The sequence below is a fragment of the Roseateles saccharophilus genome (genome assembly GCF_004342485.1).
GTDB lineage: Bacteria > Pseudomonadota > Gammaproteobacteria > Burkholderiales > Burkholderiaceae_C > Pelomonas > Pelomonas saccharophila.
Window position 1 is genome coordinate 227,547 of the sequence record NZ_SMBU01000001.1, and the last position, 54,369, is coordinate 281,915.

Annotated in this window: 55 protein-coding genes and 1 tRNA gene (2 of these 56 running past the window's edge); 29 read left to right on the forward strand and 27 right to left on the reverse strand. The window is 69.9% G+C overall.

Features of this window, described 5'->3' with window-relative positions; genetic code table 11:
• The 7 genes from EV671_RS00960 to EV671_RS26635 form a co-directional block, all read left to right on the forward strand.
• Positions 1-1,661: the 3' portion of a copper-transporting P-type ATPase gene (locus tag EV671_RS00960; protein ID WP_243655526.1), read on the forward strand. The gene continues 622 nt to the left of window position 1, outside the view; the window shows 1,661 of its 2,283 coding nt (coding positions 623-2,283); its start codon lies off the left edge, out of view; its stop codon occupies positions 1,659-1,661.
• The gene (locus tag EV671_RS00965) at positions 1,658-2,329 is read left to right on the forward strand and encodes an NAD-dependent epimerase/dehydratase family protein (RefSeq protein ID WP_132569140.1); all 672 of its coding nucleotides are present in this window, start codon (positions 1,658-1,660) and stop codon (positions 2,327-2,329) included. The genes EV671_RS00960 and EV671_RS00965 overlap by 4 nt, the downstream gene beginning before the upstream one ends.
• Positions 2,330-2,361: 32 nt before the next feature.
• Complete coding sequence (locus tag EV671_RS00970; protein WP_132569141.1) at positions 2,362-2,826, forward strand: nuclear transport factor 2 family protein; 465 nt, start codon at positions 2,362-2,364, stop codon at positions 2,824-2,826.
• Positions 2,827-3,330: 504 nt separating this feature from the next.
• A complete protein-coding gene (locus EV671_RS00975; RefSeq protein WP_132569142.1) occupies positions 3,331-4,260 on the forward strand; it encodes an S-4TM family putative pore-forming effector in 930 nt (309 codons plus the stop codon).
• A complete protein-coding gene (locus EV671_RS00980) occupies positions 4,257-5,690 on the forward strand; it encodes an SMODS domain-containing nucleotidyltransferase (protein ID WP_132569143.1) in 1,434 nt (477 codons plus the stop codon). The genes EV671_RS00975 and EV671_RS00980 overlap by 4 nt, the downstream gene beginning before the upstream one ends.
• On the forward strand, positions 5,690-5,854 hold the full coding sequence (locus EV671_RS26965) for a hypothetical protein (RefSeq protein ID WP_207911062.1): 165 nt from the start codon (positions 5,690-5,692) through the stop codon (positions 5,852-5,854). Before EV671_RS00980 ends, EV671_RS26965 begins: the two co-directional genes overlap by 1 nt.
• A 50-nt stretch (positions 5,855-5,904) precedes the next feature.
• Positions 5,905-6,069 (forward strand): hypothetical protein, encoded by a 165-nt coding sequence (locus tag EV671_RS26635; protein ID WP_165917436.1) that lies wholly within the window; start codon positions 5,905-5,907, stop codon positions 6,067-6,069.
• A gap of 130 nt (positions 6,070-6,199) precedes the next feature.
• On the opposite strand, the gene EV671_RS00990 is transcribed toward EV671_RS26635, so the two are convergent.
• Positions 6,200-6,275, reverse strand: a tRNA-Arg gene (locus EV671_RS00990).
• Between the two features lie 134 nt (positions 6,276-6,409).
• Between EV671_RS00990 and EV671_RS00995 the strand changes: the two genes are divergently transcribed.
• Complete coding sequence (locus EV671_RS00995) at positions 6,410-6,949, forward strand: c-type cytochrome (protein ID WP_132569144.1); 540 nt, start codon at positions 6,410-6,412, stop codon at positions 6,947-6,949.
• A 49-nt stretch (positions 6,950-6,998) separates the two neighbouring features.
• Here the strand turns inward: EV671_RS00995 and EV671_RS01000 are convergent, their stop codons facing one another.
• The 3 genes from EV671_RS01000 to EV671_RS01010 are packed head-to-tail and all read right to left on the reverse strand — an operon-like array spanning position 6,999 to position 8,967.
• On the reverse strand, positions 6,999-7,520 hold the full coding sequence (locus EV671_RS01000) for a DUF2946 family protein (RefSeq protein WP_132569145.1): 522 nt from the start codon (positions 7,518-7,520) through the stop codon (positions 6,999-7,001).
• A 12-nt stretch (positions 7,521-7,532) separates the two neighbouring features.
• Positions 7,533-8,498, reverse strand: coding sequence for a YheT family hydrolase (locus EV671_RS01005; protein WP_132569146.1), 966 nt, complete (start codon positions 8,496-8,498; stop codon positions 7,533-7,535).
• 13 nt (positions 8,499-8,511) lie between these two features.
• The gene (locus EV671_RS01010) at positions 8,512-8,967 is read right to left on the reverse strand and encodes a YybH family protein (protein WP_132569147.1); all 456 of its coding nucleotides are present in this window, start codon (positions 8,965-8,967) and stop codon (positions 8,512-8,514) included.
• A gap of 113 nt (positions 8,968-9,080) precedes the next feature.
• On the opposite strand from EV671_RS01010, the gene EV671_RS01015 reads away from it, so the two are divergent.
• Genes EV671_RS01015 through EV671_RS01025 form a run of 3 tightly spaced genes read left to right on the forward strand, consistent with a single transcriptional unit; the run spans position 9,081 to position 11,340 of the window.
• Positions 9,081-9,683: a DUF1326 domain-containing protein gene (locus EV671_RS01015; RefSeq protein WP_132569148.1), complete on the forward strand. Its 603-nt coding sequence runs from the start codon at positions 9,081-9,083 to the stop codon at positions 9,681-9,683.
• The gene (locus tag EV671_RS01020; RefSeq protein WP_243655527.1) at positions 9,683-10,504 is read left to right on the forward strand and encodes a DUF2182 domain-containing protein; all 822 of its coding nucleotides are present in this window, start codon (positions 9,683-9,685) and stop codon (positions 10,502-10,504) included. Before EV671_RS01015 ends, EV671_RS01020 begins: the two co-directional genes overlap by 1 nt.
• A complete protein-coding gene (locus tag EV671_RS01025) occupies positions 10,501-11,340 on the forward strand; it encodes an EamA family transporter (RefSeq protein ID WP_132569149.1) in 840 nt (279 codons plus the stop codon). Before EV671_RS01020 ends, EV671_RS01025 begins: the two co-directional genes overlap by 4 nt.
• A 19-nt stretch (positions 11,341-11,359) precedes the next feature.
• On the opposite strand, the gene EV671_RS01030 is transcribed toward EV671_RS01025, so the two are convergent.
• The 7 genes from EV671_RS01030 to EV671_RS01060 all read right to left on the reverse strand — a co-directional run bounded on the left by EV671_RS01030 (position 11,360) and on the right by EV671_RS01060 (position 16,340).
• Positions 11,360-11,575, reverse strand: coding sequence for a zinc-finger domain-containing protein (locus EV671_RS01030; protein WP_132569150.1), 216 nt, complete (start codon positions 11,573-11,575; stop codon positions 11,360-11,362).
• Positions 11,576-11,589: 14 nt separating this feature from the next.
• Entirely contained in the window at positions 11,590-12,522 is a 933-nt protein-coding gene (locus EV671_RS01035) for a branched-chain amino acid transaminase (RefSeq protein ID WP_132569151.1), read from the reverse strand.
• Between the two features lie 37 nt (positions 12,523-12,559).
• Complete coding sequence (locus EV671_RS01040) at positions 12,560-12,934, reverse strand: hypothetical protein (RefSeq protein WP_132569152.1); 375 nt, start codon at positions 12,932-12,934, stop codon at positions 12,560-12,562.
• Positions 12,935-12,942: 8 nt separating this feature from the next.
• Positions 12,943-13,326, reverse strand: a complete 384-nt coding sequence (locus EV671_RS01045) for an antibiotic biosynthesis monooxygenase family protein (RefSeq protein ID WP_132569153.1) — start codon at positions 13,324-13,326, stop codon at positions 12,943-12,945.
• Positions 13,290-13,721 (reverse strand): hypothetical protein, encoded by a 432-nt coding sequence (locus EV671_RS01050; protein ID WP_132569154.1) that lies wholly within the window; start codon positions 13,719-13,721, stop codon positions 13,290-13,292. Before EV671_RS01050 ends, EV671_RS01045 begins: the two co-directional genes overlap by 37 nt.
• A gap of 82 nt (positions 13,722-13,803) precedes the next feature.
• A complete protein-coding gene (radA, locus tag EV671_RS01055) occupies positions 13,804-15,165 on the reverse strand; it encodes a DNA repair protein RadA (RefSeq protein ID WP_132569155.1) in 1,362 nt (453 codons plus the stop codon).
• Complete coding sequence (locus tag EV671_RS01060; RefSeq protein ID WP_132569156.1) at positions 15,165-16,340, reverse strand: MFS transporter; 1,176 nt, start codon at positions 16,338-16,340, stop codon at positions 15,165-15,167. The genes radA and EV671_RS01060 overlap by 1 nt, the downstream gene beginning before the upstream one ends.
• 115 nt (positions 16,341-16,455) lie before the next feature.
• Here EV671_RS01060 and EV671_RS01065 point away from each other — a divergent pair, with 115 nt between their 5' ends.
• Both EV671_RS01065 and EV671_RS01070 read left to right on the forward strand, forming a co-directional pair.
• Positions 16,456-17,085 (forward strand): LysE family transporter, encoded by a 630-nt coding sequence (locus tag EV671_RS01065; protein WP_132569157.1) that lies wholly within the window; start codon positions 16,456-16,458, stop codon positions 17,083-17,085.
• Positions 17,085-17,999 carry a DMT family transporter gene (locus tag EV671_RS01070; protein WP_132569158.1) on the forward strand — a complete coding sequence of 305 codons (915 nt, stop codon included), beginning with the start codon at positions 17,085-17,087 and terminating at the stop codon, positions 17,997-17,999. Before EV671_RS01065 ends, EV671_RS01070 begins: the two co-directional genes overlap by 1 nt.
• Here EV671_RS01070 and arfB read toward each other — a convergent pair.
• Both arfB and alr read right to left on the reverse strand, forming a co-directional pair.
• Positions 17,968-18,375, reverse strand: a complete 408-nt coding sequence (gene arfB, locus EV671_RS01075; RefSeq protein WP_132569159.1) for an alternative ribosome rescue aminoacyl-tRNA hydrolase ArfB — start codon at positions 18,373-18,375, stop codon at positions 17,968-17,970. The genes EV671_RS01070 and arfB overlap by 32 nt on opposite strands.
• Positions 18,368-19,468 (reverse strand): alanine racemase, encoded by a 1,101-nt coding sequence (gene alr / locus EV671_RS01080; protein WP_132569160.1) that lies wholly within the window; start codon positions 19,466-19,468, stop codon positions 18,368-18,370. Before alr ends, arfB begins: the two co-directional genes overlap by 8 nt.
• 119 nt (positions 19,469-19,587) lie before the next feature.
• On the opposite strand from alr, the gene lplT reads away from it, so the two are divergent.
• Positions 19,588-20,877, forward strand: coding sequence for a lysophospholipid transporter LplT (gene lplT / locus EV671_RS01085; RefSeq protein ID WP_132569161.1), 1,290 nt, complete (start codon positions 19,588-19,590; stop codon positions 20,875-20,877).
• A gap of 33 nt (positions 20,878-20,910) precedes the next feature.
• On the opposite strand, the gene EV671_RS01090 is transcribed toward lplT, so the two are convergent.
• Positions 20,911-21,879, reverse strand: a complete 969-nt coding sequence (locus tag EV671_RS01090; protein ID WP_132569162.1) for a hypothetical protein — start codon at positions 21,877-21,879, stop codon at positions 20,911-20,913.
• Positions 21,880-22,035: 156 nt separating this feature from the next.
• Here EV671_RS01090 and EV671_RS01095 point away from each other — a divergent pair, with 156 nt between their 5' ends.
• Entirely contained in the window at positions 22,036-22,524 is a 489-nt protein-coding gene (locus tag EV671_RS01095; RefSeq protein WP_132569163.1) for a glutathione peroxidase, read from the forward strand.
• Between the two features lie 11 nt (positions 22,525-22,535).
• On the opposite strand, the gene EV671_RS01100 is transcribed toward EV671_RS01095, so the two are convergent.
• From EV671_RS01100 to EV671_RS01115, 4 genes are all read right to left on the reverse strand, one after another.
• A complete protein-coding gene (locus EV671_RS01100) occupies positions 22,536-24,092 on the reverse strand; it encodes a tryptophan halogenase family protein (RefSeq protein WP_165917437.1) in 1,557 nt (518 codons plus the stop codon).
• A gap of 31 nt (positions 24,093-24,123) precedes the next feature.
• Complete coding sequence (locus tag EV671_RS01105; RefSeq protein WP_132569165.1) at positions 24,124-24,819, reverse strand: DUF6445 family protein; 696 nt, start codon at positions 24,817-24,819, stop codon at positions 24,124-24,126.
• Positions 24,816-25,679, reverse strand: coding sequence for a PEP-CTERM sorting domain-containing protein (locus tag EV671_RS01110; protein ID WP_132569166.1), 864 nt, complete (start codon positions 25,677-25,679; stop codon positions 24,816-24,818). Before EV671_RS01110 ends, EV671_RS01105 begins: the two co-directional genes overlap by 4 nt.
• Positions 25,680-25,815: 136 nt before the next feature.
• A complete protein-coding gene (locus tag EV671_RS01115) occupies positions 25,816-27,027 on the reverse strand; it encodes a DUF2235 domain-containing protein (RefSeq protein WP_132569167.1) in 1,212 nt (403 codons plus the stop codon).
• Positions 27,028-27,166: 139 nt separating this feature from the next.
• Between EV671_RS01115 and EV671_RS01120 the strand changes: the two genes are divergently transcribed.
• From EV671_RS01120 to EV671_RS01145, 6 genes are all read left to right on the forward strand, one after another.
• Positions 27,167-28,279 carry a DUF2332 domain-containing protein gene (locus EV671_RS01120; protein ID WP_132569168.1) on the forward strand — a complete coding sequence of 371 codons (1,113 nt, stop codon included), beginning with the start codon at positions 27,167-27,169 and terminating at the stop codon, positions 28,277-28,279.
• Between the two features lie 64 nt (positions 28,280-28,343).
• Positions 28,344-29,540 carry an amino acid aminotransferase gene (locus tag EV671_RS01125; protein ID WP_132569169.1) on the forward strand — a complete coding sequence of 399 codons (1,197 nt, stop codon included), beginning with the start codon at positions 28,344-28,346 and terminating at the stop codon, positions 29,538-29,540.
• A gap of 8 nt (positions 29,541-29,548) precedes the next feature.
• Positions 29,549-30,412: a hypothetical protein gene (locus tag EV671_RS01130; RefSeq protein WP_132569170.1), complete on the forward strand. Its 864-nt coding sequence runs from the start codon at positions 29,549-29,551 to the stop codon at positions 30,410-30,412.
• A 68-nt stretch (positions 30,413-30,480) separates the two neighbouring features.
• Positions 30,481-31,803 (forward strand): D-amino acid dehydrogenase, encoded by a 1,323-nt coding sequence (locus tag EV671_RS01135; RefSeq protein ID WP_415840381.1) that lies wholly within the window; start codon positions 30,481-30,483, stop codon positions 31,801-31,803.
• On the forward strand, positions 31,800-32,897 hold the full coding sequence (locus EV671_RS01140) for a serine hydrolase (RefSeq protein WP_132569172.1): 1,098 nt from the start codon (positions 31,800-31,802) through the stop codon (positions 32,895-32,897). The genes EV671_RS01135 and EV671_RS01140 overlap by 4 nt, the downstream gene beginning before the upstream one ends.
• The gene (locus EV671_RS01145; protein ID WP_132569173.1) at positions 32,873-33,778 is read left to right on the forward strand and encodes a S66 peptidase family protein; all 906 of its coding nucleotides are present in this window, start codon (positions 32,873-32,875) and stop codon (positions 33,776-33,778) included. Before EV671_RS01140 ends, EV671_RS01145 begins: the two co-directional genes overlap by 25 nt.
• A 96-nt stretch (positions 33,779-33,874) precedes the next feature.
• On the opposite strand, the gene EV671_RS01150 is transcribed toward EV671_RS01145, so the two are convergent.
• A complete protein-coding gene (locus EV671_RS01150) occupies positions 33,875-36,742 on the reverse strand; it encodes a TonB-dependent receptor plug domain-containing protein (RefSeq protein WP_165917438.1) in 2,868 nt (955 codons plus the stop codon).
• Positions 36,743-36,951: 209 nt separating this feature from the next.
• On the opposite strand from EV671_RS01150, the gene EV671_RS01155 reads away from it, so the two are divergent.
• Genes EV671_RS01155 through EV671_RS01165 form a run of 3 tightly spaced genes read left to right on the forward strand, consistent with a single transcriptional unit; the run spans position 36,952 to position 40,136 of the window.
• Positions 36,952-37,884 carry an ornithine cyclodeaminase family protein gene (locus EV671_RS01155; protein ID WP_132569175.1) on the forward strand — a complete coding sequence of 311 codons (933 nt, stop codon included), beginning with the start codon at positions 36,952-36,954 and terminating at the stop codon, positions 37,882-37,884.
• A complete protein-coding gene (dacB, locus tag EV671_RS01160) occupies positions 37,884-39,299 on the forward strand; it encodes a D-alanyl-D-alanine carboxypeptidase/D-alanyl-D-alanine endopeptidase (RefSeq protein ID WP_132569176.1) in 1,416 nt (471 codons plus the stop codon). The genes EV671_RS01155 and dacB overlap by 1 nt, the downstream gene beginning before the upstream one ends.
• 60 nt (positions 39,300-39,359) lie before the next feature.
• Positions 39,360-40,136: a substrate-binding periplasmic protein gene (locus EV671_RS01165; RefSeq protein ID WP_132569177.1), complete on the forward strand. Its 777-nt coding sequence runs from the start codon at positions 39,360-39,362 to the stop codon at positions 40,134-40,136.
• On the opposite strand, the gene EV671_RS01170 is transcribed toward EV671_RS01165, so the two are convergent.
• Positions 40,133-41,206: a S66 peptidase family protein gene (locus EV671_RS01170; RefSeq protein WP_207911063.1), complete on the reverse strand. Its 1,074-nt coding sequence runs from the start codon at positions 41,204-41,206 to the stop codon at positions 40,133-40,135. The genes EV671_RS01165 and EV671_RS01170 overlap by 4 nt on opposite strands.
• A gap of 105 nt (positions 41,207-41,311) precedes the next feature.
• Here EV671_RS01170 and EV671_RS01175 point away from each other — a divergent pair, with 105 nt between their 5' ends.
• The 4 genes from EV671_RS01175 (at position 41,312) to EV671_RS01190 (ending at position 45,714) form a co-directional block, all read left to right on the forward strand.
• On the forward strand, positions 41,312-44,152 hold the full coding sequence (locus EV671_RS01175; protein ID WP_207911064.1) for a peroxidase family protein: 2,841 nt from the start codon (positions 41,312-41,314) through the stop codon (positions 44,150-44,152).
• A 15-nt stretch (positions 44,153-44,167) separates the two neighbouring features.
• Positions 44,168-44,404 (forward strand): DUF1653 domain-containing protein, encoded by a 237-nt coding sequence (locus tag EV671_RS01180; protein ID WP_207911065.1) that lies wholly within the window; start codon positions 44,168-44,170, stop codon positions 44,402-44,404.
• Positions 44,401-44,871: a GNAT family N-acetyltransferase gene (locus tag EV671_RS01185; protein ID WP_132569182.1), complete on the forward strand. Its 471-nt coding sequence runs from the start codon at positions 44,401-44,403 to the stop codon at positions 44,869-44,871. The genes EV671_RS01180 and EV671_RS01185 overlap by 4 nt, the downstream gene beginning before the upstream one ends.
• Positions 44,872-44,988: 117 nt before the next feature.
• Positions 44,989-45,714: a gamma-glutamylcyclotransferase gene (locus tag EV671_RS01190; RefSeq protein ID WP_132569184.1), complete on the forward strand. Its 726-nt coding sequence runs from the start codon at positions 44,989-44,991 to the stop codon at positions 45,712-45,714.
• 112 nt (positions 45,715-45,826) lie between these two features.
• Here the strand turns inward: EV671_RS01190 and EV671_RS01195 are convergent, their stop codons facing one another.
• Genes EV671_RS01195 through EV671_RS01225 form a run of 7 tightly spaced genes read right to left on the reverse strand, consistent with a single transcriptional unit; the run spans position 45,827 to position 53,635 of the window.
• Positions 45,827-46,840, reverse strand: coding sequence for an ABC transporter ATP-binding protein (locus EV671_RS01195; RefSeq protein ID WP_132569186.1), 1,014 nt, complete (start codon positions 46,838-46,840; stop codon positions 45,827-45,829).
• Complete coding sequence (locus EV671_RS01200; RefSeq protein ID WP_132569188.1) at positions 46,816-47,619, reverse strand: ABC transporter permease subunit; 804 nt, start codon at positions 47,617-47,619, stop codon at positions 46,816-46,818. The genes EV671_RS01195 and EV671_RS01200 overlap by 25 nt, the downstream gene beginning before the upstream one ends.
• Entirely contained in the window at positions 47,616-48,443 is an 828-nt protein-coding gene (locus EV671_RS01205) for an ABC transporter permease subunit (RefSeq protein ID WP_132569190.1), read from the reverse strand. The genes EV671_RS01200 and EV671_RS01205 overlap by 4 nt, the downstream gene beginning before the upstream one ends.
• A complete protein-coding gene (locus tag EV671_RS01210; RefSeq protein WP_132569192.1) occupies positions 48,434-49,219 on the reverse strand; it encodes an alkaline phosphatase family protein in 786 nt (261 codons plus the stop codon). Before EV671_RS01210 ends, EV671_RS01205 begins: the two co-directional genes overlap by 10 nt.
• The gene (locus EV671_RS01215) at positions 49,216-50,265 is read right to left on the reverse strand and encodes an ABC transporter substrate-binding protein (protein ID WP_132569193.1); all 1,050 of its coding nucleotides are present in this window, start codon (positions 50,263-50,265) and stop codon (positions 49,216-49,218) included. Before EV671_RS01215 ends, EV671_RS01210 begins: the two co-directional genes overlap by 4 nt.
• Positions 50,262-51,401, reverse strand: a complete 1,140-nt coding sequence (locus EV671_RS01220; protein ID WP_132569195.1) for an alkaline phosphatase D family protein — start codon at positions 51,399-51,401, stop codon at positions 50,262-50,264. Before EV671_RS01220 ends, EV671_RS01215 begins: the two co-directional genes overlap by 4 nt.
• Positions 51,401-53,635, reverse strand: coding sequence for a TonB-dependent receptor (locus tag EV671_RS01225; RefSeq protein ID WP_132569197.1), 2,235 nt, complete (start codon positions 53,633-53,635; stop codon positions 51,401-51,403). The genes EV671_RS01220 and EV671_RS01225 overlap by 1 nt, the downstream gene beginning before the upstream one ends.
• Before the next feature lie 230 nt (positions 53,636-53,865).
• Here EV671_RS01225 and EV671_RS01230 point away from each other — a divergent pair, with 230 nt between their 5' ends.
• Positions 53,866-54,369, forward strand: the 5' portion of a protein-coding gene (locus EV671_RS01230) for a DeoR/GlpR family DNA-binding transcription regulator (RefSeq protein ID WP_132569199.1). The gene runs 312 nt beyond the window's last position; the window shows 504 of its 816 coding nt (coding positions 1-504); it begins with the start codon at positions 53,866-53,868; the stop codon falls past the right edge of the window.

A 54,369-nucleotide genomic window follows, 5' to 3' on the forward strand; every position in this document is an offset into this window, starting at 1 on the left:
AGCTGAGGGCGCGAGAGAAGACTTCCGGGGCCATCAAAGCGCTGCTGGAGCTGGCGCCGAAGACGGCCCTGCGCGTCAGGGCCGATGGCGCCGACGAAACCGTGCAGGTGGACGCCATCCAGACCGGCGACTTGGTGCGGGTGCGGCCCGGCGAGAAGGTGCCGGTCGATGGCGAGCTCACCGAGGGCAAGGGCAACGTAGACGAATCGATGGTGACCGGCGAGCCTATGCCGGTAGCGAAAGCCGTAGGGGCCAAGGTCACGGCTGGCACGATGAACCAAACAGGTGGCTTCGTGATGCGCGCTGAGAAGGTCGGCGCCGACACGTTGCTTTCGCAGATCGTCAGCATGGTCGCGGCGGCGCAGCGGAGCCGAGCGCCAATTCAGCGCATGGCTGACCAGGTCGCCGGATGGTTCGTACCAGCAGTCATCCTTGTGGCGGCTTTGACCTTCACCGCTTGGCTCGCCTGGGGCCCATCGCCAGCCTTCAGCTACGCGCTCGTCGCCTCGGTATCAGTGCTCATCATCGCCTGCCCCTGTGCCTTGGGCCTGGCCACGCCGATGTCCATCATGGTCGGTGTGGGCAAGGGCGCACAGCTGGGCGTACTGATACGCGACGCTGAAGCCTTGGAGAAGATGGAGAAGGTCGACACGTTGGTCGTGGACAAGACCGGCACCTTGACCATGGGCCATCCCAAGGTGGTCCACATCGAGACGGTCGGAGGGTTCACGGCAGCGGACGTGCTGAAGAAGCTCGCCAGCGTCGAACGTGCCAGCGAGCATCCGCTGGCCACGGCCATCGTCGCGGAGGCGCGGGAGCAAAAGCTGGAGCTGTCAGAGGTCGCCGACTTCGATTCGCCGGCTGGTAAGGGTGTAGTCGGCACCGTCGATGGGATGGCCATCGTGTCGGGTGCGGCCAAATTCATGACCGAGCAGGGCATCGACACGACGAGCCTCGCTGCCCCGGCGGACGAGCAGCGGAAGAATTCGGCCACGGTCGTCTTCGTTGGGGTGGGAGGCAAGCTGGCCGGGTTCGTGGCCATTGCGGACCCGATCAAGCCGACATCGCGTCAAGCCTTGCAGGCGCTACGGGCTGCCGGCGTACGGGTGGTCATGCTGACTGGCGACAACAAGACCACGGCTGATGCAGTGGGGCGTGATCTTGGCATCGACGAAGTGGTCGCCGAGGTTCTTCCTCAGGACAAGGCAGCGGCGGTGAGGCGGTTGCAGGAGCAAGGCCGGGTTGTGGCGATGGCAGGGGATGGAGTCAACGACGCGCCGGCACTTGCACAGGCGACAGTTGGCATTGCGATGGGCACCGGCACCGACGTGGCGATGGAGAGCGCCGGCGTGACGCTGCTGAAGGGTGACCTGCAAGGCATCGTCACAGCGCAGGTGCTGTCACGGGCCACCATGCGCAACATCCGCCAGAACCTATTCCTGAGCTTCGCCTACAACGTGGCGGGTGTGCCGCTTGCGGCAGGCGTTCTGTACCCATTCCTAGGCGTCCTGCTGTCGCCGGTGGTGGCCGCCGCGGCGATGGCGCTTTCCTCGGCGAGCGTCATCGGCAACGCGCTGCGCTTGCGGACAGCGAAGGTGACGTACCTCGTCGCATCCACCGGCGGCAAACTTTCCAGCCGGCAAAGCGAGTCAAAGCGATGAACGTCATCATCCTTGGTGCGAGCGGGATGGTAGGACAGGGTGTCCTGCACGAATGTCTAGCCGATCCGGCCGTGCAAAAAGTCGTATCGCTCAGCCGCAACTCCCTTGCAGACCAGCACCCCAAGCTAGTCCAGCTTGTGCAACCGAATCTGTTCGACCTGACCCATCTCGAAGGCCAGCTCGGATCGCTGGACGCTTGCTTCTATTGCTTGGGGGTGAGTTCCGCCGGGATGAGCGAGGCGCAGTACCGACACCTCACGTACGACTTGACCGTGTCCGTGGCCTCCACGCTTCTGCGGCTGAACCCAAAGATGAGCCTCATTTACGTGTCAGGTTCCGGTACTGACAGTACTGAACAGGGCAAGGCCATGTGGGCGCGCATCAAAGGCGCGACCGAGAACGCACTGCTCCGCATGCCATTTGAGGCAGCCTTTATGTTCAGGCCCGGCGTCATCATCCCGCTGAACGGCATCGAGTCCAAGACACGTAGCTATCGCCTCTTCTATGCCCTTCTAGGGCCCATCCTGCGCCTCATCCATCGCGTGCGGCCCGGCTCAATGACGACGACCAAGGCGGTTGGGCGCGCCATGCTGAACCTCGCACATCACGGTGGGCCAAAAGCCGTCCTCGACGGCATGGCCATCAATGCCGCCGCCTTGCAGCACTAGTAGATCTGTTCTCAACGCCCGAAGAAAGCACCATGGAACCTCACACGCCCTCCGATCTTGGCGAATTGGCCGACCGCCTCGCCATTCGCGAACTTGTCGACGCGTATGCCACGTGCGCCGATACGCGCGATGCCGAGGGTCAGATGGCACTCTTCACCGAGGACACGGTGTTCATTGTCTATATGGACAGTCGTGCCGCCCACCCTTCGTACACGCTCAACGGTCGCGCCTCGCTTGCGCCCGTGTTCGCCAATCTCCGCACCTATCAGGCGACGATGCACTTCAACGGGCAAAGCACTGTGCAGCTTTCCGGCGACCGCGCCACTGGTCTGAGCTACTGCATCGCTCACCATGTGTCCGTTGACGGCGACAAAAAGACTCTGATGGTCGCCCATATTCGCTACCTGGATTCCCTCGTTAAGCAGAACGGCAAATGGCTGTTCGCCGAGCGCAAGCTGATGGTCGACTGGACAGAGACACGTCCCATCGAAGCTTGAAGGACCAGCAAGCGCAGAACGCGCGATATCTGATTCATGAGGCACGTGGCCACCTGCCCTAAAGCAATGGACGTATCCCTCGGCGCCGCGGTTGGAGTTCGCCGGCTGGCGCACCATGGAGAAGATCGATGACCCGATCTTGTTCCTCGGCAGCGAACTGCCGTCGGAGGACGCAAGTGCCTGCTCAAGGCGGAGTCGTTTCTGCCGGAGCTCTTGGATGACGGTTTCGCGTTGCTGTCAGGCCAGGTGGTCGACACGCGAGCTGACGAGCAAACCCGTCACGCTTAGACCTTGGTCGATGACCGATGCGGCAACCACTGAAGGCGACCGCCGGACAAGCGGTGTCCGCGCGAAACAGCCGATGGCGCCCCCGGCGGTGTTCGCGCAACTGTTTAGTTTGTTGTCAGCTAGAAAGCACTTGTAAATGTAACAAGCGTCCCCATGTAGGCGCGCGGACCGCGGCAAACACGCCGGCGGCGCAAAACAACTTGCCTAGGAGACCGCGTGAACAGCCAACAAAACGACATCCCGACGCGGCAGGCGTCAAGTGAAAACCGGGGCCTGCTGCGCGCCCGCCATAGCAATTACCGCGCCGCCAAGGTCACCCAGGGCCTGCTGGTCCTGGTGTCGATCCTCTTGCCTGTCGTCGGCGTCTGGATCGGTCCCCAGGTTCCTGATATCCGGCCCTACCTGGCCCTGGCCAGTTTGATCTTGCTGGTGATGGAGACGGCGCTGTTCGACCGGATCCAGAAGGACCGGCTCAAGCGCGGCGCAAAGCTGCAGGAACAGTTCGATACGGACGTCTTCGGCCTGCCCTGGAACCGCTTCGTGACCGGCGCGCCGGTGGAGCACGAAGACGTGCGCAGGCTCTCCGCCAAGCCGCTGTCCAAGAAGCGCGAGTCGAACTTCCTTGCCTGGTACGAGGTGTGCATCGGTAGGCTGCCGCTGCACCTGGCCCGGCTGATCGGCCAGCGCACAAACATCAGCTACGACGCGCGGCTCAGGCGCCGGTATGGCGGCTGGCTGCTGACGCTAACCATCCTGTTCGGCGTCTCGCTGTTGTATGCCGGGCTGTACAAGGGCCTGCAGTTTCCCGATCTCATCATGACGTTGGTGGTGCCGTTCCTGCCCGTGCTTACGTGGGCACTGAGGGAGCGCATGCAGCAGGCCAACGCTGCGATTTCGCTGACGAACCTCAGCGGCGAGTGGGACAAGATCTGGACCAAGGCCCTTGGTGGCGCCGAGGCGGCGGTCATCACGGCCGAGTCGCGAGCCTTGCAGGACGCCATCTACCAGCATCGCGAGCGCAGCCCACTGGTCTTCGACTGGGTGTATTTCATCTTCAGGTCGGCGAACGAGGATGAGGCCCACCACGCGGCAGAGGATCTGGTGCGGAAGGCCGAGAAGGCGCTGGGCGCGGGGGGCGGGGCATGAAGCTGGTCGATCAGTTCAAGACCTTCCTCAGCGGTGAGGTCAACCTCAACGACACGCGAGTGAGCCAGTTGGACGCCAGCGTCGAAGCGGTTCAGAAGGCGATCAAGGCCTCAAGCTGGGGGCCGAAGATCCTCGATTTCGACGGCCACGGTTCATGGGCCCACGGCACCATCATCAAGCCGCGCGCGGACGGCGAGTTCGACGCCGACCTGCTGGTGATCGTGGAACCCGTCGAAGGCTGGGAAGCCAAGGACTACGTGAACAAGCTGGGCGCCTTCTTTGACGGCCACAGCACCTACAAGGACAAGGTGCATCGCTATTCGCACTGCGTGACCATCGAGTACGCGGGCGAGCGTCGCATTGATATCGCCCCGTGCATCAAGGGCCGGCTGTGGTCGAACACGTACGAGGTCTGCAACCGGACCACCAACGAGTTCGAAACGACCGCCGCACTGGACTACACCGACTGGGTGATCGGCAGGAACGGCGTGGCGGGCGGCAATGACCTCAAGAAGGTCACCCGGCTGCTGAAGTACCTGCGCGACATCAAGACCAACTTCACCTGCCCGTCCTTCCTGTTCACGACGCTGGTGGGCATGCACATCTACGACTCGGACAAGGACACGACAGCCTTCGCCGACACGCCGACCTGCTTGAAGACCGTGATCGGCCGGCTGGACGACTACTTGCAGGCGCGCCCCACTGTGCCCGTCATCCGCAACCCGGTGCTGTCGTCAGACATCCAGAGCCGCGTCTGGGATCAGACGCAGTACGGCAACTTTCGCGAGAAGATCAATCTGTATCGCACCTGGATCGACGACGCCTATAACGAGGGAGACCGCGACGAGTCCATCGGCAAATGGCAGCGCGTCTTCGGCGATAGCTTCGCCGCTGGCGAGGCCAAGGAATCTGCACGGCTCAGCGAGAGCGTGTCGAAGAGCGATGCGCTGGTGCTGGCGGGCCAGTTCAAGGACCTGGTCCAGCGGGTCATAGAACGTGGCCGCGCCGCGCTTCCGGAGCGCATCACGCGGCTGCCCTATGTTCAGCGTCCCAAATGGCGCAGCGCGCCGCAGACTTATCGCATCAACGTGTCCGCAGAGCTCATGACCGAGCAGAAGGGCGCGAGGCTGGGTGCGGTGACGTCGCTCCAACCTCTGCCGAAGGGACGCTCGATCCGCTTCACTGCGTCCAACGCCGTCGGCTTGCCGTTCGACTCTTCGTTCAAGGTGCAATGGCGCGTGACGAACACCGATCAAGCCGCCTATGACGCCAACTCGCTGCGCGGCGACTTCTACGCCAGCGACTCAGGCTTCTCGCGCGAAGAGGACCTGGCCTACCGCGGCGTGCACTTCGTGGAAGCCTTCCTGATCGGGAGGAGTGACAACCGCCTTTACGGGAAGTCGGAGCCGTTCTATGTCGTGATCGAGTGATGAGCACGGGTGAGCCGGCCGTGGGGTCCTCCGAGTTCCTGCTGGGGAAGGACCTGCAGCGGCATCTCGTCGAGAACCTGGAGTGCGTCGGGCCCGGCCTCAGGCTCTACGAGGAGGACATCAGCGAGATCCATAACCTTGCCGGCGCTGCTACCGATGCATAAAGCTGCCGAGGCGGCAGCTTTATGGCCTCACCGGCGCGGTCGACTTCCTCGTGAAGCCGGTGCTGCCCATGGTGCTTGAAAGGGTGGCGGCGTTTGTCGCCCTCAACCTGCAGCGCAAGTCACTGAGCGACCAGAAGGATGACTGCGAGCGACTGCTGGCTGACTACAACATGGCTTTCACGAGCGATGTAGAGCAAATTTCGGCCAATCTTTAGCTCAGACCTTGATAGGCCGCCGCAAAGCGCACGTCCAAAACTTGGCCGAAAGTTCCTGCAGTCGCTCCGCAAATTCGGGCCAAGTAGCCATCGAAAGCACAGTAGTCGAAAAACGCAAAAGGCCCCGATTTGGCGCGCCCGGTTGGGATCGAACCAACAACCCCTGCCTTCGGAGGGCAGTACTCTATCCATTGAGCTACGGGCGCGAAGCCTTGCATTCTAACAGCGGGGTTCCCCGAGCCATGGGGGCGGGTGGGGCGCACCTATAATTCTCCGGTTTTTCGTGCCGCGCGCTGCGCTGCACGCCAAGAAGACCGACGAGGATCGATAAGAGGAATCCATGAGCGACAGCCACGATCACGACCACGACGAAGCCCATACCGGCCCGATCAAGACCCCCAAGCAACTCGCCTGGGCCGTGCTGTTCGCCTTCGTGGTGCCGGTGATCGTCATCATCATGCTGGCCAACTACGTCAGCACCGACAGCAAGCCGGCCGCGGGCACGGGTGCGCTGGATGCCCAGGCCGTGGCCGAGCGCATCGCGCCGGTGGCCCGCGTCGAGGTCAAGGATGCCAACGACTCCGGCGCGATGAAGACCGGCGAGCAGGTCTTCCAGGCCCAGTGCTCGGCCTGTCATGCGACCGGCGCCGCCGGCTCGCCCAAGTTCGGCGACGCCGCTGCCTGGGGCCCGCGCATCAAAAGCGGTGTCGAGGCGCTGCTGAATTCGGCGCTCAAGGGCAAGGGCAATATGGGCCCGCAGGGCGGCGGCGATTTCTCGGACTTCGAGGTCCAGCGCGCCGTGGTCTACATGGCCAACAACGGCGGCGCCAAGTTCGACGAGCCCAAGATGCCGGCCCCGGCCGCCTCGGCCGCGAACTGAGTACCCCACTCCCTTTGACAAGGCCCGCCGTGAGCGGGCCTTGTCATTTCTAGTGCGCCAGCGCGGGGCGCAGCCGGTAGCCGAACAGGGCCGGCAGCTTGGCGGCGATGCAGTCCTGCGGCGTCCAGCGGCCGGCCTCGACGGCTTCGGCGGCAAGGGCCATGTCGGCCGTGTGCACGAGGCCCAGGCCCAGGTCGGCCTGCAGGTAGAGGTGGCCGGCCTCGTCCAGCCAGGCGGATTCGACCTTGGCCTCGCGCCCCGTGTGGCTGCGCACGCCGCCGCCCGGCTGCAGGCGCCAGACCCAGGGCGTGCTTTCCAGCTCGACGTAGACGCGCTGCGGGCCGTTCTGGAAGAACCAGGCGCCGCGCTCGTCCGAGGCGTAGTTGCGGCCGATGAAGGCGAGCAGCTTGTCGTGCTCGACGCGGCTGCCCTTCACGCGCGGGAAGGGGCCGGAGCGCTGGATGCGCTCGTCGCGCATATACCAGTCGCCGCGCGCGTCGAGCGCCAGCCAGCCGTAGCAGTGGGGCACGTTGGGCCACTTCTTCAGCGCGGCTTCGACGATGGCGTCCATGGCGGCGATCCTTCAGCGTTGCTTCCAGAGCCAGTCACAGACCTGCTCGGGCATGGTCAGCAGATGGCCGGGCAGCGGACCGGCCGGAAAGCCGACATGGCCGCCGTGGCCGGGCTGCCAGAGTGTCACATAGGCGCCCACTTCAGCGGTATGCGGCAGGCTGTGCCCCGGCACGAAGGGGTCGTTGCGCGCGTTCAGCACCAGGGCCGGGATGCGGATGCGGTGCAGGTGGGGCTTGGCCGCGGCGCGAGCCCAATAGTCCTCGGTGTTGCGGAAGCCGTGCAGCGGCGCGGTGAAGAGGTCGTCGAACTCGTAGAGGGTCGTCGCCCGCTTCAGGCGCTCGCCGTCGAACAGGCCCGGGTGCTGCTGCAGCTTGCGCAGCGCCTTGGGGATCATCGTGCGCAGGAAGCGGCGCGCGTAGACCTGCCGGTTGAAGCCGCGGTCGATGGCCGCGCCGGCGGCAGCGAGGTCGATGGGCGAGCAGATGGAGCAGACGGCATGGGCCGTCTGCGCAGCCGCCGTGCCGGCCTCTTCTGCCCAGCGCATCAGCGCATTGCCGCCCAGCGACACGCCGGCGACGATCAGCGGCGCGCCGTGGCGCTCGCGCAGGCGCTGCAGTATCCAGCCGACCTCCTCGTAGTCGCCCGAGTGGTAGGCGCGCGGGCCGCGGTTCAGTTCGCCCGAGCAGCCGCGGAAATTCGGCAGCGCCATCGCCCAGCCGCGCGCGCGGGCCACGCTGGCGAAGGCGACACTGCTGTGGCTGGTGCGGTCGCCCTCCAGGCCGTGGAACAGCACGAACAGGGGCGCGCCGGGCGGCGAGCCTGCCAGGAAGTCGACATCGATGAAGTCGCCGTCCGGCGTGTCCCAGCGCTCGCGCGTCCAGTCTGGCGGCGGGCCGTCGTGCTGGCGGCTGAAGAGGGCAGGCCAGATGGTCTGGGCATGGCCACCGGGTAGCCAGCGGGGCGCGCGGTACTGCATGGCGCCTGGGTTCCTAATGAAGCGTGCCGGCGTCCGCCACCAGTTCCTGGACGTCGCCCGCGTTGCCGGGGCTGGCATGGTGCAGCACCAGGCGCCAGCCCAGTGCCGTCTTCAGGTAGACATTGGTCGCGATGACCCAGGCGGTCGGCGCTGCCTGGCCCGTCTCGCCGTGCAGTTGCACGCGTTCCAGGACATGGTGGATGGCGCAGTCGCCGCTGTGCAGGCGGCGCACCCGCTCGGGGTGGACGTTGACGGCGCCGCGCTCGAACACCGCCGCGAAGGCAGCGCGTATGGCGGGCAGGCCGACGATGCGCGGGCCGCCCGGGTGCACGCAGGCGACCTCCTCGTCATCGGCCCACAGGGCCATCAGGTGGTCGAGGTCGGCGTGCTGCAACGCCTCGTAGAACTGGGCCTCGCTGTCGTCGGGCGAGGCCAGCAGGACGGCGGACGGGGCGGCGGTTTTGCGCATCATTCCATTGTAGGGAGACGCCCATGGGCGATGCGCGCAAGACGGCGGGCCGGACGTAGCATCGTCTTCCCTTGTCGCGGGCGCGGCATCGGCGGATCAGCACAGGAGGACTTATGGGTTACCACCTCGAAGGTCGGCTGCTGGAGGTCTGCAATTGCAAGGTGCTCTGTCCTTGCTGGATCGGCGAGGACCCGGACAACGGGACCTGCGACACCATCGTCGCCTGGCGCGTCGACAAGGGCACCGTCGAGGGCACCGATGTCTCGGGCCTGACCATCGCCGCCGTGGCCCATGTGCCCGGCAACATCCTGCAGGGCAACTGGACGGCCGCGATCTTCGTCGACCAGAAGGCCAGCGCGGCGCAGGAGCAGGCGCTGCTGAAGGTCTATACCGGCCAGGCCGGCGGGCCGGTGGCGGACCTGGCCAAGCTGATCGGCACCGTCGTGTCGGTCGAGCGCGCCGCCATCCGCTTCGACGTGCAGGGCGGCAAGGGCACGCTGGAGATCGGCAGCGACTACTACGCCGAGCTGGAGCCTTATCTCGGCGCCACCGGCGGCCAGACGACGCTGTCGGACACGGTGTTCTCGACGGTGCCGGGCGCGCCGGTCTTCGTCGGCAAGTCGCCGCGCTACCGCTCGAAGAACGCCAAGATCGGCATCGACCTTGACATCAAGGGCCACAACGCGCTGCAGAGCATCTTCGTCTTCGACGCCTGATGCCGATGCCCGATGCGTCGCTACTGGGCGGCAGCCACGGCGCCCGGTGGACGCGGCATCGCCGCGTCTTCCTGCCGGTATGGCTGGCGCTGGTGCTGCTGGCCTGGACCCTGCTGTGGGCCTGGAGCCTGAGCCCGCACGCCCGCTACCTGGATCACGGCGGCTGGACCGGGCCGCTGGCTGATCTGTGCCGCACGCTGCCCGGAGGCGGCTGGTGGCTGCCCACGGCCCTCGCGGCACTGGCCTGGCTGCTGATGTGCATCGCGATGATGCTGCCGACGACGCTGCCGCTGTTCGACGTGTTCGAGCGCGTCACCGCCGGCCGCGCCGACCGGGGCCTGCTGCTGGGCCTGCTCGGCGCCGGCTATCTGGCCGTCTGGGGCGGGTTCGGCCTGCTGGCCCACGGCGCGCACGAGGCTTTGCTAGCCGGCGTGGCCCGCCTGCCCTGGCTGGCCGACCGGGCTGCCTGGATCGGCGTGGCCACGCTGGCGGGCGCCGGCGCCTTCCAGTTCTCGGCACTGAAATACCGCTGCCTGGAGCAATGCCGCACGCCGCTGAGCTTCGTCATGGCGCATTGGCGGGGCGGCAGCCCGCGCTGGCAGGCTTGGGCGTTGGGCGCCCACCATGGCCTGTTCTGCATCGGCTGCTGCTGGGCGCTGATGCTGCTGATGTTCGTCGTCGGCATGGGCCACCTCGGCTGGATGCTGGTGCTGGCGGCGGTGATGGCGGCCGAGAAGAACCTGCCCGGCGGGCGCCGGCTCAGCGCGCCGCTGGGCTGGGCCCTGCTGGCCGCGGCCGTGCTGCTGGCGATGCGCGCATGACGCGAGGCCGCCTGCTGCTGCTCAGTGCGCTGGCCATGCTGGCCTTCGCGGCCAACTCGCTGCTGTGCCGGCTGGCCCTGCAGCAGCGCAGCATAGACCCGGCCAGTTTCGCGACGCTGCGCGTGGCCGCCGGCGTCGTCGTGCTGCTGCTGCTGGCGCGCCGGCGGGCATTGGCGCAGCCGCCCGACTGGCCGGCCGCCGCGATGCTGTGGCTCTACATGGCTGGCTTCGCCTTTGCCTATGTCAGCCTGTCGGCCGGCAGCGGCGCCTTGATCCTGTTCGCCAGCGTGCAGCTGACGATGTTCTGCGCCGGCCTGCGCGCCGGTGAACGCTTTGCCGCCGCCGGCTGGGCCGGGCTGGCGCTGGCCTTGGGCGGCCTGGTCTATCTGGTCGCGCCGGGGCTGGAGGCGCCGCCGGCCCTGGGCGCGGCCCTGATGGCGCTGGCCGGCTTCGGCTGGGGCATCTATTCGCTGCGCGGTCGCGGCAAGACCGATGCGCTGGGTGCGACGGCCGGCAACTTCCTGCGTGCGCTGCCGCTGTGCCTGCTGCTGAGCCTGTTCATGTGGCGGGGCTGGCAGGTGCAGCCGCGCGGCGCGCTGCTGGCCCTGGCCTCGGGCGGCATCACCTCGGGCCTGGGCTATGTGATCTGGTACGCCGCCCTGCCGGGGCTGACCGCGATGCGCGCCGCGACGCTGCAACTGTCGGTGCCGCCGCTGGCCGCCCTGGGCGGCGTGCTGCTGCTCGCCGAGGCGCTGACGCCGCGGCTGCTGTGGGCCTCCTGCGCCATCCTCGGCGGCATCGCGCTGGTGCTGCTGAGCCGCAGCAAGGGGCGTTGAGGGCCGCGCTCAGGGCCGTTCAATGGCCGCTGTGCAGCACCTCGCCGGTCTTCAGCTTGTAGGCCGTGCCGCAGTAGGGGCACTGGCCCTGGCCGCCGTGGGTCAGGTCGATGAAGACCTTGGGATGGTTGCTCCACAGCGCCATCTTGGGGTTGGGGCAGAAGACGGTGCCGTTGTCGTTGCAGTCCTTGGCGGTCACTTCGACGGTGGCGGCGGGGGCTTGGGTCGTGCTCATGATGGTTCTTGTTCTCAGACGGCGGTCAGCCACTCGGCGTACTTGGCGTTGCGGCCGTTGACGATGTCGAAGAAGGCCGACTGGATCTTCTCGGTGATGGGGCCGCGGCTGCCGCTGCCGATCTCGACGCGGTCCAGTTCGCGGATGGGCGTCACTTCGGCGGCGGTGCCGGTGAAGAAGGCCTCGTCGGCGATGTAGACCTCGTCGCGGGTGATGCGCTTCTCGACCAGCTTCAGGCCCAGGTCCTGGCAGATCGCGAAGATGGTGTTGCGGGTGATGCCGTTCAGCGCGCCGGCCGACAGGTCGGGCGTGTAGACGACGCCGCCCTTGACGACGAAGAGGTTCTCGCCCGCGCCCTCGGAGACGAAGCCCGAGGCGTCCAGCAGCAGGGCCTCGTCGTAGCCGTCGTCGGTCGCTTCCATGTTGGCCAGGATGGAGTTGGTGTAGTTGGACACCGTCTTGGCCTGCGTCATCGTGATGTTGACGTGGTGGCGGGTGTAGGAGCTGGTCTTCACGCGGATGCCGCGCTTCATGCCCTCCTCACCCAGGTAGGCGCCCCAGCTCCACGCGGCCACCATCAGGTGCACCTGGTTGCCCTTGGGGCTGACGCCCAGCTTCTCGGAGCCGATCCAGATCAGCGGGCGGATGTAGGCGCTCTTCAGGCCGTTGGCCTTGACGACGGCGCGCTGCGCCTCGTTGACCTGCTCCACCGAGAAGGGGATCTTCATGCGCAGGATCTTGCCGCTGTTGAACAGGCGCTGGGTGTGCTCCTGCAGGCGGAAGATGGCCGTGCCGTTGACGGTGTCGTAGGCGCGCACGCCTTCGAAGGCACCGCAGCCGTAGTGCAGGGTGTGGGTCAGCACATGGATCTTGGCGTCGCGCCAGTCGACGAGCTCGCCGTCCATCCAGATCTTGCCGTCGCGGTCGTGCAGGGGGGCGGGAACCATCGCGTACTCCAGGTGCTGAGGAAGAAAAGCGGCGATTTTACGGAGAGCCCGCGGCCTCGCCCGCCCGGAGCAGCCGCCACTCGGCGAGCCGGCCTTTCCTCAGCACCACCTCGACCGCATCGCCGCCGGCATCGCGCCAGGCAAAGGTCTCGGGCGCCTGCTTGCTGCCGAGGCTGCCGGCCAGCGAGATCAGGTCCACCAGCTTCATGCCGGCGTGCAGCTGCGACGCCAGCGTCGCCGCGCTGGCGACCGAGCCCGGCGGCGCGGCGCCGGCCAGCTTCATGACCCGCATCAGCTGGCGCATCTGCAGCAGCAGCCAGACCACGACGCCGGCCATCGCGAAGATGACGCCCTGCCAGCCCAGCAGCACGCCGCCAAGGACCAGGGCCAGCAGCGCCAGCCCTGCGCTCACCCATGCATTCACGGCTGTGGGTCCCGGCTGCCGTCCTCGCGCGCCCAGGCATAGGCGCGCTCGACCTTGGCGACGCGCAGCGAGTAGTGGGCATACCAGTCGCTGCGGCCGGTGTCGCGGGCGATCCGGTGCTCGGCATGGCGGCGCCAGGCCGCAATGTCCTCGGGGCTGCGCCAGTAGCTCACGGTGATGCCGAAGCCGTCCTCGCCGCGGGTGCTCTCGACGCCGAGATAGCCCGGCTGCCCGGCCGCCAGCGCCACCATGCGCTCGGCCATGTCGCCATAGCCGTGTTCGACCGCGGTGCGCTGGCTGGCGAAGATGACGGCGTAATAGGGCGGGTCGGGCAGGCGGGTGCTCACGAGGCCGCCTTCAGCAGCAGGCAGCGCACCCATTGGCCGGACTCCAGGCCCTCGCGGTGGGCGTTCAGGAACTGCTCGGCCGTCGAGTTGCGCGCGACGAAGCGCATGCCGTGCAGGATGCCCATGCGCGGCACCGGCCGCGACCAGGCGCGCTCGACGACGCCGTTGAACCAAGACACCTGCTCGTCGTCGCTGTCCATGTCGGAGCGGCCCAGCAGCAGCACGACCTCGTAGCGCGACTCGGTCAGCGTCTCGGCGGCGCTGGTCAGCACCTGCAGGCCGCCGTCGCTCATGTTCAGCACCAGGCCGGCCGGGCCGCGGCTGAACTGGACCGGCTTGAAGACCCAGCCGGGCAGGGAATCGGCGTCGTGCTGGGCGGCGAGGAAATCGGTACGGGCGTGCTGCCTGAGCTCGGCGGGGTCGGACATGGGAGGCTCCTCCGGTGCGTGAGCCCCGATCCTAAGCAGACTTTGGCAGGTACAAAACAAGGCAATCCCGCGCCCCGACGGTCTACAGCCCGCGCAACACCTCGATGGCCTGCTCCACGCGCTCGATGGCGTGGATGGTCAGCCCCTCGATGGGCTTCTTGGGCGCATTGGCCTTGGGCACGACGGCGACGCTGAAGCCCAGCTTGGCCGCCTCCTTCAGCCGCTCCTGGCCGCGCGGCGCGGGGCGCACCTCGCCGGCCAGGCCGATCTCGCCGAAGGCGATGAAGCCCTTGGGCAGCGGCCGGCCGCGCAGCGAACTCTGGATGGCCAGCAGCACGGCCAGGTCGGCCGCCGGCTCGCTGATGCGCACGCCGCCGACCGCGTTGACGAACACGTCCTGGTCGCCCGTGGCCACGCCCGCGTGGCGGTGCAGCACGGCCAGCAGCATCGCGAGCCGGTCGCGGTCCAGGCCGACCGACAGCCGCCGCGGGCTGACGCCGCCGCTGTCCACCAGGGCCTGCAGCTCGACCAGCATGGGCCGCGTGCCCTCCAGCGTGACGAGCACGCAGCTGCCCGGCACCGGCTCGCTGTGCGTGGACAAAAAGATCGCGCTCGGGTTGGCCACGCCCTTGAGCCCCTTCTCCGTCATCGCGAACACGCCGATCTCGTTGACGGCGCCGAAGCGGTTCTTGATCGCGCGCACGAGGCGGAAGCTGCTGTGCGTGTCGCCCTCGAAGTACAGCACCGTGTCGACGATGTGCTCCAGCACGCGCGGGCCGGCGAGGGCCCCTTCCTTGGTGACGTGGCCGACCAGCACGATGGAACAGCCGCGCGCCTTGGCCGTGCGCGTCAGCTGGGCCGCGCATTCGCGCACCTGGGCAACCGAGCCGGGCGCGGACGAGAGTTGCTCGGAATACAGGGTCTGGATGGAGTCGATGACGCAGAAGTCGGGCTGCTCGGCCTCGAGGGTGGCGAGGATCTTCTCCAGCCCGATCTCGGCCAGCACGCGCACCTTGTCGCCGGCCAGGCCCAGGCGGCGCGAGCGCATCGCGACCTGGGCGCCGCTCTCTTCGCCGGTGACATAGAGCACCTTGACGGTCTGGCTCAGCGACTCGACGGCCTGCAGCAGCAGCGTGGACTTGCCGATGCCCGGGTCGCCGCCGATCAGCACGACGCCGCCAGCGACGATGCCGCCGCCCAGCACGCGGTCCAGCTCCTCCTGGCCGGTGGGCGTGCGCTCGAAGTCGCTGGCCTCGATCTCGCTGAGTGTGGCCACCGGCTGGCTCTTGGCCAGTGCCTGGTAGCGGTTCCTGGCGCCGCCCGTGGGCTCGGCCGCGGTCTCGGTCAAGGTGTTCCAGGCATTGCAGTGCGGGCATTTGCCCAGCCATTTGGCGCTGGTGCCGCCGCATTCGGTGCAGGTGTAGATGCTTTTCGTCGTCGCCATCAATGCATTCTCGTGCCCGGCCTCACCCAGGCCGTCAGCAGCAGCGCGGCCGCCAGCGCGCAGCCCGCCGAAAAGCCGAAGGCGATGGTGGACGACAGGCCCTCCCACAGCCAGCCGAACAGCAGTGAGGCCGGCAGCAGCATCGCGCCCATGACGAGGTTGAGCCAGCCGAAGGCCGTGCCGCGCTGCGCGGGCGGGGCGAGGTCGGCCATCAGTGCGCGCTCCACGCCTTCGGTCGCGGCCATGAAGATGCCGTAGAGGCCGAACAGCGCATAGAGCCGCCAGCCCGGCTCGGCCCAGACCGCCATGCCGACGTAGAAGACGGCATAGGCCAGATAGCCCGTCACGAGCAGGCGCACGCGGCCGAGGCGGTCTGACAGGCCGCTCAGCGGCACCGAGAACAGCGCCGCGACGGCCGAGACCGACGCCCACAGCAGCGGCACCTGGGCCTCGGCCATGCCGAGCTGCCTGGCGCGCAGGAACAGGAACATATTGCTGGAATTGCCCAGCGTGAACAGCGCGACGACGACGAGGTAGCGGCGCAGCGGCACGGGCAGGTCGGCCAGCACCCAGGAGAAGGCCGGCGGCGGTGCGGCCGGCGGCGGCGCGTCGCGCACGGCGGTGGTCAGCGCCAGGCAGGCCAGGCCGGGCAGCAGGGCCCACAGGAAGACCTTCTGCAGCGGCGCGCCGTGCGCGAGCAGGGCCCAGGCCAGCAGCGGGCCGATGACGGCGCCGCTGTTGTCCATGGCCCGGTGCAGGCCGAAGGCCAGGCCGCGCTGGCCGGGCGCGATGTTGGCGGCCAGCAGCGCGTCGCGCGGCGCGGTGCGCACGGCCTTGCCGATGCGGTCAGCCACCCGCAGCACCAACAGCAGCGGCCAGCTGCCGACGAAGGCGATGGTCGGCCGGGCCAGACCGGCGATGCCATAGCCGCCGACGATCCAGGGCTTGCTGCGTCCGCTGCGGTCTACCATGACGCCGGCCCAGAGCTTGAGCAGGCTGGCCACGGCCTCGGCAATGCCCTCGATCAGGCCCAGCACCCGCGGCCCCGCCATCAGCACGCCGCTCAGATACAGCGGTATCAGCGGATACATCATCTCGCTGGCGCTGTCGTTGACGAGGCTGATCAGGCCGAGCAGCCAGACGCTGCGAGGCAGCGAGAAAAGGGCTTTCAACATCGGGCGATCTTATGTTTTGCGTGCCAGACCGCCCGAGCGCAGCGAGTAGCTCTGGCACCAACTGACTGGTCGCGTGGGACACTCCGCCTCCTGCAGTCGGTTTGGTGGGATGGTCATGGATTTCTCGGTGTGGTTGGCCTTTTTCGCGGCGTCCTGGGCCATCAGCCTGTCGCCCGGCGCGGGCGCGGTGGCGGCGATGAGCGCCGGCTTGAGCCATGGCTTCAGGCGCGGCTACTTCATGACTTTCGGCCTCATCCTCGGCATCCTGACCCAGGTGGTGCTGGTCAGCGCCGGTCTGGGTGCGCTGATCGCGGCCTCGTCGCTGGGCTTCGCGCTCGTGAAGTGGGCCGGCGTGGCCTACCTGATCTGGCTCGGCGTGCAGCAGTGGCGTGCGCCGGCCAAGCCGCTGGTCGCGGCCGACGAAACCGCCGTGCAGGTCACGCGCCGCCAGCTGGTGCTGCGCGGCTGGGGCATCAACGCGGTCAACCCCAAGGGCACGGTCTTCCTGCTCGCCGTGGTGCCGCAGTTCCTGGACCTGCATGCGCCGCTGGGGCGGCAATACCTCGTCATCGGCGGCACGCTGGCCTTCACCGACCTCGTCGTCATGGCCGGCTACACGGTGCTCGCCGCGCGGGTGCTGGCGGCGCTGAAGAGCGACAGCCACGTCAAGGCGCTGAACCGCGTGTTCGGCACCCTCTTCGTCGCGGCCGGCATGCTGCTGGCGAGTTTCAAGCGCGCCGCCTGATGGCGGGCGCAGACAGGGCGCGCGGCCTGCCAACCTGGTTCCTCTTCCTGGCCCCGGTGCTGATCTGGGCCAGCACCTGGCACGTCATCCTCTACCAGCTCGCCTCGCCCGTGCCGGCGCTGACCTCGGTGGGCTGGCGCTTCCTGCTCTCGGCGCTGATGCTGGCCGGGCTCGCGCGCTGGCGCGGCGTGCCGCTGGGGCTGCCGCGCTACGCCCACGGCTATGCGCTGGCCACCGGCGTCGTTCAGTACGCCGGCAACTACTGGGCGGTCTACGAGGCCGAGCGCTACGTGCCCAGCGGCCTGGTGGCGGTGCTGTTCTGCCTGATGGTGTTCATGAACGCCCTGGTCGCCTGGCTGCTGTGGCGCCAGCGGGTCGGCCGGCGCTTCCTCGTCGCCTCCAGCGGCGCGGTGCTGGGGGTGGCGCTGATCTTCTGGCCCGAGCTCGCGACCACCGGCGCGCGGCCCCATGCGGCGCTCGGCCTGGGCCTGAGCTTCTTCGCGGTGGTCGCCGCCGTCATCGGCGGCTTCTGCACGTTGGTGCTGACGCGCCGCGGCCTGCCGCTGCTGCCGGTGCTGGCCTGGAGCATGGGCTATGGCGCGGCCTTCCTGTTGGCCTTGTCGGTGCTGACCGGCCGGGGCCTGCCCTTCGACGCGGCCTGGACCTATGTCGGCAGCCTGGCCTATCTGGCCGCCTTCGGCTCGGTCATCGCGTTCACGCTGTACTACAAGCTTGCCGAGCGCCGCGGCGCCGCGCAGGCGGCGCTGGTGGGCGTGCTGGTGCCCGTCATCGCGCTGGTGATCTCGGCGCTGTTCGAGGGCTGGCAGGCCACGCCGCTGGCCGTGGGCGGCATGGGGCTGTGCCTGGCCAGCCTCCTCGTTGCTACTCGATCGGCGAGCGGCGCGAAGCCTTGATGCCGCCGCGCTTGGCCTTGCCCTCTAGCCGCCGCTGCTGCGAGCCATAGGTCGGCTTGGTCGCGCGCCTGGCCTTGGGCACATGGGCGGCGGCGCGCACGAGTTCGATCAGCCGCGCGACGGCGTCCGCCCGGTTGCGTTCCAGGCTGCGCGAGTCCTGGGCCTTGATGACGACGATGCCTTCCGCCGTGATGCGCTGGTCGGCCCAGGCCAGCAGCCGCGCCTTCACGGCCTCGGGCAGGCTGGACGCGCGGATGTCGAAGCGCAGGTGGACGGCGTTGCTGACCTTGTTGACGTTCTGGCCGCCGGGGCCGCTGGCGCGGATGGCGTCGAAGACGAGTTCATCCGGCCGCGGTGACCAGCGGAATTCAGACACTGTGCACCGGCACGCGCGGCGCGACGGCGCACATCAGCTCATAGCCGATGGTGCCGGCCGCATGTGCGACCTCGTCGATGGGCAGGCGCGAACCGCGCGGGCCCTCGCCCCACAGCGTCACCTCGCTGCCGAAGCCGCTGGCCGGCAGCGCACTCAGGTCCACGGCCAGCATGTCCATCGACACACGGCCCAGCGTGCGCGTGCGCTGGCCGTCGACGAGGATGGGCGTGCCCGTGGGCGCATGGCGCGGATAGCCGTCCGCGTAGCCGCAGGCGACGACACCGATGCGCATGGCCGCCTCGGCCGTGAAGGCGCTGCCGTAGCCGACGCTGTCGCCGGGCTGCAGCTGCTGCACGCCGATGAGGCGCGAGCGCAGCGTCATCGCCGGTCGCAGGTCCCAGTGGGCGGCGTCGTGCTCGGGGAAGTCGGGCACGCCGCCGTAGCACATGATGCCGGCGCGCACCCAGTCGTTGGCCGTGCGCGCCGGGTGGCGCAGCGTGGCGGCGCTGTTGGCCAGCGTGCGCTCGCCGGCCAGGCCCTCGGTCGCGGCCTCGTAGGCGGCGAGCTGCTGGGCGATGCCGTCGGCACCGAAGCGCAGCGCGTCGGCGTCTGAAAAATGGGTCATCAGGCCGATCTCGTCGACCTGGGGCAGGGCGTCCAGCCGCGCATAGGCGGCGCGGAAGGCGGCCGGCATGAAGCCCAGCCGGTTCATGCCCGAGTTCAGCTTCAGGAAGACGCGGTGCGGCTCGTGCGTCTTGTGCATGGCCAGCCAGTCGATCTGCTGCTCGCAGTGCACCGCATGCCAGAGCTTCAGGCGCGAGCACAGCTCCAGGTCGCGCGGCTCGAACACGCCTTCCAGCAGCAGGATGGGGCCGCGCCAGTCCAGCGCGCGCAGCCTCTGTGCCTCCGCCAGGTCCAGCAGCGCGAAGCCGTCGGCGGCGCGCAGGCCCGGGTAGGCGTTCTCGATGCCGTGTCCGTAGGCATTGGCCTTCACGACGGCCCAGACGCGGGCATTGGGCGCCTGGGCGCGGGCCCGGCCCAGGTTGTGGGCCAGGGCTTCGGCATGGACCAGGGCTTCGATGGGACGGGGCATGGCGGGATTCTGCGCCCGGACTTGGGGCAGAGCCCGCAAACTAGGCGCGTGCTATAAACCCGCGCCGCCCCGGTTTACAGATTCCCAGCCGAAGACAGTTCAGGATTGCGCCCCGCCCGATGAAACGCGGCTTCTACACCATCATGTCGGCGCAGTTCTTCAGCTCGCTGGCTGATAACGCGCTGTTCGTGGCCGCCATCGAATTGCTGCGCTCCTCCGGTGCCGCCGAGTGGCAGCGCGCCGCGCTGGTGCCGATGTTCGCGCTGTTCTACGTCGTGCTGGCCCCCTTCGTCGGCGCCTTCGCCGACGCGGTGCCCAAGGGCAAGGTCATGTTCTATTCCAACAGCATCAAGGTGGTGGGTTGCCTGATGATGCTGTTCGGCACCCATCCGCTGGCGGCCTATGCCATCGTCGGCCTGGGCGCGGCGGCCTACTCGCCGGCCAAGTACGGCATCCTGACCGAACTGCTGCCGCCCTCCCAGCTCGTCAAGGCCAATGGCTGGATCGAGGGCCTGACCATCGCCTCCATCATCCTCGGCGTGCTGCTCGGCGGCCAGCTGGTGGGCGAGCGCGTGTCGCATGTGCTGCTGTCCTTCGACCTGCCGCTGATCGACACCGGCATCGACACGCCGCCCGAGGCCGCCATTGCCAGCCTGCTGGGCCTGTACGTGGTGGCGGCGCTGTTCAACCTGCGCATCCCGCGCACCTCGGCGCCGCTGCAGCCCTTTGCGCACAGCGTCGTCGGCCTGGTGCGCGACTTCTCCTCCTGCAACAGCCAGCTCTGGCAGGACAAGCTCGGCCAGATCTCGCTGGCCGTGACGACGCTGTTCTGGGGCGCGACCAGCAATCTGCGCTATATCGTGCTGGCCTGGGCCGCCGCGGCCCTGGGCTATGGCATGACGCAGGCGTCGTCCCTGGTCGGCGTGGTGGCCATCGGCACCGCGGTGGGCGCGGTGGTGGCCTCGATGGTCAGCCGGCTGGACCGGGCCACGGGCGTCATCCCGCTGGGCATCGCGATGGGCCTGCTGGTCATCTTCATGAATTTCATCAGCAACGCCTGGGTGGCGGCGCCCTTCCTGATGATCCTGGGTGCCATCGGCGGCTACCTCGTCGTGCCGATGAACGCGCTGCTGCAGCACCGTGGCCACAACCTGATGGGTGCGGGCCGCAGCATCGCCGTGCAGAACTTCAACGAGCAGGCCTGCATCCTCGGCATGGGCGCCTTCTACACGGCCATGACCAAGTTCGGCCTGTCGGTGTTCGGCGCCATCACCATCTTCGGCCTGGTCGTGGCCGCCGCGATGTGGTGGATCCGCGGCTGGCACCAGCGCAATCTCGTCGAGTACAAGGACGAGGTCGAGCATCTTCTCGATGTCGCCCGGACCGACCACATCCCGCAGGACAGATAGCCCACTCCCCGCCGGCTGCGCCGGCCGACTCATTCACGAGGTCGGAGTGCTTGCGCCACGGCCTTTTCGGCCCGAGGTCGGCTGGATCAGGTGCTTGCCCTCCAGCACCATCTCGATGGCCTCGCTCCAGGCGCGGGCGATCTTGAAGCAGCCGCTGTGGTTGAGGTGGATCTCGTTGTGCCAGTCGCCGCTGATGCCGGTCGAGCCCGGCGCGGCCAGGGCCAGCGGCACGGTGGTGGAGTCGAACACGAACAGGCCGGGGAAGGCCTCCTTGTCGGCGGCCATGCTCTTGAGCAGCTGGGCGAGATGGAAGACCATCAGCCGGCTCACCGCCGCCCAGTCGGCCGCCGGCACGCCATAGGTCTTCAGCGCCGGGTAGAGCCAGGGGCCGCTGGCGGCACCCAGGTCGTCGTTGCTCTCGGCGCCGGCCGGGCGCGGCATGGGCACGGCATAGCAGTGCATGAAGACGGGCTTGCCCGTGGACGGCCCCTGGTCGCGCAGGCTCAGCAGGTGCTTGACGTTGGCGCGCAGATAGCCGGCATAGGTGGCCCAGCCGGGCTCGGAGAAGTAGCGCGCGACGCCGGCCGAGGGCGGGCCCCATTCGGTCTGGCGGCGCAGCAGGCGCAGCTCCAGCGGGATGGGCGTGCCGTCCCAGTTCTGCGCCGGTGTGCGGGCGGCGGCGATGAGGTCGTTGCCGCCGACGGAGAGCAGCACGCCGTCCCAGGCCGGGGCCTCGGTGCCGGCCAGCAGCCTGACGAAGTCGGGGCTGGATTGCAGGTCCACCATGTGCGACAGCGCATTGCCCGTGCCGGCGCAGTTCACGGCGGCGGTGGCGGACTTGAAGACCAGCTCCTGCAGCAGATTGGCGTGGGCGTTGAGCTTGGCCGTGGCGTTGGAAAACCAGGAGTCCCCCTGGGCCAGCAGCTTCCAGCGAAAACCGCCGAGATCGGGCGGGGTGTTGCCGGCCAGGTCGGCCGGGGTGAAGCAAGCCAGGTGATCCATGAACGTGATGTTGTCCGAAGTAGCTGACCGTGGGGCGCTCCACGGAGGCAGCGCTCGAATTTCGCGCGATTGGAAGGCCAGCCGCGCGCCGGGCGCCATGCTACAAACCCTGGGAGCGCCCGCGTTAGCATGGCTCAGCTTTTTTAGGGAGGCCCCATGGCCGAGAACGTGTTCGACTTCCAGGCCCTCTCCATCCGCGGCGAGCCTGCCGACCTGGCCGCCCAGCGCGGCAAGGTGCTGCTCATCGTGAACACGGCCAGCGAGTGCGGCTTCACGCCGCAGTTCAAGGGCCTGGAGAAGCTCTGGGAAGACTATGGCCCCAAGGGCCTGGTGGTCATCGGTTTCCCGAGCAACGAGTTCGGCGGCCAGGACCCGGGCAGCAACGACCAGATCGCGAGCTTCTGCGAGATGAACTACGGCGTCAGCTTCCCGATGATGGGGAAGATCAAGGTCAACGGCAGCGAGGCCCACCCGCTGTGGAAGTTCCTGAAGAGCGAGAAGCCGGGTTTCCTGGGCACCGAGGCGATCAAGTGGAACTTCACGAAGTTCCTCGTCGGTCGCGACGGCCAGGTCATCAAGCGCTACGCGCCCAACGATGGGCCCGACAAGCTGCGCGCCGACATCGAGGCGGCGCTGGCGGGCTGAAGGCGGCGTAGTCAGCGCGCGGGTTTGTGGTCTACCGCGCCACGCAGCTTGCGCACGAAGTCGCGCAGCGTGGGCGATTGCTGTGACGCCATCTGGCGCACGCTGCGCACATGCTCCATGGCCTTGAGGCTGACCTCGGGCGCAATGTGGGCGGCCAGCCCGATGCCGCGGCTGGGCAGGCGATGCATGCCGGCCAGGATGTAGGTCCAGTTCGCCGGGCCGAACAGCGACAGGCGCTTGTCCAGATCAGTGGGCGTGGGCAGCTTGGCGTCCCACAGCTGCAGCAGTTCCGCCAGCCGTGGCGGCATGCTGGCCGGGTCGGTGCAGGTGCGCCAGAACGGCGTGTCCCGGCGCTGTGACAGCGCGTAGTGGGCCACGATGAAGTCGCGCAGCTCCTCGTACACGTCGCCGACGGCACGGTTCAGTCGGTCGCGGCAGACCGTGCTGTCGCCTGCCGGAGCGATGTGGTCGACGAACAGCTGCAGCACCCACTCGATCAGGTAGATGCCGGTGGACTCCAGCGGCTCGATGAAGCCGCCGGCAAGGCCCAGCGCCAGGCAGTTCTGCTCCCAGGCGCGAGCCGCATGGCCCACGCGCATGCGCAGCAGGCGTGGCTCGGCCAGTGCGGTGCGGCCGGCGTTGTGGCGCTGCAGCGTGGCGACGGCCTCGTCGTCGCTGCAGAAGCGCGACGCATACACATAGCCCGTGCCGCTGCGGCTCTGCAGGTCGATCTCCCAGGTCCAGCCGGCGTCCTGGGCGGTGGAGGTCGTGTAGCTGCGCAGCGGCGCGTTCTCGTCGGCATAGGCCACGGGGAAGGCGACCGCACGGTCGCAGGGCAGCCAGTCGCTGAACGACTCCCAGGGCACATCCAGCGTCTTCTGCAGCAGCAGCGACTGGAAGCCGCTGCAGTCGACGAAGAAGCTGGCCGCGAAGCGCCGGCCGTCGTCCAGCTCGACGGATTCGATGCCCGCCGGGCCGCGGTGCACCTGGGCGACGTTGCCCTGCACATGCTGCACGCCGCGCTCGATGGCCGTCTGCTGCAGCAGCGTGGCGAGCTTGACGGCGTCCAGGTGGTAGCCGTAGCTGACCGGTGCCTGGTAGTCCGGCGAGTGCATCAGCTTGGGCGACTGGTTGCCGTCGTACAGCCGCGTCTGCACGGTGCAGGCCTCGGCCATCGGGGGTTGCAGCATGCCGCGCTGCATCAGGTTCAACCAGTGCACCGTAGCCGGATAGCCGTTGAACGGAAGTGGCATGTCGAACGGATGGTCGTAGCTGTCCTCGGCAGCCGTGCCGCCCTTGCGCCAGCCATTGAAGCGGATGCCGTTTTTCAGCGTCGCGTCGGCAGCCGTGAACAGCGTGCTCTCTGGTAGGCCCAGCGCCTGCATCGTCGCGCGCAGTGTCGGCACGGTGGCCTCGCCGACGCCGATGGTGCCGATCTGCGGCGACTCGATCAGCGTGATGGGAAGTGGCGTGGGGCGGGTCGCGCTCAGTGTGCGCTGCAGGAAGGCTGCGGCCAGCCAGCCGGCAGTGCCGCCGCCCACGATGACGATGGATTGGATGTCGGACAAGGAAATCTCCGGCGCCGCCGGCGGCGGACGGTCAGTTCAGCGCGCTGAGGAACAGGCGTTGCGTCAACCTGGCGCTCGCCAGCGTCTGCGACGCCGGCACGTCGCGCATGTCGATGGAATGGAAGGCGTTGCCGGGGTACATGACCATACGGTTGAAGCGCCCCGTCACGGCATGCAACTTGACCCAGACCGTGCCGTCTTCCACGGCATAGGTGTCGGGCTGCGTGCTCTGGCCCTGCTGGTGAAGCCACGCGTCGTAGCGCTCGATCTCGTCGGCGTTGCGCAGCATGGCCAGGCCCAGCGGCCGATGCTCGAAGAAGGCCGTGCCGACATCCAGTTCGGGGGACAGGTAGACCACGCCTGCCAGCGGCAGCCCGTCAACGTGCGGATGCTTCTGCTTGGCGAGCATCTGCCGGGCCGGCGTCGTAACGATGGAGAAGTCCGAGAACAGCGCCTCGGCACGTACCTGGGCGTGGCCGAGCTGGCGCAGCAGCGTGGCCACGCGCTCGAACAGGGGTTGGATCAGTGCACTGTCGATGCGGGCGTGCAAGCCTGGGTAGTAGGCCAGCGAGGAGTCGTAGTTGCCGCCGAGCGCCAGCGCCCGCACGGCATGCGGGTCGGCATAGAAGTCGTCGATGACAAGCACCGGGCAGCCGGCGCCCACCTGTTCGATGTGGACCGACGCCGCCGTGTTCAGCGCGAATGGGTCGGCGGCGGGGCTGGTCATTCCTGCCTACGGCGGCGGCGTGCGGCGGCAAGGCCCAGGGCGGCCGTGGCGGTCAGCGCCAGCGTGGCCGGCTCCGGCAGGCGGCCCGAAGGCGTGTCGTCGACCTGCAGCGTCAGCACGGCCTGATCCAGGCGGAACTGGCCAGTCTGCGCGAAGACGCTGGCGTCCAGCGTGCCGGCGGTGGCAAAGCTTGCCAGCGCGAGGCTGTCCAGCGTCATGTCCACGCTGAGCGCGCCGGAGACGGAGTGATAGACGTTGCGGGACTGGTCGTAATAGGTGTCGGTGCCGTACATGCCGTTGCCCGACTGGCCGGCGAAGACCTGCGGGCCGTAAGCGGTGGCCGAGTTGCTGACAGAGGAGTCGCTGCCCGTCTGCGTCGTGTTGCCGGCATGCACGCTCATCGTGTCGACGGTGTTGTCGCTGTAGAGCACGTTGTCGCTGCGTAGGAAGGTGCGGTTGGTGCCCTGCACCGGGTAGTAATAAGCGGGCACGTAGTAGCCGCCGCTGCAGCCGCCGGACCACCAGCTGTAGGACGTGCAGACGAAGTAGCCGCCGCCGCCGTACTGGTAGAAGGCCGTGAAGTTGGTCTGGGACTCCAGCATGTAGCTGCCGTATTGCGTCACGCCGCTGCCATAGGAGGCATCGGACACGCCGTACACCTGCAGCGAGCCCGACAGCACCTGCTGGGATTCGAGGTTCTGGCCACTGAGCGTCGAGCCGAGATCGAAGTGCAGCCCCGTACCGCCCCCGTTGAGCAACTGGCCCAGATTCAGCGTCTGCGACACCGTGACCGGCGCGGCGGAAACCCCGGCGGCGGCACCTGCGGCGACCAGGGCGCCGGCCAGTTTCGTGATGTCCATTCCCACGGCAACTCCTCGTTTTGTAGTGGAGTTGATGTTAGGGGGTTGACTTTTCGATGGGAATCGCCAGGTCGCGGGGTAGGTCCCTCAGACGCGGGGGTGAGGAAGGGCGGTGCGGATTCTTACCGGTTTGGCCCTAGACGGTTTCGATGTCCGCCAGCGCCGCGCCGTTGTTCAGGTCCAGGTAGTTGGCGAGGTTGCCGGGCCGGTAGGGGCGGGCGGCTTCGCCGGGGTCGTGCACGACGGCGGCCTGGCGCCAGCGATCGATGATGGACTGGTGCAGCCGCAGGCCGGCGGGCATCTGGCCGGGTGCGACCCGGGCCGCGATGCCCAGCGCCTTCCACGGCAGGTGCTGCCAGGGGGCGTGGGCCCAGGCGCCGGCTTCGGGCTGGGGCGGCGTGGGCAGCGGGTCGACGAAGCGCAGGCCCCGGGCCGCGACGCCGGCCTGCATCCAGGCCAGGGCCGCGTCCGACAGGCCGGACTCCTCGGCCGTGTTCGGGTAGCCGCCGCCCACGTCGGCATGGGCGCCGGGGAAGAGCACCTGCGTGATGCAAGCATCGGCTGTCCACAGGCAGGGCGTGAAGTTCTGGCGCTGCTCGTCGGCCGCCACCGCGTGCAGGCCGCGCTCGACGGCCGGGCTGAGCCGCGTGTCGGCGAACTGCAGCGCGTCCACGAGGCCGCCGTCGGTGCCGATCTGCGGGATGCCCAGCGACCCCACGGTGTCCCAGACGGCCACCGTCGCGACGGTGATGCCCGTGCGCCGCGGCGGGCTGGCCGGGCCGGCGCTGAAGAAGCCGGGCAGCGAGGTGAGCAGGTCCTCGAGCCGGCCGAGCAGGGTCGGGTCGCCGCCCAGGGCGCCGCGCCGGTAGTCGCTCCATGCCGCCGCGCCGAGGCGGTAGGCGTTGGTCTTGTCGTCCAGGTCGCTGTGCGCCGGGTCCAGCAGGCCCTGTGACGCGATCAGCCCGGCCAGCGCCCGCGCCGTGTAGGCGCCGCGGCTGAAGCCGAGCAGGTGGATGCGGTCGCCGGCCTCGTAGTGGCGCGACACGAAGGTGTAGCCGCGGATAACGCGCGCGATCAGCCCGGCGCCCAGCGTGCCGCCCAGCATCTTGACGAGCAGGTTGTTCGAGTCGCCGACGCCGTGCAGGTATTTGGCCGCCTGCAGCGTGGCGCCGGCGCCATCGACGAGGAAGCGCTCCTGCTCGTCGGCCAGCGCGATCGTGTCCAGAGAATCGACGCCGGCCAGGTTGTGGAAGAGCTTGAGCACATTGGTCGGCGGCCCCGGCTCCTCCTCGTCGCTGCCGCTGCCGTTCCAGGTGCCGTCGGCACAGAAGACGATCTGCTTGCCCATGGGGTCCTCCCAAGCGTTGAAGCCCGTCTTTTAGACCGGAGCGGGCGTTTCAGCCATCCCCTGCGGCGTGCTGCCACCAGCGCCCGCGGCCCAGGCGCAGTCGTGCAATGCCGGCGGCGGGCCTGCCTATGCTGGCGGCATGGATCACCCCGAAGAACTCGCCGAACTGCTACGCCGCTTCGGCCGCGAGGAATGCGCGCAGGAGCCGCTCTACGCCGCGCTCTGCGAACTGGCCGCCGAGGACGCCCGGCTGTGCGCGCTGCTGGCCGAGGCGCCGCCCGAGCAGCGCAAGGTCAACCTGCTGCTGGCCGCGCTGCACGAGCGCGTGCTGGCCGGTGCCGCGACCGAGCTGGCGGCCTACTACCCGAGCGCCGGCGGCGGGCGGGCCGTGGACAGCGGCCTGGCCGCCGCGCTGGCGGCCTGCGTCGAGCGCGAATGGCCGGCCCTCGTGCAGCATTTGCGCCATGGCGCGACGCAGACCAACGAGGTCGCCCGTGGCGCGGCGATCTGGCCGGCCCTGGGCGCCGCGGCCGCCGCCACCGGCGCCCGCCATCTCGCGCTGCTGGACTTCGGCTGCAGCGCGGGCCTGAACCTGGGCGTCGACCGGTACGCGCTGCGCTACCGCGGCGACGACGGCGGCTGGCATGCCCGCGGCGCGGCGCGCGACGGGCGCGCGGCCGAAATCGAATCGCTGTGGCTGGGCGGCGCGCCGCTGCCGCCGCTTGATGCCGGCTGGCGCCTGGCGCTGCGCCACGGTCTGGACCCGGCGCCCGTCGACGTCAACGACCCCGCGCGCCTGCGCTGGCTGCAGGCCTGCCTGTGGCCGCACGACGCGCGCCGCCGCGAGCGCCTGGCCCGCGCGGCGGCGCAGCTGCAGGCGCTGCCGCACCGGCTGGCCCGGGCCGACGACTGCGTCGCGGCCATCGAGCCCTGGCTGCTCGGCCTGCCGGCCGGCGTGCAGCCCGTGCTGCTGACGAGCTGGGTGCTGTACTACCTGAGCCCGGCCGACCTCGCGCGGCTGCGCGTGACGGTGGACCGCCTCGCGCTGGGCCACGGCCTGGCCTGGATCTGCGGCGAATTGCCGGCACTGAGCGCACGGTGCGGCGCCGCGCCGCCGCTGCCCGCCATGCCCGCCGGCGAGGTCGCGGCGTCGGCCACGCTGTGGACGCTGCGCCATGCGCGGGCCGGTCGCATCGCGGAGCGGCACCTGGGCTGGAGCCACCCGCACGGGCGCTGGGTCGCCTGGCTGTAGAGGCCGCTATGGGGGTATTTGCGGCCGCTCGGATAATCTCGGCTTCCCAACGGAGTCGAGCCCCATGTTCCAGCACGTCGATGCCTATGCCGGCGATCCCATCCTGAGCCTCAACGAGGCCTTCCAGAAGGACCCCCGCGCCGGCAAGATCAACCTGTCCATCGGCATCTATTTCGACAACGACGGCCGCATCCCGATGCTGCCCTCGGTGCGCGCCGCCGAGCTGGCCGTCGTCGAGGCCGCGGGCCCGCGGCCCTACCTGCCGATGGAGGGCGCGGCCAACTTCCGCAGCGCCGTGCAGGCCCTGCTGTTCGGGCCCGAGCACGTGGCGCTGAAGGCCGGCCGCATCGCGACCATCCAGGGCGTGGGCTCCAGTGGCGGCCTCAAGGTCGGCGCCGACTTCCTGAAGCGCTATTTCCCCGACAGCAAGGTCTATCTCTCCGACCCGACCTGGGACAACCACCGCGCCGTCTTCGAGGGCTCGGGCCACAGCTGCGAGACCTATCCCTACTACGACGCGGCCACCGGCGGCGTGCGCTTCGAGGCCCTGCTCGCTCATTTCAAGGCCCTGCCGGCGCGCAGCGTCGTGCTGATGCATGCCTGCTGCCACAACCCGACCGGCGTGGACCTGAGCCAGGACCAGTGGCGTGCGCTGGTGCCCGTCATCCGCGAGCGCGGGCTGCTGCCCTTCCTGGACCTGGCCTACCAGGGCTATGGCGACGGCATCGAGGAGGACGCCTTCGCGCCGCGCCTGCTGGCCGACGAGGGCCTGAGCTTCCTGATTGCCAACAGCTTCTCCAAGAGCATGAGCCTGTACGGCGAGCGCTGCGGCGCGCTGAGCGTCGTCTGCCCCGACGCCGACCAGGCCGCGCGCGTGCTCGGCCAGCTGAAGTTCATGATCCGGCGCAACTATTCCAACCCGCCTATGCATGGCGGCCAGATCGTCGCCAAGGTGCTGACCGATCCGAAGCTGCGTGCGATGTGGGAGGCCGAGGTGGCCGAGATGCGTGGCCGCATCCAGGAGATGCGCCGCCAGCTGCACGACGTGCTGGCCGCGAAGCTGCCGGGCCGCGACTTCGGCTACTTCCTGACCCAGCGCGGCATGTTCAGCTACACCGGCCTGACGCCGGAACAGGCCGAGCGCCTGAAGACTGAGTTCGGCGTCTACATCCTGCGCTCGGGCCGGATGTGCGTGGCGGGGCTGAACACCCGCAACGTCGAAGCCACCGCCGAGGCGATGGCCGCCGTGCTGGCGGCCTGACACGATCCATGCGACAGCGGCTCTGCGGCCTCGCCGCGCTGCTGCTGGCCGGTTCTGCCCAGGCGGCAGGGCCGGTGGTGGACAGCATCGTCTGGCTGAACGGCGACACGCTCGCGGTGCGCGTCGGCGACGGCGTCGTGCGGCCCTCCGACATGATCTCGAGCTGGCTGCAGGCCCATATGCCGGGTGTCGAGCTCAGGCCGACGCTGGCCAATGCCGAACGCAGCTGGACGCTGGTCCGCCAAGGTGAGAAGGCCTGCATCGCCAACGCGGTACGCCTGCCGGAGCGCGAGCGCCTGGCCTATTTCAGCGCGGTCTGGCTGATGCCGCCGCCCCAGCTCATCGTGCGCCGCGAGCGCCTTGATGCGCTGCCGCTGGATGTGCGCGGCGCCGTCAACCTGCAGACCCTGCTGGCCGATGCCTCGCTGCGTGGCGCCATCGCCCAGGGGCGCAGCTATGGCCCGGCGCTGGACGCGCTACTCGCACCAGGCGGCGTGGGGCTGCTGCGCGTGACGGGCGCCGACTTCGGCAGCAACCTGGTCTCCATGGTCCTGCAGGACCGGGTGGACTACACGGTCGAATATCCCAACATCCTCGTCGCGCTGGGCAGCCAGCGCGAGGGCGAGCTGCCGCTCGCGGCGCTGCCGGTCAAGGGCGCCGCCGACCCCGTCCCCAGCGGCGTGGCCTGCCCCCGCACGCCTTGGGGCCACGCGGCCATCCGCCTGATCGACCAGGCCCTGGGCACGCCCGCCGGCGCGGCCATGCTGCGCGAGGCCCTGCGCATTTCCCTGCCGGCCGACACCCAGCGCGCCTACCGCGACGCCTTCGACGCCTACTTCCAGCGCCGCGCCAAACCCACGCCCGGGCTGTAGAGCGTGTTCCCGATCCCATCGGCGCCATGAGGGGACCGTAAACAAGCGCTTGGCCATAACGCGGAGTGATGGCCGCAGCCGCCGCTTTCATTGGCAGCGGCGCCCAAGCATCCTTACGCTGCCGGCTGAAGAATTGGCCCAGGGGCAGGATGAAGCATTGCGTGGTGATCGGCGGTGGCGTGGTGGGCCTGACCACCGCCTGGGCGCTGCTGGAGCGCGGTCACGCGGTGACGCTGCTGGAGCGCGACGAGGCCGTCGCCCAGGGCGCCAGCCGCGCCAACGGCGGCCAGCTCAGCTACCGCTATGTGTCGCCGCTGGCCGACGCCGGCGTGCCGTTGAAGGCGCTGCGCTGGCTGCTCGACCCCGACGGCCCGCTGCGCTTCAAGCCCGAGGCCAGCCGGGCGCAGTGGGCCTGGCTGATCGCCTTCCTGCGCAACTGCCGCGGCCCGGTGAACCGCCGCAGCACCGAGCGCCTGCTGGCCCTGGGCGCCTACAGCCAGGCCGCGTTCGCGCGCCTGCAGGCCGAGGCGCAGCTGGGCGACACCATCGCACTGCGCACGCCGGGCAAGCTGGTTGTCTACCGCAATTCCACCGAGTTCGCCCGCGCGGCGGCGCGCGCGAACGCCGGCCTGGAGCAGGCCCTGTCGCACGACGACTGTGTCGCGCTGGAGCCGGCGCTCGCCGACACCGAGGCGACGCTGGCCGGCGGCATCTTCACGCCCGGCGAGGCCGTGGCCGACTGCCATGCCTTCTGCGCCGCACTGCACGCACGCTTGAGTCAGCGCGAGCGCTTCCGCGGGCGCCTGGGCGCGCGGGTCGATGGCCTGCTGCGCGACGGCCGCGGCGCCGTGCGGGGCGTGAGCACCGGCCTGGCCGAGGTCGGCGCCGATGCCGTCGTGCTGGCCGCCGGCCTGGCCAGCCGCGCGCTGGCCGCGACGGTCGGCGTGGCGCTGCCGCTCTACCCGCTGAAGGGCTACAGCCTGACCGCGCCGATCGGCCCCGGCCACCGCCCGCCCGAGGTCAGCGTGACCGACTTCGAGAAGAAGATCCTCTACGCCCGCATCGGCCACGAGCTGCGCGTGGCCGCGATGGTCGACCTCGTCGGCGACGACGCCAGCCTGGACGCCGGCCGCCTGGCCTCGCTGCAGCGTTCGGTGCGCGCCACCTTCCCGCACGCGGCCGACTATGACCGCGCCACGCCCTGGGCCGGCCTGCGCCCGGCCACGCCCAGCGGCGCGCCCATCCTCGGCGCCAGCGGCGTCTCCGGCCTGTGGCTCAATGTCGGCCATGGCGCACTCGGCTTCACCTTCTCCTTCGCGACGGCCAACATCGTGGCCGAGCTGGTCAGCGGCCGTGCCAGCCCGCTGCCTCTGGACGGCCTGACGCTGTGACCGCCGACGATCTCGCCGCAGCGCTGTGCGCCGCCGTGCTCGCCCAGCGCTTCGAGACGACCCCCGACGGCCAGCAGGGCGGCGCGCCACTGGGCTGGCACCCGAGCATCGACCTCGCGGTGGCCGTGTTCCCGCGCGGCGCGGCGCCGGTCTGCGCCAATGTGCTGTTCTCGCGCGAACATCCGCAGGGCCTGGTCGCGCGCTTCGACGGCGGGGACGGCGCGGTCGACAACATCGGCTTCCATGCCGATGTGCGCGACGCGGCCGGCGACTCCTTTGCCTGGCTGCCCGGCGCGGACTGGTCGCGCATCGCCTTCCCCGCCTGGTTCGGCAGCGGGCCGAGGTTCGTCGCGCCCTACCCGGCGTCGCTGTTGAAGACCCTGGTCGCCGTCGGCGTGGCCCGCCTCGTCGACGCCGGCCGCAGCGACTGGGCCCTGCCGCTGGCCCATGGTGGCGCGACCCGCCCGTTGGCCGACTGGCTGTTCGACATGATCACGGTCAGCAGCAACGAGGCCACGTCGGCCCTCGTCGCCCATCTGCATGCACGCGGCGCCATCCGCCGCGAGGGCGGGCGCGAGGTGCGCAACGAGCTGCACGAACTCTTCGAAGCCCAGGGCCTGCCGGGGCTGCGGCTGGCCAACACCGCGGCCGACGGCGGCTGGGGCAATGGCGCCGGCGCGGGCGTCGGCCAGATCCAGATGACGGCCTGGGACGCGCTGCGCCTCGTCTGGCGGCTGGACGCCGACGCGCCGGCCCGGCCGCCGCTGGTCAGCGCCGCCAGCCGCGCCGTCATCCGCCGCGCGCTGGACGCGCAAAGGCTCAACGAGATCCTGTCCAGCGAGTCGCTGCGCGCGCTGCCGGGCTGGGTGGCCGGCATCCCGGCGCCCCCCGCGCGGTTCGCGCACAAGACCGGCAACACGCAGAACTACGGCAGCGATGCCGGCATCGTGCACGACGGCGACCTGCACTATCTGATCGCGGTGACGACCAGCCTGGGCCAGCGCCATGCACCGCATCCCGATGCAGCGACGACCTGGAAGCTGCCGGCCCTGGGCGCGGCGGTGCATGCATGGCTGAAGACGGCGAATTCCTGATCCCGCCGCTGCGCCGCGGCGCGGGCATCGCCGTCATCGCGCCGGCCGGCCCGCCCGGGCCCGGGCGTCTCGAACCCGTCGAGGGCTGGCTGCGCGAGCGCGGCTACGCGCCCACGCTGCTGCCGAGCTGCTACGGGCCGGCGCCGCTGGACTTCCTCGCCGCGCCCGATGCCGTGCGCCTGGCCGACGTGCACGCCGCCTTTGCCGACCCGCGCTTCGATGCCGTGCTGGCGCTGCGCGGCGGTTCGGGCTGCATCCGCCTGCTCGACCGCCTGCAGCCCGGCCGGCTCGCGGCCAGCCGCAGGCTGCTGATCGGCTACAGCGACCTGACCGTGCTGCATGCGCTGCGCACGAACGCCGGCATCCCTTCGCTGCACGCGCCCATGCCGGCCAGCGACTGGGGCCTGCCCGGCGCCGCGGCCGACACCGAGGCGCTGTTCGCGGGCCTGGCGCGTGGCTGGCGGGCCGGCGACCTGCTGGGCCGCGCCCGGCCGCAGGCGCTCAGCCACGGCGGGCGGGCGCGCGGGCGCCTGATCGGCGGCAACCTGGCGATGTTCTGTGCGCTGCTCGGCACGCCCTATCTGCCCGAGGCCGACGGGGCCCTGCTCTTCATCGAGGACATCGGCGAGGAGCCCTACCGCGTCGACCGCATGCTGAGCCAGCTGCGCCTGGCCGGCGTGCTGGGCCGCATCGCCGGCCTGGTGCTGGGCAGCTTCAGCGGCGCCGGGAGCCCGGACGCCGTGCTGGCCGACCACCTGCAGGGCCTGCCCTGCCCGGTGCTGGCCGGCTGGCCCGCCGGCCACGGCCAGCCCAACCGGCCGCTGCCGCTGGGCCTGCACGTCGAACTCGACGTGGCGGCCGGCACGCTGACGCTGGTCTGAGCGGCTTCCCCGGTTGCGCGGGTCGCGCTGCATCCGAAAAAAAGCCCCGATGCGGGGCCGTGGAAACCGGCCCGGGGGCCGGCAGGGAGCTTTGGCTCAGAAGAACTTGTAGCTCGCCGTCAGCGTCAGCGTGCGGCCGCGCGGGTCGGCCACGCGCGGGTCCCAGCCTGTGCCGACCGCGTTGTCGACGTCGTGCCAGGTGAAGGGCGGCTGGACGCCGAAGAGGTTGATGATGCCGGCGCCCAGCGACAGGTCCTTCACGCCGGTGAAGGTGCCGATGAGGTTGAAGGTGAGGTACTTCGAGACCTTGCGTCGCTGCAGTTCCGGGACGTTGGTGAACGTCGTGTGATCCTCGTCCCAGTAGCTTGCCGAGTAGTTCGCGGACAGCGTCGTCGACAGCGTCGGCGTCTTGTAGGTGCTCGACAGCGAGCCCTTCCACGGCAGGTAGAGCGTCGTGTTCGTCCACTGGCCGACGTACTGGATCATCGGTGTGCCGGAGACGAGCTGCTCCCTGGCGCTGATCATCTTGGTGGCCGACAGCGTCGTCGTCAGCCGGTTGTCGCCCAGCTTGGCCGCCCAGTTGCCGGTCAGGTCCAGGCCCTTGGTCATGCTGCCGCCGGCGTTGATCCAGCCGGCCTGGATCAAGGTGATGTTGCCGCTGGGGTCGCGGATGAAGTTGTTGGCGAAGACCGAGTAGTTCTGCAGCTCCTGAGTCGGCGTCAGGTTGTGGATGCGGTCGATCATCTTGATCTGCCAGTAGTCCACCGAGGCCGTCATGTCCTTGACCGGCGAGAACACCACGCCCAGCGAGCCCTGACGCGACTTCTCCGGCTTGAGCTGGGCGTTGCCGCCGGACAGGTAGGGGATGCTGTTGAGCTGGCAGGACGGGTCGTTGTTGCCCGTCGGGTTGGGGCATTTGACCGGGTCGGGGAAGGTGCCCGTCGTCGCGAGCGTCACCGTGGCCAGATGCAGTTGCTGCGGTGTCGGTGCGCGGAAGCCGGTGTTGTAGGAGCCGCGCAGCAGCAGGTCGGTGTTGGGCGTGAACTTGAAGCTGACCTTGGGGTTGGTCGTGCTGCCGACCTCCTGGTAGTGGTCGTAGCGCAAGGCCAGGTCGAATTCCAGGCTCTTCAGCGCGGGGATCAGCAACTCGCCGTAGACGGCGCCGACGTTGCGCGTCATGTCGGGTGCCGAGCCGTTGCCGGGGCAGCCCATCACCGAGTTGGCCAGCAGCATGTTGCCCTTGCTGAAGGACGACACGCAGTTGTAGTTCTGCGTGCCGCTGTAGCCGTAGAACTCGCGGCGCAGGTCGGTGCCCAGCGCAAAGGACAGGTCGCCGGCCGGCAGCTTCATCAGCGGGCCGGAGATGTTGGCGAGGACCTGGTCGACCTGGGTGCGGCCGTCGGCGAGGCGGCCGTGCACCTTGGTGTCTTCCACGGCCTTCATCGCCGCGGCCGTCTGCGTCTGGCCCGGCATCAGGAAGGGGTTGTAGATGCCGCTGGTCAGCAGCGCGACCAGCTTGTTGGTGTCGGCATAGCCGTCCACCATCTCCTGGTAGCCCGAGGCCTTGCCGCGGGCGATGGAGAGGCGGTAGTCATAGTTGCCCCAGGCGCCCTCGATGCCGGCCGTCAGGCGGTCGTTGACGGACTCGTTGCCCAGCGTGCGATAGCCCCAGTCCCACATGCGCAGCCGGTAGGCAATGGACTTGGTCGGGTCGAACTGGTTGGCGCCGTACAGCGCCTTCATGTTGACGTAATAGGGGCCGTTGACCGGGTAGTTGGCGCCGGTCGGATAGGCCGTGCCGTTGACGACCGAGCCCAGCCCGAGCGCAGTCGTGCTGAACTGGTAGGGCGTGAATTCGCCCAGCGAGTAGTAGCGCGAGCCGACGAACTCGACGAAGCCGGTGGCGTCCTTGCCGACGTTGAAAGTGGCGCGTACGACGCCGCTGGTGGTCTTGCTCGGCGCCGCCAGCATGTACTGGCGGCCGTAGTCGGTGCCGCAGCGATAGGTGCTGTTGGCCTTGGTGTAGCCCAGGCCCGACAGCACCGTCGGGTTGGCGAGCTGGCTGACGCCGAAGGGCACGGCCGTGCACTGGTTGGTCAGGGCCAGCGCGTTCAGCACGGTGTACTTGGTCGGGTCGGTCGCGCCGATGGTGGTGCCCGCCGTCGGCAGCGCGCTGCCGCTCTGGCCGAGGATGTTGCCGAAGAAGGGCGAGCTGGACGTGTCAGGCGCCAGGCCACGATCGGGCTGGTAGCCCAGGGCCCAGGGACGGTCCACGCCGCGCAGGATGTCGTTGCGGCTGTGCGTGATGCTGCCGGAGATGTTGAAGCCCTGGGTCGCCATGTCGCCCCAGCCGGCTGTCAGGTTGAGCTTGCGCTGCTGGCCGCCCGCGCCGTCCTGCGGCGAGCTGTAGTTCGCACTGGCCTGCACGCCCCGGTAGTCGCGCTTCAGGATGAAGTTGATGACGCCGCCGATGGCGTCGGTGCCGTAGATGGCCGAGGCGCCGTCCTTCAGCACCTCGATGCGCTCGATCATGTCCAGCGGAATGGCATTCAGGTCCACCGAGCCGCCCGACGTGCCCTGGTTGGACAGGCGCCGGCCGTTCAGCAGCACCAGCGTGCCGGTGGGGCCGAGGCCGCGCAGGTTGGCATAGGCGCCGCCGCCGGCGAGGCGGTCGCCCTCCTGGCCGAAGACGCTGTTGCTGGACACCGCGTTGTTGGCGTTGGCCGCGTTGGCGGCCAGGGAGCGCAGCACGTCCTCGGCGCTGCTCAGGCCCTTCTGGCGGATCTGGTCGGCCGTGATGACCTCCAGCGGCAGTGCGCCTTCGTCCACCAGCCGCTTGATGCTGGAACCCGTCACCTCGACGCGCTCCAGCTTGGCAGCGGTTTCGCTCTGCGCCAGCGTGATGCCGGCATGGGCGGCGAGGCCGAGGACCGCCAGCCGGCCCACCAGACGATTCAGCTTCATCTCAACGACTCCAGGGTGATTTGATTGCCGGCCATGTTCGCCGCCGCGCGTGGGTGCGCCCAGGGGGCAGCACCCCAGGTGTTGCGTGTTTCCCGATGAATGCTTGTGCAGCGCACATAACCTGCGGGAATGCATGGCCGAGTGAAAGCGCGCTGCGGGTGCGCCGCGGCCCCTCTACAGTGCCCATGAACCGTTTTGGAGCCCTTGCGATGCGACTGATCACCGAGGCCGAAGTCACGGCCGTTCTCGACCCCGACAGCGCCGTGGCCGCGCTGCGCGCCGCCTTTGCCCAGCACGGGCGCGGCCGGGCCCAGGTGCTGGGCCGCCACCGCGCCACCGCCACGCAGGACGGCGCCGCGCTGGCCATCAGTGCGATGGGCGCCATCCTCGATGCCGATGGCGAGCTGCCGGCCGTGCTCGGCACCAAGGTCTACTCGGCGCGCGACGGCAAATATCACTTCCTCGTCAGCCTGTTCTCGGCCGCCACCGGCGCGGCCATCGCGACGCTGGAGGCCAACGAGTTCACGCGGCTGCGCACGGCTGCCGCCACCGCCGTCGCGGCGGACCTGCTGGCGCTGCCGGACGCGCGCACGCTGGCCGTCTTCGGTGCCGGCATCCAGGCGCGGGCCCATGCCGAGGCGCTGTGCCGCGTGCGCCGCTTCGAGCGCGTGCTGGTCTGCGCCCGCTCCGGCGCCGAGGCGCTGGCGCGCGATCTGCAGGCGGCGCTGGGCCTGACGGTGCGCACGGCCAGCGTGGCCGAGGCTGCCGCCGAGGCCGACGTGATCGTGACGGCGACGCGCTCGGCGGTGCCGCTGTTCGACGGCGGCCTCGTCAAGCCCGGCGCCTTCGTCGCTGCCGTCGGCACCAGCACGCCGACGGCCCGCGAGCTGGACGACGCGCTGCTCGGCCGCGCCAGCCTGGTCGTCGTCGAATGGCTGGGCGCGGCGCGCCATGAGGCCGGCGAGCTCGTCATGGCCGCGCCCGGCGTCGTGGCGCCGGAGCGCCTCGTCGAGCTCGGCGCGCTGATCGTCGAGCCGCGCCCGCGCGGGCCGCTGGACATCGTCGTCTACAAGAGCGTGGGCGTGGGCCTGGAGGATGTGGCCCTGGCCCGCTTCGTCGCCCGCCGCCTGGGCGTCTGCTGATGCGCGTCTGGCCGTTTGCGGCGGCGCTGCTGCTGGCGGGTTGCGCCGCGCGGCCTCTGCCCGACCCCGTGCAGGCCGCCCTCGACCGGGCCGGCCTGCCGGCCGACAGCCTGGGTTTCGTGCTGCAGCCGCTGGACGGCTCGCGGCCGGCTCTGCAGCGCCGCGCCGAAGAAGCCATGGCGCCGGGCTCGACGATGAAGCTGGTGACGGCCGTCGTCGCGCTGGAGCGCCTCGGCATCAACCATCGCGGCCACACCGAGCTGCTGGCCGCCGCGCCGCCGGTGGGTGGCGTGCTGGACGGCCCGCTGATCCTGCGCGGCGGCGCCGACCCCGACCTCGACTGGCCGGCGCTGTGGTGGCTGCTGCGCCAGCTGCGCGAGAGCGGCCTGCGCGAGATCCGCGGCGGCCTGGTCGTCGACAGGACCCTCTTCAACCCGACCCGTTTCGACACGGGTCAGCCGCCCTTCGACGAGGCGCCCGAGTTCGACTACAACGTGATCCCCGACGCGCTGCAGCTCAACGGCAGCCTGCTCGACATCGAGCTGCGCTCGACGGAGGCGGGCGTCGCCGCGCGCAGCCTGCCGGCGCTGGCCGGCCTGAGCCTCGACGCCGGCGCGATGACGCTGTCCGCGCGGCCCTGCAAGGACTGGGACGAGGACTGGAAGCCCGCCGAGCTGGTCGCCGACGGCGACGCGCGGCGGCTGAAGCTGCACGGTGCCTTCCCGCGTGGCTGCCGCCAGCTCGCGCCGCTGCAGCTCGTCGACCGCCAATGGCTGCTGACCCATGCGGTGCGCCAGTTCTGGGCCGAGCTGGGCGGCACGATGGCCGCTGGCGATGTCGAAGGGCCGGCCTCGGCCGGCGCCGTCGTGCTGGCCAGCCACGCGGGGCGGCCGCTGGCCGAGCTGCTGCGCGGCGTGATGAAGCGCAGCGACAACGCGCTGGCCCGTCTCGTCTACCTGCAGCTCGGCGCCCAGGCCGCGCAGCCGGGCGAGTCCACGCTGGCAGCGGCCGACCGCAGCGTGCGCGCCTGGTTCGCGGCCCATGGGCTGGACGACCGCGGCCTCGTGCTCGACAACGGCTCGGGCCTGTCGCGCAGCGAGCGCATCAGCCCTGCGCAGCTGGCCGGCCTGCTGCGCGTGGCCCAGGCCGGCGCCCAGGCGCCCGAGCTGCTGGCGACGCTGCCCATCGCCGGCGTCGACGGCACGCTGTCGCGCCGCTTGAAGGACGGCCCGGCCACCGGCCGCGCGCGGCTCAAGACCGGCACGCTGCGCGGCGCGGTCGGCCTCGCCGGCCTCGTGCCCGACGCGAGCGGGCGGGCCTGGGTCTTCGTCGCGCTGCTCAACCACCCCGACGCGGCGGCCAGGGGGCGGCCCGTACTGGACGCCCTCGTGAACTGGGTGGCGGCCCGGCGCTGACTTCTTGGCGGTCACGTACCGTCGGCTTAGGATGCGGGCACGACTCGACGGGAGGCGGGCATGGGAATCCTCAGTTGGCGCGGTCTGGCCTGCATGGCCGGGCTGCTGGCGCTGCCGGCCTGGGCGCAGACGCCGATGCGCTTCGTCACGGAGCCCTTCCCGCCCTACACCTTCGCCATCGACGGCCGCCCGGCGGGCCCGATGGTGGAGGTGCTGCAGGCCGCCTGCGCGCGGCTGGCCTGGAGCTGCAGCATCGAGGTGCTGCCCTGGCGGCGTGCGCTGAACATGGCCCAGCGCGGCGAGGTCGAGGGCATCTTCACCGTCGTCGACTCGCCCGAGCGGCGCCAGTACTTCCATGTGTCGCCGCCGGTCATCGAGGGCCGCTATGTGCTGTTCGCGCGGCTGGGCAGCAGCTACCAGTACGCGGGCGACCCGCAGACCCTGGCCGGACGCGTCATAGGCGCCTACGGCCCGTCGGCCACGGCGCTGACGCTGGAGCAGCTCATCGAGGGCGTGCCGCGTGCGCGCAGCGAGGTCGAGCCCGACAACCGCACCGTCGTGCGCAAGCTGGCTGCCGGCCGCTATGGCGAAGATGGCCTGGCCCTGGCCAACGAGGCTGTCGCCCAGCACCTGATGCGCGAGGACGGCGTCCGCAACCTGCAGCCGGCCGGCCTCGTGAAGGCCTTTGGTTACTCCTTCGGGCTGACGCGCCAGAGCGTCGACCTGGCCCAGGCCCAGGCGCTGGCGAAGACGCTCTACGAGCTCTGCCGCAGCGGCCGCACGGCCGAGCTGCTCAAGCCCTACGGGCTGCCGGCGTCGGCCTGCGTGAAGCCTTAGAGCACGGCGGGCGCCAGCAGCCTGATCGTGCCGGCGTCCGCATCGATCTCGGCCGGCGCGCCCACCGGCACGGTCAGCTTGCGCTTGATGTGGCCGATGGACGCGCCGCGGAACACCGGCACATTCAGCGGCAGGAAGTAGTCGTCGAAGACCTCGTCCAGCGTCAGGCTGCCATAGCCCTCGCCGGGCTCGCATTTCGTGAAGCGGCCGAGCACGACGCCGGCCAAGGCGCTGAGCGCGCCGGCGAGGCGCAGCGTGGAGAGGCAGCGGTCCACGCGGTAGATGTATTCGTTGATGTCCTCGAGGAAGAGGATCGCGCCGCGGCAGTCGGGGAAGTAGGGCGTGCCGGCCAGCGAGGCCAGCACGGTCAGGTTGCCGCCCACGAGCGGCCCCTGCGCGCGGCCCGGCCGGATGGTCGTGATGCGCTCCTCGCGCGCGACGAGGTCGTCCGCGGGCGGCGCGACCGGGTTGCGCAGCACGGCGGCCTCGGCGTTCATCGCGACGGCCTTGAAGTTCTGCACCGAGTAGTCGTTCCACTCCGACGCGGCCACCGGGCAGTGGAAGCTGACCAGGCCGGTCTGGCGGTGGATGGCGTTGACGAGGCTGGTCAGGTCGCTGAAGCCGCCGAAGAACTTCGGCTTGCGGCGGATCAGCGCGTAGTCCAGCCTGTCGACGATGCGGTTGCAGCCCGAGCCGCCGGTCATCGCGAGGATGCCGGCCACCGAGTCGTCCGCGAACATTGCATTGATGTCGGCGGCGCGCTGGGCGTCAGTGCCGGCGAAGGGGCCGCGGCGTGCGGCGACGAACTCGCCCGGCTTGACCTTGAAGCCCAGGGCCTGCAGCGACTCGATGGCGAGCTTCAGCGGCTCGCGCTCGAAGCTCGCGTTGGCCGGGCTGACGAGGCCGAGCGTGTCGCCCGGGCGCAGGCGCGGCGCGCGCAGCGGGCCGGAAGTGGATGGGGCGGATGGCGTGGCCTGGGCCGGCTGGGTTGTGGCCAGCAGGCTGGCGGCGCCGGCGCCGAGTTGCAGCAGTTGGCGGCGGGAGGCTTGCATGGCTTCGACGCGGGGCATGGGGCTGTCCTCAAGATGAATCTTTTTGGCCTTCGCAGGATTGACGCTGCGACGACCGGCTCGCTATGTTGCTCGATCCGCGAGGCAGCCCGTGAGGAGATGCGCATGAAGTTTCATCTGACAGCCATGCTGTTGCCCTGGCTGCTGGCTGGCTGCGTCAGCACGACGCCCCAGGCCAGCCTGGACGACACGAAGAACTGCTCGGCCATGGTGCTGGGCGGCTTTCGCAAGGTGGCCGACGAGCGCGGCGAGCGCTTCAACGGCAAGGTCGGCGAGGACGTCGCGCGCTGCCGCGGCGGCGACAAGGCGGCGGCCTTCCGCGGCACGCCCTATGTCGACTGGGCCAACTACTGGGCCACCGGCGACGCCAGCTCGCTGCTGCCGGGCAGCGGCGCCGTGGGCAGCCACCTCGGGCCCAACGGCCGCGGCGTTGACGGCGCGCTGCTGGACCTCGAATACCAGCGCATGGAGCTGATCAAGCTCAATCTGTTCGACAACTCCGGCAGCTTTGCCGACTACGCGCTCGGTCGCGACGGTGTGCCCGGCCTGGCCCTCAAGACCTGGCCCTCGATGCGGCTGCCGGCCAGCTCGCCCTTCTACGCGGCCGTGGGCGGCGACGGCCCGCAGCTCTGCACCGGCGAGCTGATCCGCTGGCGCCAGCTCAGCGGCATCTGCAACGACATCAGGAACCCGCGCATGGGCTCCAGCGGCACGTTGTTCGCGCGCAATGTGCAGTTCGAGGCCACCTACCCCGACCTCAGCGACGACCAGCTCGCCCGCAACCGCCACGGCGACCGCCTGTCGCTGCTGCAGCCCGACCCGCAGCTCATCAGCCGCAAGCTGTTCACGCGCACCCAGAGCGACCCGGCCAGGTGCCGCGACGGCCAGGGCCTGCCCGGCGCGTCGGCCGACGCGAACTGCGACTACCAGAAGGCGCCCTTCTTCAACGTGCTGGCGGCGTTCTGGATCCAGTTCATGACGCACGACTGGTTCTCGCACATGGAAGAGGGTCACAACGCGCCCGACTGGATGCCGGTGGGGTGCGCGGGCGATGCGGCTGGGCTGGGTTGCCGGCCCGGCGACCGCATCGACCGCGGCTATGTGGCCGACAGCGGCGCGCCGCCGCGCTACACGGCTCCTGACGGCGCCAGGCCGCTGGCGCGAGCCTTTCGCACCCATGCCAACAACGTGACGGCCTGGTGGGACGCCTCGCAGATCTACGGCTACGACGCGATCTCGCGCCAGCGCGTGAAGCGCGACCCCGACGACCCGGCCCGGCTGCTGATGCGGCCCGGCGCGCGCACCGGCGCCGGCGAGGCCCAGGGCCAGCTGCCGGTGTTCGCGCCCGGCGACCCGATCAACCCGCAGTGGGCGGGGCAGGGCAGCGCGGCCTTTCCGGACAACTGGAGCATCGGCATCGGCTTCTATCACACGATCTTCTCGCGTGAGCACAACGCCTTCGTCGCCGAGTTCCGCCGCCGCGCGGCGTCCACGCCCGATGCGGACTCGGGCCTGCGCGATCCGGCCAAGCCGGGCGATCTGATCCGCTACCGCGACGTGACGGCCGACGTGCTCTTCGAGGTGGCCCGCCTCGTCGTCGCGGCCGAGATCGCCAAGATCCACACCATCGAATGGACGCCGCAGCTGCTCTACGACGAGCCCCTCTACCTCGGCATGAACGCGAACTGGGGTGGCCTGTTCGAAGGCCATCCGCGCGTCGAGCATGCGCTGGAGGCCGTCGTCGTGCAGAACTTCGGCAAGTCCGAGAACGCGAAGAAGGCCGGCCAGTGGTATTCGGCACTGGCCTCGGGGCCGGGCATCTTCGGCCTTGGCGCGCGGGTCTACAAGGACGACCACCTGTTCGCCCGCCACGACCCGGTCAAGGACGACATCTGGAACCTCGCCAACCCGGAGGACGTGAACGGCGGCGTCAACCATTTCGGCTCGCCATTCAACTTCCCGGAAGAGTTTGTCAGCGTCTACCGTCTGCACTCGCTGGTGCCCGACCTGATCGAGCTGCGCCACTGGGACGCCGACCCCAACCGCATCGCGGCCAAGGTGCCCGTCATCGACACCTTCCGCGCCAAGGCCACCGGTGCGCTGGCGGCCCAGGGCGCGGCCGACTGGGCCCTGTCCATGGGCCGCCAGCGCCTGGGCCTGCTGACGCTGGGCAACACGCCGGCCTTCCTGCAGAACCTGCCTTTGCCGAGGCTGCAATCCAGCACCGGCAGGATCGACGTCGCCGCGCTGGACCTGATCCGCGACCGCGAGCACGGCGTGCCGCGCTTCAACGAGTTCCGCCGCCAGTACGGCCTGCGCCAGCTCACCAGCTTCGATGACTTCGTCGACGCCCACCTGGCCGCCGGCTCGCCCGAACGCGCACGCCAGCTCAAGGTCATCGCCGAGCTGCGCAGCATCTATGGCCAGCACAGGTGCGACGCCAGCAAGATCATCACGGCCGCGCAGAAGAACCTCGACGGCAGCCCCATCAACGACTGCCTGGGCCACCCGGACGGCAGCCTCGTCGACAACATCGAGGACGTGGACACGGTGGTGGGCTGGCTGTCCGAGTTCACGCGGCCGCATGGCTATGCGATCTCGGAGACGCAGTTCCAGGTCTTCATCCTGAACGCGTCGCGGCGGCTGTTCAGCGACCGCTTCTTCACGAGCAGCTTCCGGCCCGAGTTCTACGGCCGGCTCGGCGTCGAGTGGGTGATGAACAACGGCCCCACCGGCCCGCAGTTCGAGCCCCGGGAGAGCAACGGCCACCGCGTGCCGGTCTCGCCCCTGAAGCGCGTGCTGCTGCGCACGATGCCCGAGCTCGGCAACGAGCTGAGCACGGTCGTCAACGCCTTCGACCCCTGGGCGCGCGACCGTGGCGACTACTACAGCGTCGGCTGGAAGCCGCGCGCCGGTGCCGAGAGCGACCCGGCGTTCAAGCCATGAGGTGAAATGCGGGGCATGAGCTCCGACCTGCCCCCGCTGCCTGCCATCGCCCCCGGCCACTACCGCCACTACAAGGGCGGCGAATACGAGGTGCTTGCCACCGCCCGCCACAGCGAGACGCTGGAGGCCCTGGTCGTCTACCGGCCGCTCTACAACGACAGCGGCTGGTGGGTGAGGCCGCATGCGATGTTCATCGGGAACGTCGTCATCGACGGCGTCGAGAAGCCGCGCTTCGAGCGCATCGGATCATGACGGCGCAGCCCTGCGGGACCAGCCTCGCCCTCGAATCCGCCGACCAGCCCGAGGTCATCGCCCTCATCGCCGAGCTGGACGCCTACCAGGACACGCTCTACCCGCCCGAGAGCCGGCATCTGCTGGACCTGAGCGGCTTGACGCAGCCGAATGTGCTGTTCGCCGTGGCGCGGGATGCGAGTGGCCGGGCGATCGGCTGCTGCGCCGTCGTGTTGTCGCCGGACTTCGGCGAACTCAAGCGCATGTTCGTCAGCCCGCATGGCCGCGGGCAGGGCGCGGGTGGGCGACTGCTGGCCCTGCTGGAGGCAGAGGCTCGGGGGCGCGGCTGTGGCCTGTTGCGGCTGGAGACTGGGCCCTACCAGCCCGAGGCGCTGGCGCTTTATGCCCGCTGCGGCTTCGCGCGCCGCGGGCCCTTCGGCGGCTATGCCGATGACCCGCTGAGCGTGTTCATGGAGAAGGCGTTGTAGGGCCGCATGCGGTTTGGCACATCGGTCTGCCGGGCTCGTCAACTCCTTTCAGGAGGCCGATCGCGGTTGGGCGCGATAACCTTCCCGGAGGCTTGATGCGACGCTCGAAGGGATCCCATGCGCCAAGATGCTTTCACTCATCTCCCGCAACTCCGCGACCGGGTGACGCCCGCCGAGAAGTCAGCGCTTCGGGCGACTGTCGAAGTGCTGGCGGCCTGGGATCAGCGTGCACGCGACGCGGGCTTCCCGGTCAATTGGCGAGTCGGCGACCAGCAGCTCGACATCTCGCGGCAAGCAGTCCTCGGCGGCCTTGATCCGGCCGAGGACTTATGGGTCTTCGCCTACGGCGGTCTGATGTGGGACCCAGGCATTCATTTTGAGGAAATCAGGCTCGCCAACTTGGCGGGGCATGTCCGTCGCTTCTCCCACAAGAACACGATAGGGCGCGGCTCTCCCGAGCACCCGGCGCTGATGCTGTCGCTGGAAGAAGGCGCGGGCTGCTGCGCTGGCTTGGCCTTTCGGGTCGAGGCCTCGGCCGCGGACTTCGAAGCTGCGATCGTCTGGCGCCGGGAAATGCTCTGGGACGACTATCGGCCCCAGCTGATGCCGGTCAGCACGCCTCAGGGCGAGGTCAAGGCCCTGGTCTTCCGGGCAAACAAGGAGCATCCGAATTACTTCGGCGAACATCCCCTCGACGAAACAGCCGCCATGATCGCTGTCGCCCAAGGCGAGATCGGGAGCAATCGCGACTACCTGGCGCAGGTTGCCGCTCAGTTGGGGCGCTTGGGCATCGAAGACCGCTATGTGCAAGAACTGGCTGCCCGGGTTCAATTGCTCGCCTGAGACCTGAGTAGCGGAGCGCTTCACTGCGGTTGGGGCCAGTTGCGCAGATGAGCAGCCGTGGGCTGCCAGTGCCCACCGTGCCAGCCGGCTCCGCTCGCTGAACGGCGTTGCGTCAGTCCGCCAGCCACTGCAGCGCAACTGCCGGCAGTGCCAGCTCCAGCTGCATGCCCGGTGCTGGCGCGGCCGCTTCGGGCGGCAGGTTCAGCGTCAGCATCTGCTCGCCCCAGGCCTGCAGCTCGACGCTGGTGTGCTGGCGTCCGGGGTGGGCGGCCAGCACGCGAGTCGCCAGGCGCCAGGCGTCCGGCGCGGTGCCGGCGTCGGCGACCTGCAGCGCGGCCAGCGGTGCGATCCAGCAGCCGGCGTCGCGCCGCCAGGGCTCGGGTGCCGTGCGTGCATCGAGGCGGTTGAAGGCGCCGAGGAAGTCGGCCACGCGGCGTGTGCGCGGGCGTTGCCACAGCTCGGCCGGCGGGCTGCATTGCTCGATGCGGCCGTCGAACATCACGGCCACCCGGTCGGCCAGCTCGAAGGCCTCGTCGCGGTCGTGGGTGACGAGCACGCAGCTCTGGCCCAGCTCGCGCTGCAGTTGGCGGAAGGACCGCCGCAGCGGGATGCGGAAGGACTCGTCCAGCGCCGAGAAGGGTTCGTCCAGCAGCAGCAGCGAGGGCCGCGGCGCGAGCGCGCGCGCCAGGGCCACGCGCTGGCGCTGGCCGCCGGAGAGCTGGGCCGGCCGCTTGGCCGCGTGCTCGGCCAGGCCGACGAGGGCCAGCAGCTCGGCCACGCGCGCCTGCTGGGCCGCCTCGCCCTCGCGGCGGGCCTGCAGGCCGAAGCCAATGTTGTCGCGCACGCTGAGGTTGGGAAAGAGGGCGTAGTGCTGGAACACGACGCCGATGCCGCGCCGGGCCGTGGGCAGGGTCGAGATGTCGCGGCCGTCGAGGTGCACGCTGCCGCTGTCCAGCGGCTGCAGGCCGGCGATGGCGCGCAGCAGCGTGGTCTTGCCGCAGCCCGAGCCGCCCAGCAGGGCCAGCACCTGGCCGCGCGGCAGTTCGACATCGATGCCTTGCAGGATGGGCCGGCCGCCGAGGGCCAGGCTGGCCTGGCGGACTAGGAGCGCGCTGGGGTTCGCCATGAGGTGAGCATTTGGATGACCAGGCCGAGCCCGGTGACGATGACGAGGCTGACGACGATCAGCGCCGCCGCGAGGTGGCCGTTGGCGCCGCGCAGGCCGTTGACCAGGGGCTGCAGCAGCTCCAGCGAGCCGGCCAGCAGCAGGTTGGCGATGGCGAACTCCATGGCCGCCGTCGTCCAGGCCAGCAGGCCGGCCGCGGCGAAGGCCGGCAGCAGCAGCGGCAGCAAAACACGGCGCAGCAGCAGGCCGTCGGAGGCGCCCAGCGTGCGGCTGGCGTCGATCAGCGGCTGGGCGTCCAGTTGCTGCAGCGCGGCCGACAGCGTCTGGTGCACCAGCGGGAACAGCAGCGCGGCCAGCAGGCCGACGTAGACGGCGCGCAGGTCCAGCACATCGCCCCAGCGGCCGACGAACAGGTCCAGCGCGCCGATGGCGACGACCACCGGCGGGATGGCATAGGGCAGCAGCGCGAGCGCGTCCAGCAGCGCCTTGAGGCGCGGCGCCGCGAGATGGGCGGCCAGGCTGGCGGCGCCGCCAAGCAGCAGGGCCAGGACCGCCGCGGCGCCCGAGACCCAGACCGAATTCCATGCGGCGGTGGTCACGCGCTCATCGGCCGCGAGGCCCGCCAGCCAGTGCAGCGTCGCGCCCTGCGGCAGCAGGCCCTGGTCCCAGCGCTCGCTCAGACCATAGGCCAGCACGGCCAGTGGCGGCAGCAGCACCAGCAGCGCCGCGGCCCAGAAGGCGAAGGCGGGCGGGCGCCAGGGGCGATTGACCGACCTCATGCCGAACGCCTCAGGCGCGCCGACCACCAGCGCCCGCCGGCGATGACGGTGAGCAGCAGCAGGGCCATCACGAGGGACAGGGCCGTGGCCAGCTCGGGCTGGGAAAAGATGTCGCCGCTGACGGCCGCGGCGATGCGCACAGCCAGCACCGGGCTGGCCGTGCCGGCCAGCGCGAAGGGCGTGGCATAGGCGGCGGCCGCGTTGGCGAACAGCAGGCTGGCCGTCTCGACCAGGCTGGGCGCCAGCAGCGGCAGGCCCACGCGGCGCCAGAAGCGCGCCGGCGAGGCGCCCAGCGTGGCGGCGGCCTCGGCCAGCGTCGGGTCCAGCAGGCGCACCGGCGCCATCAGCAGCACGACGGCCAGCGGCAGCTGGAAGGCGGTGAAGGCCAGCAGCAGGCCGGCGTCGCTGTTCAGGTCCCAGCCCTGCAGCAGGCCGGCATTGCGGGCCAGCGTCGTCAGCACGCCCTGGCTGCCGAGCAGCAGGGTCAGCGCCAGGGCCAGCGGCACGCCGGCGAAATTGGCGCCCAGGCCGGCCAGCACGGCCACCGGCTTCTCCCAGCGCGGATGGGCGACGAGGTGCAGGGCCGCGCCCAGGCCCAGCACCAGGCCCAGGGCCGTGGACGCGGCCGACAGCAGCACGGTGCGCGCGATGGCGTCGATGTAGAAGCGGTCGGCCCAGAGCTCGTGCAGCGCGCATTCGCCGCCGCCCAGGCAGGCGCGCAGCAGGTCGAGGCTGCGCCAGCCGAAGGGCAGCAGCAGGGCCGCGGCCATCAGCGCGAGCAGGGGCCCGGCTGCGAGCCAGGCTCGGGCGGGGGTCAGGCGCATCCGAGGCGCTGGGCGACGAAGCCGCGGACGCCGAGCTGCGTCGTCGGCCAGCCGGCCGGTGCGTCGGCGCCGCCCGCCTGGGTGTCATGAGGCAGCCAGACCAGGGGCACGTCGCGTTCCACCGGCAGGGCGCCGCCGTGCCAGTGGTCGGCATGCATGCCGTGGTCGCTGGTCAGCAGCAGGTCGTAGCCGGCGGCATGCCAGCGCGGCAGGGCCTGGGCCAGCACCGCGTCCAGCTTGCGGGCAGCGAAGCTGTAGCCGGTGGACTCGCCGCCGTGGCGGTGGCCGGCCAGGTCCAGCCCCATCGGGTGAACGAACAGGAAGTCCGGCGCGTGGGCCTGGCGCAGCGCCTCGGCGTCGGCCAGCAGATGGGAGTCGGGGTAGTCGTCCTCCCAGTACCAGCGCGCGGCCTCGATGCCGAGCTGGGGCAGGGCGGTCTCGCGGTGGGCGAGCGGGTCGAAGACGGCGCCGGCCAACAGCTCGAACACCCAGTGGTAGGCCGCCACGGCGGAGTGGCGGCCGGCGGCGGCGAGGTCGTCGAAGACCGTGCTGCCGCAGCGCTGGCCGGCCTGGCCGTTGCCGAGGATGCCGTGGTCCAGCGGCGTGCGGCCATTCAGCACGGTGGCGTAGAGCGGGCGCGACAGGCTGGGCAGCTCGCAGCGCAGGTTGCTCCAGTGCGCGCGGCCGGCCTCGTTCAGGGCCTGGACATAGCCGAGGTAGTCGCGCGCGGTGTCGGCGCGCAGGCCGTCGACCAGCAGCAGGACGAGCTTGTTCATGCGCCGAGCACCTCGCGCTGCCAGGCGCGTGGCAGCTTCTTCACTTCCTCGGTCCACAGTGCCGGCTTGAGCGCGCGCGCAGCCTGGTACTGCGCGGCGGGCAGCAGCTTCTTTTTCAGGTCCTCGGGCAGGGCCAGGTGGTCCACACGGATGGGCCGGGCGTTGCCGCGCGCGAGGTTGAGCTGGCCGGCATCGCTGAAGATGTATTCGCGCGCCAGGTCGCCGGCCGCGGGGCGCCTGGAATACTTGTTCAGCAGCGTCGTGTAGCCGCTGGTGATGCTGCCGTCGCTGGGGATGAGCACCTCGTAGTCGGCCGCGTTGGGGATCTTGTCGCGGTAGCTCAGCGCGTTGAAGTCCCACATCAGGAAGACCTCGGCCTCGGCGCGTTCCATCAGCGCGGGCGAGGGGTCGGTGCTGATCAGCTTGTGGGCCTTGGCGAGCTGGGCGAAGGCCTGCAGCGCGGGCTGCAGCTTGGTTTCGTCGCCGCCCAGCGCATGGGCCGCGGCCAGCACGGTGGCATTGGCCTGGGCCGCGCGGCCGACGGCGCCGATCAGCACGCGTGGCTGGGCCGCGAACAGCGCCTTCCAGCTACGCGGCACCTCCTTCAGGAGCCGCCTGTTGACGGCGAAGGCGATGGTGCCGGTGTAGGCCAGGGCCCAATGGCCGTCGGCGTCCTTGGCCCAGTCGGGTACCTGCACCCAGGTCGTGGGCTTGTAGGCGCGCGTGATGCCGCGGGCCTTGGCGATGGCACCGAACTCGAAGCCGACGTCGCCGATGTCGATGCTGGCATTGGCGCGCTCGGCCTCGATCTTGGCGATCTCCTCGGCGCTGCTCATGTCGGTGTCGACATGGGCGAGGCCGTAGAGGCGCTGCAGGTCGGCCCAGGTGGCGCGCCAGTTGGCCCAGTCGTCGGGCATGCCGACGCTGGCGATGCGGCCCTCGGTGCGGGCGGCTTTCTCGAGCTCGCTGGGCTGGGCGAAGGTCAGGGGTGCCAGGCCGCCAGCGGCCAGGCCGGCGAGGACGTGTCGGCGGTTGAGTTTGCTCATGCCTTGGTGGAGAAGCGGAGTTGGTCGAGGCTCAGGCGGTGGCTGAGGCGGGTGTCGCCCTTCACGTCGCGGATGGCGAGAGTCAGCTCGGGCACGGGCTTGGAGAAGTCCAGGTCGACGAGGCCGAAGTTGATGTCAGCATAGACCTCGGACACGCGGCGCGCGTTGGGCGTCGGGATGTCCCAGACCTCGGTCAGGCCGCTGGAGGTCAGGTCCCACAGCGGGTAGCAGCCGGGCGTGTCCCAGCGCGACAGGTCGGCGTAGTGCATGTCGCCGCTGATGACGACGACGCCCTCGGCGCGCTTGTCGCGGATCAGGTCCACGAGGCGCTGGCGTTCCAGCGGGAAGTTGTTCCAGCCCTCCCAGCCCGTGCCCTCGGCGGCCAGCTGCACGCTGGAGCACAGGATGCGCACGTCGGCGGGCTCGGCCAGGCGCTCGGCCAGCCAGGCCCATTGCGGCTCGCCCAGCAGCGTCGCGGCCGGGTCGAGGTTGGGCACATACCAGCCCTTCATCGCACCGCCGCCGAGCTTGGCCTTGGCGACCATGGCCGCATAGCCCTGCTTCAAAGCCGGGTCGGCGACCAGGGGCGTGCGGTTGAAGCGCAGGTCCAGCATCAGCAGCTGCACCGTGCGGCCGCCGCGCTCGATGCGGTAGGCCTCGTAGATGCCGGGGCGGCTGCGGCGCGGCGAGTCGGCGGGCTCGCCCCATTCGTCGCAGAAGAGCTGCTGCGACAGGGCCTTGAACGGGTAGTCGCCGCCGACGTCGTCGTCGCCGAAGTCGTGGTCGTCCCAGATCGCGAGATGGGGCACGTCGCGGCGGAAGGACTGCAGCGCCTCCACGCGGCGGAACTCCGCGTAGCGCTGGCGCAGCGTGTCGGCGTCCTGCGCGTCGGCATAGAGGTTGTCGCCGAGGAAGAGGAAGAGCTCCGGCCGCGCGGCCCGCACCGCGGTCCAGATGGGCTGGGGCTTGGACTGCTTGGCGCAGGAGCCGAAGGCAATCCTCAGCCGTTGCAGGCGCTGCGGGTCGGTGGGCGCGGCGAGCACAGGCGGGCGCGAGCCCGCCTGTGCGCTGACGCCCACCGCCGCCAGCCCGGCGGCCAGCATCAGCTGGCGCCGGTCGAGCTGGGCGAGGCTCATCAGAGCTTGCCGGTGAACGTGACGAAGAACTGGCGCGGCGCGCCGGTCAACAGGGTCTGGCTGTCGCCGCTGTTGCCGAAGCCGTTGCTGCCCACCGTCGAGATGTATTTGCGGTCGGTCAGGTTGGTCACGCCCAGCTGCACGCTGCCTTCGGCCAGGAAGCCCAGCGACTTGGCGCGCAGGCCGCCGCTCAGGTTGAACAGCGTGCGGCCGGACACCGCGGCGTCGTTCAGGTAGCTGTAGTAGCGCTTGGACATGTAGTCGGCGCCGAAGTTGCCGAACCAGTGGCCGTCGTCGTAGCTGAGGATGCTCTTGACCATCTGGTCGGGCGCGTCGACGACATGCTTGCCGGCGGTGGCGACCGTGACGGTGTTGTTGCTGGCGTCCTTGCTGGTGACGTTGTCCTGATAGGTCGAGTTGCTCAGGCTCAGGCTGTTGTACCAGCTGACGCCCGGCATCAGGCGCAGCGACAGCGCCGCTTCCAGGCCCTTGGTGCGCACGCCGCCGACGTTGCTCAGCACCGTCGGATTGCCCTGGATGCCCGAGCCCTGGGTCACGCCGAGCAGGCGGTCCTTGAAGTTGACGAGGTAGGCGGTGACGGCGGCCTCGTAGAGCTTGCTGCTGGTGCGCCAGCCGGCCTCGAAGTTGTCCGAGGTCTCAGGGTGCAGCGAGCCCTTGATCGCGTCGAAACCCGCCTGGGTCGTCGCGAACGGCGTCGTGCCGGTGCCGGCGCCCTGATAGGCGCGCATATTGCGCGAGACGCTGGTGAAGAGCTCGTCACTGCGGCTGAGCTGGTAGTTCAGGCCGACCTGGGGCAGGAAGCCCTTGCTGGCCGTGATGGAGCCGTTGGGGTGGCCGCTGCCCAGCTGCAGGTTGCCGTCGATCTTGGCGCGCAGCGACTTGAAGCCGGCGCCCAGCGTCAAGTCCTTGGCGATGGCGATGGTGTCGGACAGCGAGAACTGGTCGGTCTTGGTGTTGAAGGCGTACTGCCAGGCGGTCTGGAAGGGGTTGCTCGGGAAGCTGTAGACGTCGGGGATGGCGTTGGCGCTGACGGCGTAGAAGCGGCGTGCCTGGTCGAAGTCGTTGTTCTCGTGCCAGAGCGAGGCGCGCAGCTGGTGGATGCCGATCTCGTAGTCCAGCGTGGCGGTCAGGCCGTCGCGCTTGATGCCGTATTCGGTCGTGCGCAGCGCGATGGGCGTGCCGTCGGGCGAGGCGGTGTAGGGCGTGAACCAGAGGCCGCGGCCGTCGTTCTTGTGGTGGTAGACGGTGGTCTTCAGGCGCAGGCCCTCGGCCAGCTTGGTGTCCAGCGTCACGCCGGCCAGCGTGTCCTTGCGCAGGCCGGAGCCGGCGTAGTAGGCGTCGTCGACGCTGGTCTCGCCATGCGTCCAGATGCCCTTGGCCGACTGCAGCGCGGTGTTGAAGTCGGGGTAATAGTTGTCCCAGTTGTAGCCCAGGCGGTTGACCATCTCCAGGGACATGTCCTGGTAGTCGACTTCGCGGCGGTTGGACGTGTTGACGAAGGCCGACAGGCGGGTCTCGCCGAAGTCCTTCACATACTTCAGGTTGAACTGGTCCTGGCGCTGCTGGCCCTGGCCGCGCCACTTGTCGGCCTGTTGGTGGGTGTAGCTGGCATAGATGGCGCCGAGCTCGGACTGGCCGCTGTCCAGGCGCACGAAAGTGCGGCGGTTGCTGTCGCTGCCCAGGGTCTGCGAGAGCTGCAGGCCGAAGGCCTTGGCCGGGTCGATGGAATAGAACTGCAGCGTGCCGCCGAGGTTGCTGGACGAGGGGGTGTCCAGCGAGCCCGTGCCCTGCGACAGGTCGGCGCGGGCGACGTTCTCGCTGGAGATGGCGCGGCTGATGTGCAGGCCGTTCAGGTTGCCGTAGCTCATGTCGCCCAGCGGCACGCCGTCCAGCGTGAAGCCGAGCTGGTTCTGCGAGAAGGCGCGCACCGTGAAGCGGGTGGACCACTCGTAGTTGCCCAGCGGGTCGGCCGATTGGAAGTTGACGCCGGGCAGGCGCGACACGGTGGCCAGGGGGCTCTGGCCGGCCGCGGCGGCGGCCTCGAAGTCGGCCTTGGTCAGGCCCTGCACGGAGCGGATCTGGCCGCGGCCGAGCGTGACGGTGACGCGTTCGAGTTCCTGGGTGTCGGCGCTTTGCGCGAGGGCCGGCAGGGCGGTGAAGGCCAGAGCCAGCAGGGCGGCCAGGGGGCTGAGGGCGTGAACTGCAGATCGCATGGTGTGGAGGCGCTGAGCGCGTTTTGAGGCTGCGGAGGGCCGACCCGGGAACAACCCGTGCCAGCCGTGTGACGGGCCGCAATGTCACAAAAATCCACGACAGTTCTGCGACAGATCGGTGTCTTTGGCCTGATTTCCACGAATTTCCACAAGCGTCCTCGCATTCACACAACCGCCATCTGGCTGTGGCCCACTCAGGCCGCGCTCCTTCTTCCCGTCCCTTGCCGCACATGTGGGTTGCCGAACGACACCGCCTCATCCTGGACCTGCTCCAGACGCATCAACGCCTGACGACCGAACACTTTGCCGAGGCCCTGGGCGTGTCCCGGGAGACGGTGAGGCGTGACCTGATCGAGCTGGAGCGCTCGGGCCATCTGGCCCGCGTGCACGGCGGCGCCGTGCCGCCCGCCGCCGCGCCGGCGGTGCCGCCCGAGCCGGCCTATCTGGAGCGAACCGGCCTGCAGCAGCCGCAGAAGCGCGAGATCGCGCGGCTGGCGGCGACGCTGATCCAGCCCGGCCAGGCCTGCTTCCTGGATGCCGGCTCCACGACGCTGGCGCTGGCCCAGGAACTGGCCCAGCGTGAGGGCCTGATCGTCATCACCAACTCGCTGGATGCCGCCATGGTGCTGGCCTGCCACCGCCGCCACGAGGTGCATCTGCTGGGCGGCCGGCTGGAGGACGATGTGCCCGCCACCTACGGCGAGCAGACCGTGGCCGAGATCGCGCGGCTGCAG

Bases quoted from the DNA above. Each gene is read 5' to 3' on its own strand.
- EV671_RS00965 (WP_132569140.1), top strand. From the start codon at position 1,658: ATGAACGTCATCATCCTTGGTGCGAGCGGGATGGTAGGACAGGGTGTC.
- EV671_RS00970 (WP_132569141.1), top strand. From the start codon at position 2,362: ATGGAACCTCACACGCCCTCCGATCTTGGCGAATTGGCCGACCGCCTC.
- EV671_RS00980 (WP_132569143.1), top strand. From the start codon at position 4,257: ATGAAGCTGGTCGATCAGTTCAAGACCTTCCTCAGCGGTGAGGTCAAC.
- EV671_RS26965 (WP_207911062.1), top strand. From the start codon at position 5,690: ATGAGCACGGGTGAGCCGGCCGTGGGGTCCTCCGAGTTCCTGCTGGGG.
- EV671_RS00995 (WP_132569144.1), top strand. From the start codon at position 6,410: ATGAGCGACAGCCACGATCACGACCACGACGAAGCCCATACCGGCCCG.
- EV671_RS01000 (WP_132569145.1), bottom strand. From the start codon at position 7,520: ATGGACGCCATCGTCGAAGCCGCGCTGAAGAAGTGGCCCAACGTGCCC.
- EV671_RS01005 (WP_132569146.1), bottom strand. From the start codon at position 8,498: ATGCAGTACCGCGCGCCCCGCTGGCTACCCGGTGGCCATGCCCAGACC.
- EV671_RS01010 (WP_132569147.1), bottom strand. From the start codon at position 8,967: ATGCGCAAAACCGCCGCCCCGTCCGCCGTCCTGCTGGCCTCGCCCGAC.
- EV671_RS01015 (WP_132569148.1), top strand. From the start codon at position 9,081: ATGGGTTACCACCTCGAAGGTCGGCTGCTGGAGGTCTGCAATTGCAAG.
- EV671_RS01020 (WP_243655527.1), top strand. From the start codon at position 9,683: ATGCCGATGCCCGATGCGTCGCTACTGGGCGGCAGCCACGGCGCCCGG.
- EV671_RS01025 (WP_132569149.1), top strand. From the start codon at position 10,501: ATGACGCGAGGCCGCCTGCTGCTGCTCAGTGCGCTGGCCATGCTGGCC.
- EV671_RS01030 (WP_132569150.1), bottom strand. From the start codon at position 11,575: ATGAGCACGACCCAAGCCCCCGCCGCCACCGTCGAAGTGACCGCCAAG.
- EV671_RS01035 (WP_132569151.1), bottom strand. From the start codon at position 12,522: ATGGTTCCCGCCCCCCTGCACGACCGCGACGGCAAGATCTGGATGGAC.
- EV671_RS01045 (WP_132569153.1), bottom strand. From the start codon at position 13,326: ATGGGTGCGCTGCCTGCTGCTGAAGGCGGCCTCGTGAGCACCCGCCTG.
- EV671_RS01050 (WP_132569154.1), bottom strand. From the start codon at position 13,721: ATGTCCGACCCCGCCGAGCTCAGGCAGCACGCCCGTACCGATTTCCTC.
- radA (WP_132569155.1), bottom strand. From the start codon at position 15,165: ATGGCGACGACGAAAAGCATCTACACCTGCACCGAATGCGGCGGCACC.
- EV671_RS01060 (WP_132569156.1), bottom strand. From the start codon at position 16,340: ATGTTGAAAGCCCTTTTCTCGCTGCCTCGCAGCGTCTGGCTGCTCGGC.
- EV671_RS01065 (WP_132569157.1), top strand. From the start codon at position 16,456: ATGGATTTCTCGGTGTGGTTGGCCTTTTTCGCGGCGTCCTGGGCCATC.
- EV671_RS01070 (WP_132569158.1), top strand. From the start codon at position 17,085: ATGGCGGGCGCAGACAGGGCGCGCGGCCTGCCAACCTGGTTCCTCTTC.
- alr (WP_132569160.1), bottom strand. From the start codon at position 19,468: ATGCCCCGTCCCATCGAAGCCCTGGTCCATGCCGAAGCCCTGGCCCAC.
- lplT (WP_132569161.1), top strand. From the start codon at position 19,588: ATGAAACGCGGCTTCTACACCATCATGTCGGCGCAGTTCTTCAGCTCG.
- EV671_RS01090 (WP_132569162.1), bottom strand. From the start codon at position 21,879: ATGGATCACCTGGCTTGCTTCACCCCGGCCGACCTGGCCGGCAACACC.
- EV671_RS01095 (WP_132569163.1), top strand. From the start codon at position 22,036: ATGGCCGAGAACGTGTTCGACTTCCAGGCCCTCTCCATCCGCGGCGAG.
- EV671_RS01105 (WP_132569165.1), bottom strand. From the start codon at position 24,819: ATGACCAGCCCCGCCGCCGACCCATTCGCGCTGAACACGGCGGCGTCG.
- EV671_RS01110 (WP_132569166.1), bottom strand. From the start codon at position 25,679: ATGGACATCACGAAACTGGCCGGCGCCCTGGTCGCCGCAGGTGCCGCC.
- EV671_RS01115 (WP_132569167.1), bottom strand. From the start codon at position 27,027: ATGGGCAAGCAGATCGTCTTCTGTGCCGACGGCACCTGGAACGGCAGC.
- EV671_RS01120 (WP_132569168.1), top strand. From the start codon at position 27,167: ATGGATCACCCCGAAGAACTCGCCGAACTGCTACGCCGCTTCGGCCGC.
- EV671_RS01125 (WP_132569169.1), top strand. From the start codon at position 28,344: ATGTTCCAGCACGTCGATGCCTATGCCGGCGATCCCATCCTGAGCCTC.
- EV671_RS01130 (WP_132569170.1), top strand. From the start codon at position 29,549: ATGCGACAGCGGCTCTGCGGCCTCGCCGCGCTGCTGCTGGCCGGTTCT.
- EV671_RS01135 (WP_415840381.1), top strand. From the start codon at position 30,481: ATGGCCGCAGCCGCCGCTTTCATTGGCAGCGGCGCCCAAGCATCCTTA.
- EV671_RS01145 (WP_132569173.1), top strand. From the start codon at position 32,873: ATGGCTGAAGACGGCGAATTCCTGATCCCGCCGCTGCGCCGCGGCGCG.
- EV671_RS01150 (WP_165917438.1), bottom strand. From the start codon at position 36,742: ATGAAGCTGAATCGTCTGGTGGGCCGGCTGGCGGTCCTCGGCCTCGCC.
- EV671_RS01155 (WP_132569175.1), top strand. From the start codon at position 36,952: ATGCGACTGATCACCGAGGCCGAAGTCACGGCCGTTCTCGACCCCGAC.
- dacB (WP_132569176.1), top strand. From the start codon at position 37,884: ATGCGCGTCTGGCCGTTTGCGGCGGCGCTGCTGCTGGCGGGTTGCGCC.
- EV671_RS01165 (WP_132569177.1), top strand. From the start codon at position 39,360: ATGGGAATCCTCAGTTGGCGCGGTCTGGCCTGCATGGCCGGGCTGCTG.
- EV671_RS01170 (WP_207911063.1), bottom strand. From the start codon at position 41,206: ATGCCCCGCGTCGAAGCCATGCAAGCCTCCCGCCGCCAACTGCTGCAA.
- EV671_RS01175 (WP_207911064.1), top strand. From the start codon at position 41,312: ATGAAGTTTCATCTGACAGCCATGCTGTTGCCCTGGCTGCTGGCTGGC.
- EV671_RS01180 (WP_207911065.1), top strand. From the start codon at position 44,168: ATGAGCTCCGACCTGCCCCCGCTGCCTGCCATCGCCCCCGGCCACTAC.
- EV671_RS01185 (WP_132569182.1), top strand. From the start codon at position 44,401: ATGACGGCGCAGCCCTGCGGGACCAGCCTCGCCCTCGAATCCGCCGAC.
- EV671_RS01190 (WP_132569184.1), top strand. From the start codon at position 44,989: ATGCGCCAAGATGCTTTCACTCATCTCCCGCAACTCCGCGACCGGGTG.
- EV671_RS01195 (WP_132569186.1), bottom strand. From the start codon at position 46,840: ATGGCGAACCCCAGCGCGCTCCTAGTCCGCCAGGCCAGCCTGGCCCTC.
- EV671_RS01200 (WP_132569188.1), bottom strand. From the start codon at position 47,619: ATGAGGTCGGTCAATCGCCCCTGGCGCCCGCCCGCCTTCGCCTTCTGG.
- EV671_RS01205 (WP_132569190.1), bottom strand. From the start codon at position 48,443: ATGCGCCTGACCCCCGCCCGAGCCTGGCTCGCAGCCGGGCCCCTGCTC.
- EV671_RS01210 (WP_132569192.1), bottom strand. From the start codon at position 49,219: ATGAACAAGCTCGTCCTGCTGCTGGTCGACGGCCTGCGCGCCGACACC.
- EV671_RS01215 (WP_132569193.1), bottom strand. From the start codon at position 50,265: ATGAGCAAACTCAACCGCCGACACGTCCTCGCCGGCCTGGCCGCTGGC.
- EV671_RS01220 (WP_132569195.1), bottom strand. From the start codon at position 51,401: ATGAGCCTCGCCCAGCTCGACCGGCGCCAGCTGATGCTGGCCGCCGGG.
- EV671_RS01225 (WP_132569197.1), bottom strand. From the start codon at position 53,635: ATGCGATCTGCAGTTCACGCCCTCAGCCCCCTGGCCGCCCTGCTGGCT.